65 protein-coding genes and 1 tRNA gene (2 of these 66 cut by a window edge) are annotated in these 57,186 nt (G+C 35.0%); 31 read left to right on the top strand and 35 right to left on the bottom strand.

Going from position 1 to position 57,186, the window contains the following annotated elements; all coding sequences use genetic code 11:
* The 3 genes in view from AC6EI2_RS09075 to AC6EI2_RS09065 are tightly spaced (at most 1 nt apart) and all read left to right on the top strand, a layout consistent with a single transcriptional unit that may run on beyond the window.
* A protein-coding gene (locus tag AC6EI2_RS09075; protein WP_498462023.1) for a heavy metal translocating P-type ATPase crosses the window boundary here: on the top strand, positions 1-1,887 show its 3' portion. It extends 444 nt beyond the left edge of the window; the window shows 1,887 of its 2,331 coding nt (coding positions 445-2,331); its start codon lies beyond the left edge, outside the window; the stop codon is at positions 1,885-1,887.
* Positions 1,884-2,519: a dTMP kinase gene (gene tmk / locus AC6EI2_RS09070; protein WP_498462022.1), complete on the top strand. Its 636-nt coding sequence runs from the start codon at positions 1,884-1,886 to the stop codon at positions 2,517-2,519. Before AC6EI2_RS09075 ends, tmk begins: the two co-directional genes overlap by 4 nt.
* A gap of 1 nt (position 2,520) precedes the next feature.
* Positions 2,521-3,480: a DNA polymerase III subunit delta' gene (locus AC6EI2_RS09065; protein ID WP_498462021.1), complete on the top strand. Its 960-nt coding sequence runs from the start codon at positions 2,521-2,523 to the stop codon at positions 3,478-3,480.
* Here the strand turns inward: AC6EI2_RS09065 and AC6EI2_RS09060 are convergent.
* The 5 genes from AC6EI2_RS09060 to AC6EI2_RS09040 all read right to left on the bottom strand — a co-directional run bounded on the left by AC6EI2_RS09060 (position 3,477) and on the right by AC6EI2_RS09040 (position 7,355).
* On the bottom strand, positions 3,477-4,274 hold the full coding sequence (locus AC6EI2_RS09060) for a response regulator transcription factor (protein WP_498462020.1): 798 nt from the start codon (positions 4,272-4,274) through the stop codon (positions 3,477-3,479). The genes AC6EI2_RS09065 and AC6EI2_RS09060 overlap by 4 nt on opposite strands.
* Before the next feature lie 366 nt (positions 4,275-4,640).
* Positions 4,641-4,712, bottom strand: a tRNA-Asn gene (locus tag AC6EI2_RS09055).
* A gap of 29 nt (positions 4,713-4,741) precedes the next feature.
* Positions 4,742-5,425 (bottom strand): ABC transporter ATP-binding protein, encoded by a 684-nt coding sequence (locus tag AC6EI2_RS09050; RefSeq protein WP_498462019.1) that lies wholly within the window; start codon positions 5,423-5,425, stop codon positions 4,742-4,744.
* Between the two features lie 20 nt (positions 5,426-5,445).
* Positions 5,446-5,706, bottom strand: coding sequence for a UPF0367 protein family (locus AC6EI2_RS09045; RefSeq protein WP_498462018.1), 261 nt, complete (start codon positions 5,704-5,706; stop codon positions 5,446-5,448).
* An 83-nt stretch (positions 5,707-5,789) separates the two neighbouring features.
* A complete protein-coding gene (locus AC6EI2_RS09040; RefSeq protein ID WP_498462017.1) occupies positions 5,790-7,355 on the bottom strand; it encodes an ArnT family glycosyltransferase in 1,566 nt (521 codons plus the stop codon).
* A gap of 143 nt (positions 7,356-7,498) precedes the next feature.
* On the opposite strand from AC6EI2_RS09040, the gene cysK reads away from it, so the two are divergent.
* Together cysK and AC6EI2_RS09030 are read left to right on the top strand one after the other, a co-directional pair.
* Positions 7,499-8,467, top strand: coding sequence for a cysteine synthase A (gene cysK / locus AC6EI2_RS09035; RefSeq protein WP_498462016.1), 969 nt, complete (start codon positions 7,499-7,501; stop codon positions 8,465-8,467).
* 21 nt (positions 8,468-8,488) lie between these two features.
* The gene (locus AC6EI2_RS09030; protein WP_498462015.1) at positions 8,489-9,142 is read left to right on the top strand and encodes a J domain-containing protein; all 654 of its coding nucleotides are present in this window, start codon (positions 8,489-8,491) and stop codon (positions 9,140-9,142) included.
* 17 nt (positions 9,143-9,159) lie between these two features.
* On the opposite strand, the gene AC6EI2_RS09025 is transcribed toward AC6EI2_RS09030, so the two are convergent.
* Positions 9,160-9,426: an NAD(P)H-quinone oxidoreductase subunit O gene (locus tag AC6EI2_RS09025; RefSeq protein ID WP_498462014.1), complete on the bottom strand. Its 267-nt coding sequence runs from the start codon at positions 9,424-9,426 to the stop codon at positions 9,160-9,162.
* A 189-nt stretch (positions 9,427-9,615) separates the two neighbouring features.
* Between AC6EI2_RS09025 and AC6EI2_RS09020 the strand changes: the two genes are divergently transcribed.
* A complete protein-coding gene (locus tag AC6EI2_RS09020; RefSeq protein WP_498462013.1) occupies positions 9,616-10,539 on the top strand; it encodes a TIGR01777 family oxidoreductase in 924 nt (307 codons plus the stop codon).
* A gap of 34 nt (positions 10,540-10,573) precedes the next feature.
* Here AC6EI2_RS09020 and AC6EI2_RS09015 read toward each other — a convergent pair whose 3' ends face one another.
* Positions 10,574-10,993, bottom strand: a complete 420-nt coding sequence (locus AC6EI2_RS09015; RefSeq protein WP_498462012.1) for a tetratricopeptide repeat protein — start codon at positions 10,991-10,993, stop codon at positions 10,574-10,576.
* 28 nt (positions 10,994-11,021) lie between these two features.
* Complete coding sequence (locus AC6EI2_RS09010; protein WP_498462011.1) at positions 11,022-11,411, bottom strand: HesB/IscA family protein; 390 nt, start codon at positions 11,409-11,411, stop codon at positions 11,022-11,024.
* A 105-nt stretch (positions 11,412-11,516) separates the two neighbouring features.
* On the opposite strand from AC6EI2_RS09010, the gene zds reads away from it, so the two are divergent.
* Complete coding sequence (gene zds, locus AC6EI2_RS09005; protein WP_498462010.1) at positions 11,517-12,977, top strand: 9,9'-di-cis-zeta-carotene desaturase; 1,461 nt, start codon at positions 11,517-11,519, stop codon at positions 12,975-12,977.
* Positions 12,978-12,980: 3 nt separating this feature from the next.
* Positions 12,981-13,433 (top strand): SRPBCC family protein, encoded by a 453-nt coding sequence (locus AC6EI2_RS09000; RefSeq protein WP_498462009.1) that lies wholly within the window; start codon positions 12,981-12,983, stop codon positions 13,431-13,433.
* Between the two features lie 2 nt (positions 13,434-13,435).
* Here the strand turns inward: AC6EI2_RS09000 and AC6EI2_RS08995 are convergent, their stop codons facing one another.
* The 4 genes from AC6EI2_RS08995 to AC6EI2_RS08980 form a co-directional block, all read right to left on the bottom strand.
* Positions 13,436-14,221, bottom strand: a complete 786-nt coding sequence (locus tag AC6EI2_RS08995) for a uroporphyrinogen-III synthase (RefSeq protein ID WP_498462008.1) — start codon at positions 14,219-14,221, stop codon at positions 13,436-13,438.
* 100 nt (positions 14,222-14,321) lie between these two features.
* Complete coding sequence (locus AC6EI2_RS08990; protein ID WP_498462007.1) at positions 14,322-15,956, bottom strand: glycoside hydrolase family 3 N-terminal domain-containing protein; 1,635 nt, start codon at positions 15,954-15,956, stop codon at positions 14,322-14,324.
* Positions 15,957-15,973: 17 nt separating this feature from the next.
* The gene (rbfA, locus tag AC6EI2_RS08985; protein ID WP_498462006.1) at positions 15,974-16,357 is read right to left on the bottom strand and encodes a 30S ribosome-binding factor RbfA; all 384 of its coding nucleotides are present in this window, start codon (positions 16,355-16,357) and stop codon (positions 15,974-15,976) included.
* Between the two features lie 2 nt (positions 16,358-16,359).
* On the bottom strand, positions 16,360-16,566 hold the full coding sequence (locus AC6EI2_RS08980) for a DUF751 family protein (protein ID WP_498462005.1): 207 nt from the start codon (positions 16,564-16,566) through the stop codon (positions 16,360-16,362).
* Positions 16,567-16,627: 61 nt separating this feature from the next.
* Here AC6EI2_RS08980 and AC6EI2_RS08975 point away from each other — a divergent pair, with 61 nt between their 5' ends.
* Positions 16,628-17,347, top strand: coding sequence for a glutathione S-transferase family protein (locus AC6EI2_RS08975; protein WP_498462004.1), 720 nt, complete (start codon positions 16,628-16,630; stop codon positions 17,345-17,347).
* Here AC6EI2_RS08975 and AC6EI2_RS08970 read toward each other — a convergent pair.
* Complete coding sequence (locus AC6EI2_RS08970) at positions 17,334-18,041, bottom strand: DUF6816 family protein (protein WP_498462003.1); 708 nt, start codon at positions 18,039-18,041, stop codon at positions 17,334-17,336. The two genes, AC6EI2_RS08975 and AC6EI2_RS08970, sit on opposite strands and share 14 nt — an antisense overlap.
* 22 nt (positions 18,042-18,063) lie before the next feature.
* On the opposite strand from AC6EI2_RS08970, the gene AC6EI2_RS08965 reads away from it, so the two are divergent.
* Positions 18,064-18,327 (top strand): CRR7 family NDH-1 assembly protein, encoded by a 264-nt coding sequence (locus AC6EI2_RS08965; protein WP_498462002.1) that lies wholly within the window; start codon positions 18,064-18,066, stop codon positions 18,325-18,327.
* On the opposite strand, the gene AC6EI2_RS08960 is transcribed toward AC6EI2_RS08965, so the two are convergent.
* Positions 18,281-18,877, bottom strand: a complete 597-nt coding sequence (locus tag AC6EI2_RS08960; protein ID WP_498462001.1) for a shikimate kinase — start codon at positions 18,875-18,877, stop codon at positions 18,281-18,283. The two genes, AC6EI2_RS08965 and AC6EI2_RS08960, sit on opposite strands and share 47 nt — an antisense overlap.
* A 52-nt stretch (positions 18,878-18,929) precedes the next feature.
* On the opposite strand from AC6EI2_RS08960, the gene AC6EI2_RS08955 reads away from it, so the two are divergent.
* The 7 genes from AC6EI2_RS08955 (at position 18,930) to AC6EI2_RS08925 (ending at position 23,791) form a co-directional block, all read left to right on the top strand.
* Positions 18,930-19,856 carry a 6-pyruvoyl trahydropterin synthase family protein gene (locus AC6EI2_RS08955; protein WP_498462000.1) on the top strand — a complete coding sequence of 309 codons (927 nt, stop codon included), beginning with the start codon at positions 18,930-18,932 and terminating at the stop codon, positions 19,854-19,856.
* Complete coding sequence (locus AC6EI2_RS08950) at positions 19,857-20,534, top strand: RibD family protein (RefSeq protein WP_498461999.1); 678 nt, start codon at positions 19,857-19,859, stop codon at positions 20,532-20,534.
* A gap of 21 nt (positions 20,535-20,555) precedes the next feature.
* A complete protein-coding gene (locus AC6EI2_RS08945) occupies positions 20,556-21,737 on the top strand; it encodes a GNAT family N-acetyltransferase (RefSeq protein WP_498461998.1) in 1,182 nt (393 codons plus the stop codon).
* A gap of 31 nt (positions 21,738-21,768) precedes the next feature.
* Positions 21,769-22,035, top strand: a complete 267-nt coding sequence (locus AC6EI2_RS08940; protein ID WP_498461997.1) for a hypothetical protein — start codon at positions 21,769-21,771, stop codon at positions 22,033-22,035.
* Positions 22,036-22,112: 77 nt separating this feature from the next.
* Positions 22,113-22,514, top strand: coding sequence for a DUF4346 domain-containing protein (locus AC6EI2_RS08935; protein WP_498461996.1), 402 nt, complete (start codon positions 22,113-22,115; stop codon positions 22,512-22,514).
* Positions 22,478-22,669, top strand: a complete 192-nt coding sequence (gene petL, locus AC6EI2_RS08930; protein WP_498461995.1) for a cytochrome b6-f complex subunit PetL — start codon at positions 22,478-22,480, stop codon at positions 22,667-22,669. Before AC6EI2_RS08935 ends, petL begins: the two co-directional genes overlap by 37 nt.
* Positions 22,670-22,849: 180 nt before the next feature.
* Positions 22,850-23,791, top strand: a complete 942-nt coding sequence (locus AC6EI2_RS08925; RefSeq protein ID WP_498461994.1) for a vitamin K epoxide reductase family protein — start codon at positions 22,850-22,852, stop codon at positions 23,789-23,791.
* Here the strand turns inward: AC6EI2_RS08925 and nadB are convergent.
* On the bottom strand, positions 23,778-25,478 hold the full coding sequence (gene nadB, locus AC6EI2_RS08920; protein WP_498461993.1) for an L-aspartate oxidase: 1,701 nt from the start codon (positions 25,476-25,478) through the stop codon (positions 23,778-23,780). The genes AC6EI2_RS08925 and nadB overlap by 14 nt on opposite strands.
* Before the next feature lie 13 nt (positions 25,479-25,491).
* Positions 25,492-26,130 (bottom strand): DUF3120 domain-containing protein, encoded by a 639-nt coding sequence (locus tag AC6EI2_RS08915; protein ID WP_498461992.1) that lies wholly within the window; start codon positions 26,128-26,130, stop codon positions 25,492-25,494.
* A 410-nt stretch (positions 26,131-26,540) separates the two neighbouring features.
* Here AC6EI2_RS08915 and AC6EI2_RS08910 point away from each other — a divergent pair, with 410 nt between their 5' ends.
* The 5 genes from AC6EI2_RS08910 to AC6EI2_RS08890 all read left to right on the top strand — a co-directional run bounded on the left by AC6EI2_RS08910 (position 26,541) and on the right by AC6EI2_RS08890 (position 31,793).
* On the top strand, positions 26,541-27,890 hold the full coding sequence (locus AC6EI2_RS08910) for a TIGR03279 family radical SAM protein (RefSeq protein ID WP_498461991.1): 1,350 nt from the start codon (positions 26,541-26,543) through the stop codon (positions 27,888-27,890).
* Positions 27,891-27,927: 37 nt separating this feature from the next.
* A complete protein-coding gene (locus AC6EI2_RS08905) occupies positions 27,928-29,505 on the top strand; it encodes a TolC family protein (RefSeq protein WP_498461990.1) in 1,578 nt (525 codons plus the stop codon).
* Between the two features lie 17 nt (positions 29,506-29,522).
* Entirely contained in the window at positions 29,523-30,341 is an 819-nt protein-coding gene (locus tag AC6EI2_RS08900; RefSeq protein WP_498461989.1) for an inositol monophosphatase family protein, read from the top strand.
* Positions 30,342-30,492: 151 nt separating this feature from the next.
* Complete coding sequence (locus AC6EI2_RS08895; RefSeq protein ID WP_498461988.1) at positions 30,493-31,401, top strand: YihY/virulence factor BrkB family protein; 909 nt, start codon at positions 30,493-30,495, stop codon at positions 31,399-31,401.
* Positions 31,402-31,463: 62 nt separating this feature from the next.
* Entirely contained in the window at positions 31,464-31,793 is a 330-nt protein-coding gene (locus AC6EI2_RS08890; protein ID WP_498461987.1) for a hypothetical protein, read from the top strand.
* Between the two features lie 2 nt (positions 31,794-31,795).
* Here AC6EI2_RS08890 and xseB read toward each other — a convergent pair whose 3' ends face one another.
* The 5 genes from xseB to AC6EI2_RS08865 form a co-directional block, all read right to left on the bottom strand.
* A complete protein-coding gene (gene xseB, locus AC6EI2_RS08885; RefSeq protein ID WP_498461986.1) occupies positions 31,796-32,047 on the bottom strand; it encodes an exodeoxyribonuclease VII small subunit in 252 nt (83 codons plus the stop codon).
* A gap of 62 nt (positions 32,048-32,109) precedes the next feature.
* Entirely contained in the window at positions 32,110-33,270 is a 1,161-nt protein-coding gene (gene xseA / locus AC6EI2_RS08880; RefSeq protein ID WP_498461985.1) for an exodeoxyribonuclease VII large subunit, read from the bottom strand.
* Positions 33,271-33,304: 34 nt separating this feature from the next.
* The gene (locus tag AC6EI2_RS08875; protein WP_011294091.1) at positions 33,305-33,451 is read right to left on the bottom strand and encodes a CAB/ELIP/HLIP family chlorophyll-binding protein; all 147 of its coding nucleotides are present in this window, start codon (positions 33,449-33,451) and stop codon (positions 33,305-33,307) included.
* Between the two features lie 100 nt (positions 33,452-33,551).
* A complete protein-coding gene (locus AC6EI2_RS08870; RefSeq protein WP_498461984.1) occupies positions 33,552-33,935 on the bottom strand; it encodes a DUF8663 family protein in 384 nt (127 codons plus the stop codon).
* Between the two features lie 54 nt (positions 33,936-33,989).
* The gene (locus AC6EI2_RS08865) at positions 33,990-34,265 is read right to left on the bottom strand and encodes a DUF2973 domain-containing protein (protein WP_498461983.1); all 276 of its coding nucleotides are present in this window, start codon (positions 34,263-34,265) and stop codon (positions 33,990-33,992) included.
* 229 nt (positions 34,266-34,494) lie between these two features.
* Here AC6EI2_RS08865 and AC6EI2_RS08860 point away from each other — a divergent pair, with 229 nt between their 5' ends.
* Positions 34,495-35,673, top strand: coding sequence for a trypsin-like peptidase domain-containing protein (locus AC6EI2_RS08860; RefSeq protein WP_498461982.1), 1,179 nt, complete (start codon positions 34,495-34,497; stop codon positions 35,671-35,673).
* 25 nt (positions 35,674-35,698) lie between these two features.
* Here the strand turns inward: AC6EI2_RS08860 and abc-f are convergent, their stop codons facing one another.
* Entirely contained in the window at positions 35,699-37,417 is a 1,719-nt protein-coding gene (gene abc-f, locus AC6EI2_RS08855) for a ribosomal protection-like ABC-F family protein (RefSeq protein ID WP_498461981.1), read from the bottom strand.
* Between the two features lie 85 nt (positions 37,418-37,502).
* Here abc-f and AC6EI2_RS08850 point away from each other — a divergent pair, with 85 nt between their 5' ends.
* Complete coding sequence (locus tag AC6EI2_RS08850; protein WP_498461980.1) at positions 37,503-37,667, top strand: hypothetical protein; 165 nt, start codon at positions 37,503-37,505, stop codon at positions 37,665-37,667.
* On the opposite strand, the gene AC6EI2_RS08845 is transcribed toward AC6EI2_RS08850, so the two are convergent.
* The gene (locus AC6EI2_RS08845) at positions 37,668-37,898 is read right to left on the bottom strand and encodes a DUF8665 family protein (protein WP_498461979.1); all 231 of its coding nucleotides are present in this window, start codon (positions 37,896-37,898) and stop codon (positions 37,668-37,670) included.
* 33 nt (positions 37,899-37,931) lie between these two features.
* The gene (locus AC6EI2_RS08840) at positions 37,932-38,288 is read right to left on the bottom strand and encodes a DUF8682 family protein (RefSeq protein WP_498461978.1); all 357 of its coding nucleotides are present in this window, start codon (positions 38,286-38,288) and stop codon (positions 37,932-37,934) included.
* A 139-nt stretch (positions 38,289-38,427) separates the two neighbouring features.
* On the opposite strand from AC6EI2_RS08840, the gene AC6EI2_RS08835 reads away from it, so the two are divergent.
* Complete coding sequence (locus AC6EI2_RS08835; RefSeq protein ID WP_498461977.1) at positions 38,428-38,730, top strand: ribbon-helix-helix domain-containing protein; 303 nt, start codon at positions 38,428-38,430, stop codon at positions 38,728-38,730.
* A gap of 18 nt (positions 38,731-38,748) precedes the next feature.
* Here the strand turns inward: AC6EI2_RS08835 and AC6EI2_RS08830 are convergent, their stop codons facing one another.
* The 5 genes from AC6EI2_RS08830 to AC6EI2_RS08810 all read right to left on the bottom strand — a co-directional run bounded on the left by AC6EI2_RS08830 (position 38,749) and on the right by AC6EI2_RS08810 (position 45,187).
* Positions 38,749-39,885 (bottom strand): anhydro-N-acetylmuramic acid kinase, encoded by a 1,137-nt coding sequence (locus AC6EI2_RS08830; protein WP_498461976.1) that lies wholly within the window; start codon positions 39,883-39,885, stop codon positions 38,749-38,751.
* 3 nt (positions 39,886-39,888) lie between these two features.
* Entirely contained in the window at positions 39,889-40,593 is a 705-nt protein-coding gene (locus tag AC6EI2_RS08825; protein WP_269609359.1) for a potassium channel family protein, read from the bottom strand.
* A 14-nt stretch (positions 40,594-40,607) separates the two neighbouring features.
* Positions 40,608-41,993 (bottom strand): TrkH family potassium uptake protein, encoded by a 1,386-nt coding sequence (locus AC6EI2_RS08820; RefSeq protein WP_498461975.1) that lies wholly within the window; start codon positions 41,991-41,993, stop codon positions 40,608-40,610.
* A 103-nt stretch (positions 41,994-42,096) separates the two neighbouring features.
* Positions 42,097-43,914, bottom strand: a complete 1,818-nt coding sequence (locus AC6EI2_RS08815) for an SLC13 family permease (protein WP_498461974.1) — start codon at positions 43,912-43,914, stop codon at positions 42,097-42,099.
* A 100-nt stretch (positions 43,915-44,014) separates the two neighbouring features.
* Complete coding sequence (locus AC6EI2_RS08810; RefSeq protein ID WP_498461973.1) at positions 44,015-45,187, bottom strand: NAD(P)/FAD-dependent oxidoreductase; 1,173 nt, start codon at positions 45,185-45,187, stop codon at positions 44,015-44,017.
* Positions 45,188-45,258: 71 nt separating this feature from the next.
* Between AC6EI2_RS08810 and AC6EI2_RS08805 the strand changes: the two genes are divergently transcribed.
* Positions 45,259-46,026 (top strand): phosphoadenylyl-sulfate reductase, encoded by a 768-nt coding sequence (locus tag AC6EI2_RS08805; protein WP_498461972.1) that lies wholly within the window; start codon positions 45,259-45,261, stop codon positions 46,024-46,026.
* 17 nt (positions 46,027-46,043) lie between these two features.
* Positions 46,044-46,760 (top strand): type III pantothenate kinase, encoded by a 717-nt coding sequence (locus tag AC6EI2_RS08800; protein WP_498461971.1) that lies wholly within the window; start codon positions 46,044-46,046, stop codon positions 46,758-46,760.
* On the opposite strand, the gene bcp is transcribed toward AC6EI2_RS08800, so the two are convergent.
* Entirely contained in the window at positions 46,730-47,197 is a 468-nt protein-coding gene (gene bcp / locus AC6EI2_RS08795; RefSeq protein WP_498461970.1) for a thioredoxin-dependent thiol peroxidase, read from the bottom strand. The genes AC6EI2_RS08800 and bcp overlap by 31 nt on opposite strands.
* Here bcp and AC6EI2_RS08790 point away from each other — a divergent pair.
* Positions 47,196-47,852 (top strand): 4'-phosphopantetheinyl transferase family protein, encoded by a 657-nt coding sequence (locus AC6EI2_RS08790; RefSeq protein WP_498461969.1) that lies wholly within the window; start codon positions 47,196-47,198, stop codon positions 47,850-47,852. The genes bcp and AC6EI2_RS08790 overlap by 2 nt on opposite strands.
* On the opposite strand, the gene AC6EI2_RS08785 is transcribed toward AC6EI2_RS08790, so the two are convergent.
* The 5 genes from AC6EI2_RS08785 to AC6EI2_RS08765 form a co-directional block, all read right to left on the bottom strand.
* Complete coding sequence (locus tag AC6EI2_RS08785; protein ID WP_498461968.1) at positions 47,853-50,051, bottom strand: AAA family ATPase; 2,199 nt, start codon at positions 50,049-50,051, stop codon at positions 47,853-47,855.
* 88 nt (positions 50,052-50,139) lie between these two features.
* Positions 50,140-51,789, bottom strand: coding sequence for an alpha-D-glucose phosphate-specific phosphoglucomutase (locus tag AC6EI2_RS08780; RefSeq protein WP_498461967.1), 1,650 nt, complete (start codon positions 51,787-51,789; stop codon positions 50,140-50,142).
* A gap of 63 nt (positions 51,790-51,852) precedes the next feature.
* Positions 51,853-52,023: a DUF8677 family protein gene (locus AC6EI2_RS08775; protein ID WP_498461966.1), complete on the bottom strand. Its 171-nt coding sequence runs from the start codon at positions 52,021-52,023 to the stop codon at positions 51,853-51,855.
* 19 nt (positions 52,024-52,042) lie between these two features.
* On the bottom strand, positions 52,043-53,122 hold the full coding sequence (locus AC6EI2_RS08770; protein ID WP_498463476.1) for a DUF4912 domain-containing protein: 1,080 nt from the start codon (positions 53,120-53,122) through the stop codon (positions 52,043-52,045).
* A 299-nt stretch (positions 53,123-53,421) separates the two neighbouring features.
* Positions 53,422-53,793 carry an NDH complex assembly factor CRR9 gene (locus tag AC6EI2_RS08765; RefSeq protein WP_498461965.1) on the bottom strand — a complete coding sequence of 124 codons (372 nt, stop codon included), beginning with the start codon at positions 53,791-53,793 and terminating at the stop codon, positions 53,422-53,424.
* 479 nt (positions 53,794-54,272) lie between these two features.
* On the opposite strand from AC6EI2_RS08765, the gene sufB reads away from it, so the two are divergent.
* From sufB to sufD, 3 genes are all read left to right on the top strand, one after another.
* Positions 54,273-55,715 (top strand): Fe-S cluster assembly protein SufB, encoded by a 1,443-nt coding sequence (gene sufB, locus AC6EI2_RS08760; RefSeq protein ID WP_498461964.1) that lies wholly within the window; start codon positions 54,273-54,275, stop codon positions 55,713-55,715.
* A gap of 50 nt (positions 55,716-55,765) precedes the next feature.
* The gene (gene sufC, locus AC6EI2_RS08755) at positions 55,766-56,557 is read left to right on the top strand and encodes a Fe-S cluster assembly ATPase SufC (RefSeq protein ID WP_498461963.1); all 792 of its coding nucleotides are present in this window, start codon (positions 55,766-55,768) and stop codon (positions 56,555-56,557) included.
* A 104-nt stretch (positions 56,558-56,661) separates the two neighbouring features.
* A protein-coding gene (gene sufD, locus AC6EI2_RS08750) for a Fe-S cluster assembly protein SufD (RefSeq protein ID WP_498461962.1) crosses the window boundary here: on the top strand, positions 56,662-57,186 show its 5' end (the start). It continues 612 nt past the right edge of the window; 525 of the gene's 1,137 nt are visible here — the first part of the coding sequence; the start codon lies at positions 56,662-56,664; the stop codon falls past the right edge of the window.

Below are 57,186 nucleotides of genomic sequence, written 5' to 3'. Positions count from 1 at the left end.
GGCAAGGGAATCTTAAAAGCAGGTTTCCAGGCGGCTCTTAATCTTACGCCGACCATGGATACCTTGGTTAGTCTTGGAGTACTGAGTGCGTACTTAGCAAGTATAACTGCTTTAATTTGGCCAAAAGTTGGTTGGCCATGTTTTTTCAATGAGCCGGTAATGCTACTTGGATTTGTTTTATTAGGACGTTTTTTAGAAGAAAGAGCTCGAGTAAAGACAGGTACAGCATTAAAAGAATTAGCCAAGTTACAGCCAGACATAGCCAACCTGGTATTAGATAACAATGAAACCCGTGAGATAAGAATAGGCGCTCTAAGGCCAGGAGAAAAAATTCAATTATTAGCAGGAGATAGAATCCCTGTTGATGGTTTAGTTGTAAAGGGAAATTCGGCAGTAGATATCTCCAGTCTGACTGGTGAATCCTTACCATTAGAGGCATCTCCTGGTGTCGAGCTCCCATCTGGAAGCTTAAATTTAGAATCAACTATTATTTTAGAAGTACAAAAAATAGGTTCTGATACTGCAATAGCAAAGATTATAAATTTAGTTGAAGAAGCCCAAGCAAGAAAAGCTCCAATTCAAGGATTAGCAGACAAGGTTGCAGGAATTTTTTGCTATGCAGTGACAACTCTCTCCTTTTTTACTTTTCTTTTTTGGTGGAAGATAGGGACAAGAATATGGCCAGAAGTTTTAGAAGTCTCTAATCAAGGTTTCATGCAAAGTCATCATTTGCATGATCATTTAATGAATACAACGCAAACACCAATTGGTCTCTCATTTCAATTATCAATAGCAGTTTTAGTTGTTGCCTGTCCATGTGCTCTAGGTCTTGCTACGCCAACAGTAATAACTGTTGCCTCTGGGGAAGCTGCAAAAAGAGGTTGGCTTTTCAAGGGCGGAGATGTGATAGAAATGGCATCAAAAATCAGCCAGATCGTTTTTGATAAAACAGGAACACTGACAATTGGAAGGCCTTTAATTGTTGGCTCATGGGAAAACCAAGATTCATCTAGGGATGAGATGCTCAAATTAGCCGCAAGCATTGAGCAAGATAGTCGACACCCTCTCGCACAAGCAATTATTCAAGAAGCACATAAAAAAGAAATTAAATTAGAGAAAGTCACTTCCTCAACTACATTTGCAGGGAAAGGCTTATCAGGCAAACTTAATAATTTAGAGGGATTGATTAGAGTCGGAACGCCAGAATGGATAAGGAGTGAGGGAGTTCAATGGAATGAAATAATTGAACAACATTTTATGCATTCAAAAAGAAAATCTCAGTCAGTAGTTGCAGTTGCTCTGGAGAGTAGATTATTAGGTTTTTTCTTAATAGATGATCAATTAAGAAAAGATGCTTTACTTTCAATTAACAAATTACGCTCAAAAGGTTTTTCATTGAGTTTATTCAGTGGTGATAGAGATTCAGCAGTTTTATCTCTAGGGAAAAAATTAGGCTTTAATTCAAAACAAATTGAATGGCAAATGTTACCTTCAGGCAAACTTAATAAGTTAAATGAACTAAAGAAAAATGGCTTAGTTGCAATGGTTGGTGATGGAATCAATGATGCTCCAGCTCTTGCTTCCGCAGACTTAGGAGTAGCAATAGGAACAGGAACTCAAATAGCTCAGGATTCTGCTGATCTTGTTTTACTCGGAGACAATTTGGAGGCTCTACCCAATGCTTTGCAACTTTCGAGACAAGCAATGCTCAAAATAAGACAAAATCTTGCGTGGGCATTTGGATACAACTTAATTGCTTTACCCATAGCCGCAGGATTACTTCTCCCATCATCAGGCTTATTACTATCACCTCCCTTGGCAGCTTTACTAATGGCTTTGAGTTCAATAAGTGTTGTATTTAATGCCATTTCATTAAAGTCAAAATGAAAGGAAAGTTTATTGTTTTTGAGGGTATTGATGGCTCTGGCAAAACCACTCAAATCAATCAATTATCAAAATGGCTTCTTGAGACTGATCTGATTCCTGAAAATAATCAATTAGTTATCACTAGAGAGCCAGGAGGGACTAAACTAGGAAAGTCTTTAAGATCACTTTTATTAGATACCTCTAAAGAATACAGCCCGGATTCAATTACAGAGCTCTTACTTTATGCCGCAGATAGAGCTCAACACATCAACGAAATTATTCGCCCATCTTTAAAAAAAGGGGATTGGGTAATAAGCGATAGATTTTGTGGATCCACACTTGCTTATCAAGGTTATGGTAGAAAATTAAATATCAAGTTAATCAAAGACCTAGAAATCATTGCTACTCAAGATATTTCTCCAGACATTACATTCCTACTAGATATACCTGTGGAAGAGAGTATCAAAAGAAGAATAAATATAGAAGATGATCGAATGGAAAAAGAAGGCAAAGAGTTTTTATCCAATGTCTCTTTTGGCTTTAAGGCTTTATGTGAAGAAAAAAAATGGAAACGCATATCTGCTATGGATTCCAAAAAAGAAATTTTATACAAGATAAAATCGGAGATAAACAAGTTGTCAAAAAGCAAATAAAATGGATAACTTTAAAACTATATATGGACAAGATTTAGCAATTGAAATTTTAAAGTCCGCCGTCTCTAAAAGACATATTGCTCCTGCTTATTTATTTGCTGGACCAGAGGGAGTTGGAAGAAAAAAAACTGCAAAAGTTTTTATTAATACTCTTCTTGATAAGAGTTTTGATAAAGGGAGTACAAAAAGAAAAATAGAAAGTAATAATCATCCTGACTTATTATGGATAGAACCATCTTATATAGTGCAAGGTAAAACTATTTCACAAACAAAAGCAAAGTCCGAAAATATAAGCATCAAATCGCCACCACAAATTAGGCTTAATCAAATTAAAGATATAATCGAATTCCTAGGGAAAAAGCCATTCGGAGCAGAAAGAAGCATTGTTTTAATTGAAGATGTTGAGCGAATAAATGAGTCTGCATCAAATGCATTATTAAAAACTCTTGAAGATACAAATACAGGATTATTTATTCTTATCACTCAAAGACCAGAGAAATTATTATCAACTATTAGATCTAGATGTCAAATAGTCCCATTTGAACGCCTAAATGATAATCACGTTAATAAAATCATTCAGCAATCAGAATTTGCACGAGAAATAGATAATATTCCAAATGAAGAAATTAAGGAACTAATCGATTTTTCATATGGATCTCCTGGACGGTATCTAATAAATCTCCAATATTGGTTAGAAATTTCAAGTCCGTTAAGACAAAAACTAGAAATCAGGTTAAATAATCAAATTAAATTACTAACATTAGCGAAAGAAATCACTGATGAACTTAATATAGAGCAGCAATTATGGTTAATTGATTTCGAACAAAATAGAATGTGGATAAAACAAAAAGACTCAAATGCTATAAAAAAACTCGAAGAACTGAGAAAACAATTATTAAATTACGTACAACCCAGACTTGCTTGGGAAGTAGCATTAATAGAAATTAATTTGATTGATTAAGCAATCACTTTTTCATCAGTATTCTCTTTAACAGCAATAGCTTCTCTAGCTTGAATGATTAAAGGCTGAATTTCTTTTATTTTTTCTCCAGTTGGTAATTCCAAGCAATATCCAGCACCATAAACAGTTTTAATGAATCTTGGTTTTCTAGGGTCAGGTTCAAGCTTGGTTCTTAAATGTCTTACATGCACACGTATGGTTTCAATATCATCATCAGGCTCATAACCCCAAACTTCTTTAAGAATTAATGAAGGTGCAACTGTCTGCCCATGTCTTTGCATCAAACAATGGAGCAATTCAAATTCTAGATGAGTCAAACGTACTGGTGATTCGAACCAGATCGCCTCAAATCTCTCAGGAACAAGTGTGAGAGGACCGTAATTGAGTATTTCTTGCTGATTATTACTTCCCATTGGAGCACGATTTGTCCTCCTTAATAATGCCTTGATCCTGACTTGTAATTCCTCTAAGTCAAATGGCTTAGTGATGTAATCATCTGCACCAGAATTGAAGCCAGTGACTTTGTCTTTTATGCCCCCCAGCGCTGTGATCATGAGAATAGGAATACCCGCTGTTCTCTCATCTCTTCTTAAACGTTGACAGAGAGTTAATCCATCAACTTTGGGAAGCATTAAATCAAGAAGAATTAGATCAGGAGCGTATTGCAAAGCGAGTGCTTGTCCCTTGATACCATCCTCAGCTTTTTGGACATCAAAACCAGTGTGCTCAAGGTGCCCTGCAACCAGATCTCTCATATCTTGGTCGTCTTCAATAAGTAAAATGCAAGGCTTCATTGATAAATGACCAAGTTAAAAGTACCCGCAAGAGCGATTACTAAATTTTCATATGATTCTCTCAAAATTTTGTTTTTATTGCAGAATTCGGAAAATTCGTTTTTCCATACCTCAATCGCGCAAATCATATGCCATGACTTGTTTTTTAGGCTTGAAAAGGAGAAAAATAAATTAACTGTCTTTAGAAAGTCTTCCGATTCCAGGGGTCTACTGTTAAGGAATTCTCAAAACTGGATGAAAAAATGTTCATAAATAAATCAATGAGATTTGTTTTCATCTTACAAATCAAGAAATATTTGTTTTTCAGTTCATCAACTAGAAAAATCTAATTTTAAAGGTTAAACAAATTTAAATTTGTTTTTTAAACTCCCCGGGCGGGATTCGAACCTGCGACCAATCGGTTAACAGCCGATCGCTCTACCGCTGAGCTACCGAGGATTGCAACATTAAGAATTTAGCCTTGCCGGCTACCTAACGGCAAGTGATTTTAATTCTTGGAACACTTTTGAACCAGAATCCCATTTACTCATACATCCATTTTTAACTATTGCGGCCCCATCACAAAATAATAATTCCTCCAAGCGATGAGTCACCCATATTGCCGTTATTGGTTCCGTTGAGGAACTTGTCAACTTCTGCACAACCTTCAAAACTGAATTTTGACTTTGAGGATCCAGTAGCGCTGTCGGCTCATCAAGTAAAAGTAAATTTGAATTGCTGACAATTGAACTAGCAAGAGCTAATCGCTGCTTTTGGCCACCACTCAAGGTATGAATTGGTCTGTCCAACATTTCTCCTAAATCCACTTTTTCAAGAGCAGATTGAATCAAATCAAATAATTTGCTATGTGGAATGGTTTTAGGAACGCTCAGCATTAATTCACTTTTGCATGTTGGCATGAGCAATTGATGATCTGGATTTTGGTACACCATTGATGGTCTAAGCGAACAGTATATTTTTCCACTTTTAGGGCGAATTACCCCACTGATCAAGCGAAACAATGTACTTTTACCGCTCCCATTTTCACCCACTATCATCCACAAACCAGGTTTTACAATTGAGAAAGACAATTGATCAATAACATTGACTCCATAGGGCCAAGAAAAAGAAACTTTATCGAATTCCAAGTGACCAGACAAAGTTGATTTCAAAATTTAAAACCCCCTATTTTTTAATCCTGGAATGAGAATCCAGGCCTCTTACTGGAGCTGCTACTGGTCTTTTCATAAATCTGAACAGCTGATATTTCACTCACAAGAACAGTAATTCTTTTATCTTCGACTTTTTCACAAGTCAATTCTAAAAGGCTTTGATTGCCTTTTTTTATCGAATCAATTACTTCAGAATAAAGTCTCTGAGCATCTCCATGCTCTTTTCTTTGTACCACCAAAGGCAAAGGACTTAATTTAATAGTAAGCTCAATACAATACACTAGTTTTTTAAAACCTAATAACCATTTAATTCTTACAAACAAATGCAGAAGAAGTGAAAAATATCAGAATAATAATATTTTATTTAATCATTACATGTAAAAAGATCCCAATCATTGGTTTTCTTAATTAGGTTGCAATTAGTTTGATTTTTATCGTTAAAACTTTTTATTTGTTTTTGAGCATACCAGCTTAAGCTTGGACGCTCGAAGCTATTTCGAATATATATTGGTTGATCAGGAAAGCTAGATAGGAATTCAGCTACTGGTCTTACATCCCAATTCTCATTTATTTCCCATAACCAAAATTTAGAGCTCACAAAAAAGAATAAAGTAATAATACTTCCAACAATTATTCCAACAAAACCAACTTTTCTAATATTTCTTCTTGAATTAGATAATAATAATCCTCCCGTACACCAACCCAAACTTATATAAAAAATTATATTGAAGTAATCCTCTCCAAAATTCAGAATATTGAATTTAATTAATAAAGAAAAAACAATTAAGCATAATCCAATCAAAGTTAATACGTACGGAATCTTACTTAATATTTTTTTAGCAAAAAGATAATCATTACCTTTCCTTTCAATTAACCAAGAGACTGGGGGGCCACATATTAAAGCGAAAGGTAACCAAAACGGATGTATATACCAAGGAAGTTGCATTTTCAAGGGTAAAATACTTCCGGCAATAATGATCTGAGTACTAAAAGCCCACACTCCCCAACGAGTATTGAGACTAAAGCATGCCCATAAAAAACCAATTGGCCATACAAGAATCCAAGGCCAACCCCCTTCAAGTATTTCAATTATTGGCACCAAAAATCCCAGATCACTTCCTGATCCTTTTTCAAATAAAACCCTTCCTGCTCCATCTCCCCACCAGAGCCAGAGAGCTCCTGCCCCATAGGAAAAGATATTCCATAAGTGCCAAGCAAACCCTGGAATTAGTCCATAAAAGAACCAGGCCCATGAAAGATTATTAAAATGTTTTTGTGATTTATATTCCCAGATTAAAGGTAATAAAGATGCAAATAATGCAGGGATAATTACAGGAGCTTTAAGTAAAAGTATAAAACTACAGGCAAACCCAGCGCCTAAAAAATTAAATTTAGTCGACTTATTATTTTTTATAGATGATAAGCAAAACCATAAAAGTGCAATAGCACTAAGCTGCGTTCCATCCAACATTGCCATTCGCCCATATCTAATAATGGGCAATAATGTCAATAAAATTGCTGATGTAGTAATGCAAGCAATTCGATCTTTAGGACGCAAATTCCACTGAATCAAGGCTCCCAATGGAACAACAAATGTAGAAAAAAGTGCCGGAAAAAATCTTATACAAAATTCAGAGGGTAATAATTTAAAATTATTTTGGAGATTTCGACTAACTCCAATCGCAAAAGATATCATCCAATGCAAGCCAGGTGGTTTGTTCAAGTAAGGCCGGTCCCAGATAGAGGGAAGCAAACGTTCTAGTCCACTTTTTTGGTTTAATTCCAATGCAACTCTTGCGACAGTTGCTTCATCGAAATCTCTTAAAGGCAAATTTCCCAAAGAAACAAAAGCTATTCCACAAGCTATGGTCCAAAAAAGAAAAATCCATACACTTGGAGGCCGATAATTGTGGGCTTTGCTCTCGGTCAATCTCAAAAAAATATTCCACCTATTTATATCTCTAAAAGACCAATAAAGCTTTTGAATAACAAATTTTCAAGCATTATTAAAAAAGACTTGAATTATTAAATAACTTTTGCCACGTAACTGATCCCTGTTTCTAAAATAAAATTATGCCAATTGCAAATGACATAACTTCTTTAGTTGGCCAAACACCCTTGGTCAAATTGAATCGATTACCAGGTGAATTTAATTGTAGGGCTGAAATCGTAGCTAAATTAGAAAGTTTTAACCCAACAGCATCCGTAAAAGACCGCATAGCTGGCGCAATGGTTAAATCAGCAGAAAAAGAAGGCACCATAAAACCTGGCCATACCGTTCTAATCGAACCAACAAGCGGAAACACAGGAATTGCCTTGGCTATGGTCGCAGCAGCAAAGGGTTATCGGCTGATACTTACAATGCCTGACACAATGAGTACTGAACGACGCTCAATGTTGAGAGCATTTGGAGCAGAACTTCAACTCACTCCTGGCAAAGAGGGAATTCAAGGAGCTATTAATTTAGCGAAGGAATTAGTTGCCTCAATACCTAATGCATATTTGCTGCAGCAATTCGACAATTTGTCCAATCCTGATATTCATGAGAAAACTACCGCTGAAGAAATTTGGGAAGATTGTGAAGGCAAGCTTGATGCATTAATTGCTGGAGTGGGAACAGGAGGAACAATCACAGGTTGTGCGCGATTTTTAAAACAACAAAATCCAAAAATCAAGGTTTTTGCTGTTGAACCATCTTCAAGCCCTGTGCTCTCAGGAGGAAATCCTGGATCTCATGCGATACAAGGAATTGGTGCTGGTTTCATCCCTAATGTATTAGATATGAATCAAATTGATGAAGTCATAAGAATCAATGACAATGAAGCAATGGACATAGGAAGAAGACTTGCCAAGGAAGAAGGATTGCTTAGTGGTGTCAGCAGTGGTGCTGCAGTAGCCGCAGCTTTAAAGCTAGGAAATCAACCTGAATTTAGGAACAAGCGCTTAGTTGTTATCCTTCCTAGTTTTGGAGAAAGATATTTGTCAACCACTATGTTTACTTCCATCCCCGCAAACCCAGTTAAAGGGAATGAGTACCTCTAAAAAAGAAAGAATCATTTAAGAATGAACAAAGACCCATATCAAATATTAAAAGTTCATCCCAGCGCAAAACTAGAAGAGATAAAAAAAGCATATAGAAAACTTGTTAAAATACATCATCCTGATAAAGGAGGAGATTCAGCAGTAATGCTCGAAGTCAACTCAGCATGGGAAATATTAAAGAAACAACACAAAGATCATCATTTAAATAAAATTAATAATTCAAAAGTTTACAAACAAAATGAACACAAAAGAGAAACTAATAAATACTCTAAATCTGAAGATATAAAAAAATGGTTCCATAATATATACCTACCTATTGATAAGTTATTAGGGCAAATAATTAATCCTTTAAGTTCAAAAATAAAAGATTTATCAGCTGATCCTTATGATCAGATATTAATGGATTCCTTCTGCCTTTATCTTGAAGAAAGTAAAAACAAAATCACTAAGATTAAAAAAATTTATACATCTTTAGCTAGCCCCTCAATCATAAGGGATTTCAGTTTAGATCTCTATCATTGCTTATCACATGTTGAGGATGGTCTAAATGAATTAGAACGCTATACATTGGGTTATGTAGACAATTACCTCCATGATGGAAAAGCAATGATTGCTATTGCTAAGAGAAAAAGGAAATTTTTACAAAGCAATAAAAAAGAATGGCTTATCTTATAGTCTAAATCTTTATTCGTTTATTCATATGAGACTACATGATCAGAATTTATCCAAACATCAGGGACTGGTCTTCTCCACCTAACTTGACAGTAATCACCTTTAATCAATAATACTTCTCCAGGCCCTTGAAAAATATATTCAGGTAATTCAGTATCACTAGCTTCAGATTCTAAGCTACTAGAATATTTTTCACGATCAACTTTTACGAGATCTCCTTTTCTGAGTTTCTTTTTTATCTTTGAAGGTGATTGTGAATCATCTACTTTTCCGGTTTGTTCAGACATGTTCAATAATTAATAAAAAAGACTAACGACTTAATTCAACTAATCAAATGAAGAATAGCAGTTAAAGCAAAATGATAAAAATCAAGTCATTAATTAATTGCAAATTCCATAACGCAAATATTCTTGATCGATCAACACCATAAGTTAATCAAAATCCCTCTAAGCTGATTCAATCTAATTAGAGAAATCATGAAATTACTACTTACTGGATGCACTGGTTTTATCGGGAGAGAATTAATTCCTTTACTAATTAGAGAAGGGCACGACCTCACAGTCATATCCAGGCAACCCAAAGCAAATCTAAAAGCCATAGCTAAAGACCAACTCATCAATGTCATACAAATGAATCCAGCAGAGTCTTCGTCTTGGGATAAAGAAGAAATTCAGACTTGCCTTAAAAGCTGCGAAGGGGTGATCAATCTCGCTGGCGAACCTATAGCTGAAAAAAGATGGACAACCGATCACTGTCAAGAAATTACTAATAGTCGCATAGAAACAACAAAAAATCTGATTAAAAACCTTCGAAATCTTAGAAAGCCCCCAAAAGTTCTTATTAATGCATCGGCAATTGGTTTTTATGGTTCACATCCTCAAACTGAATTCAATGAAGACAATATTCAAGGTAACGATTTTCTAGCAAATCTCTGTAAAGAATGGGAATCTAATGCCCAAAGCAAACCAAGAGCGACTCGCCTTCTAATTGTAAGAATTGGCATCGTATTAGCCAAAGATGGCGGAGCACTAGGAAAAATGCTTCCTGTTTTTAGAGCAGGTCTTGGAGGTCCTATAGGAGATGGAAAACAATGGATGAGCTGGATACACAGAACAGATCTTTGTAATCTGATTAACGAAGGTGTAAAGAATTCTGCTTGGTCTGGGGTTGTAAATGGGGTTGCACCAAATCCTGTACGAATGAATGAATTCTCAAATTCACTTGGTCAAGCACTTGGCAGACCAAGTCTTCTAGCAGTGCCGGGTCCGATATTGAAGTTGATTTTAGGTGATGGCGCTCGTGTCGTTTTAGAGGGACAAAACGTCAAACCTCAAAGGTTGAAAAAACTCAAATTTAAATTCAGTTTCCCCACAATAAATGAGGCTTTTAAAGCAATATAAGCTCAAAAATTATTTGATGAAATCTAAATAGAAATCAAAGATCTAACCAATTTTTGATTTTAAGTAATGTTTTCCAATTAGGTTTCCGTGAAAGACCATCTTCAAATGATTCTTTTAATTCTTTCTCTAATTCAGGAAGAACGAACATAGCCCTTTTCACATAATCAATATGATCTCTAACTCCTTTAGAATTAGTCTCTAACAATGCGATACTTAAATTTATTCTTGACTGTGGATCTTGACCGTTAAGTTTCACTGCATATCGCGCAGACCGCAAGGCTTCCTGAGGCGAATCAGATAACAACTGAAGCCAAGACAAGCATGTCCATGCAGCAGCATTATTTGGAGTAGTAGAAGTTATTTTCTGAAAATCTTCAATCAATTCATCAGCTGGTGAGCCTGCTTTATAGCGATTTAGAGCCTCTTCGAAAAGACTTTCCTCTGATTGATCCATGTTAATTTTTAAATTCTTTTAGTTAAAGTTAAACTGCAAATGAACTTCCACAGCCACAAGTTTGTGATGCATTGGGATTAGTAAAGTTAAAGCCTCCTCCAATTAAATCTGTACTGAAATCTAACTGCATGCCATATATATACAAAAGACTCTTGGGATCACAAATCACTTTAAAAGAGCCGCCACCTACTGAATATTCATAAACTTCATCATCTTTTTGAATATCATCAGCGGACACAAAGTCCATTGTGTAACTCATACCACTGCATCCTCCTGAACGCACTCCAACTCTCAATAGTTTTCCTGAACCTTGTTCTTTGCAAAGTTTAGCCAACTGATCCAATGCAGGAGTGGTAATAAGCACGCCCTTGCCATCTTGAGCTTTATGAGTTTCGGGCGGTGCGATTGATTCAGTCATTGTTTTTTCTGAACTTTGATAACACTCTATTAATTATATTCGATTTTAAAAGTGCCAAAAACGAGTTTTTATTCATAGAGTTAGTGTATCCATCTAATTAAACGAGTGAAAATCGCAATAATAGGTGCAGGTTTAGCAGGATTGACTGCTGCAGTTGACCTTGTTGATGAAGGACATGAGGTCGACCTATATGAGGCAAAACCATTTATTGGAGGTAAAGTTGGAAGCTGGGAAGATTCCGATGGCAATCATATAGAGATGGGCTTGCATGTGTTCTTTTTCAACTATGCCAATCTCTTTGCCTTAATGAGAAAAGTAGGGGCATTTGAAAATCTTTTACCAAAAGATCACACTCACCTTTTTGTAAACAAGGGAGGTGACATCAAGTCACTTGATTTTCGATTTTTTGCAGGAGCTCCTTTCAACGGTTTAAAAGCCTTCTTCACCACACCCCAATTAAATTGGATTGACAAACTAAGGAATGCTCTTGCTCTTGGGACAAGTCCAATTGTGAGAGGGCTTATTGACTATGAGGGGGCGATGAAAACAATACGCTCACTAGATTCCATAAGCTTTAAACAATGGTTTCTAAACCATGGGGGAAGCCTCAATAGCATCGAAAGGATGTGGAATCCTATTGCATATGCTCTCGGATTCATTGATTGCGAAGCCATTTCAGCAAGATGCATGCTTACCATCTTTATGATGTTCGCTTCAAAAACAGAGGCATCCAAGCTCAACCTATTGAAGGGCTCACCACACAAATGGCTCACGAAGCCAATACTCGATTACATTGAACACAGAGGTGGAAAACTTCACCTAGAAAATATTGTGAAAGAAATTCATTCAGAGGATTCCGACCAACCATCCGTGACTGGATTAACTCTTCAAACTCCAGATGGTGAACAACAAATTCAAGCAGACAGATATTTAGCTGCTTGCGATGTATCTGGCATTAAAAGAATCATTCCTAAATCATGGAGACGTTTTAAAGAGTTTGACTCACTTTTCAATCTTGATGCTGTACCAGTCGCAACAGTACAACTGAGATACGATGGCTGGGTAACCGAAATTAATAATGAAAAAGCTCAAATAAATCTAAAAAGTCCATCTGGTTTAGACAATTTGCTATACACAGCCGATGCTGATTTTAGTTGTTTTGCTGATTTAGCTTTATCAAGCCCAGAAGACTATAAAAAAGATGGTCAGGGCTCACTACTTCAATGTGTCTTAACGCCTGGAGATCCCTGGATTACCAAGCCCTCAGATGAAATTGCAAAACATACTGATCTACAGGTAAGGGCTCTTTTCCCTTCTTCCAAAAACTTGAAGCTTTTATGGAGCAATGTGGTAAAAGTTTCACATTCTCTCTACAGAGAGGCACCTGGAATGGAACCATATAGGCCAGATCAAAAAACCTCTTTTAGTAATTTCTTCTTGGCAGGCAGTTACACAAAACAGGACTACATTGACTCTATGGAAGGAGCAACAATGAGCGGACATCTTGCTGCCTCAGCAATGCTCTCAAAGTCTGTTTCACTAGCAAAAAATTCATCGGTTGCTTAAGAAATGGGAAAGTGGCTTGATCACACGGTGATAAGTGAAATTAATGCTCCAGTTGAACTGGTCTGGAAATTTTGGAGTGACTTAGATTCGATGCCTTTGTGGATGACTTGGATTGAGTCGGTTAAAACAGTCGACGAAAAAACCTCGACACTTCCTGATTTAACAGAGTGGACGCTTGCAGCCAATGGCTTTCGTTTTAAGTGGAAAGCTCAAATCACTGAAAGAGTAGAAGCAGAGAAATTGGAATGGAAATCAGTTGGAGGTTTACCTACCAAGGGTTCAGTACGCTTTTACAATGAAGAGAGCACTTCAACTGTAGTTAAATTAAAAATATCTTATGAATTACCTCAAGTTTTAGCAAATTTAATGAAAGCAAATATTCTTGGAGGAATGGTCACAAAAGAATTACAAAAAAATCTTGATGGTTTTAAAGATCTTGTCGAAAAATCTGCATAAATTTAATTAAATTGTAGTTCCAAACAAGCTTTTAATAATCCATCTAGATCATGTGGTGAAGCCTCGTTATCAGGTTTTCTAATGAGTTTTTTGCAGCTAATAGTTGTTTGAGGTCCAATCGAAACAAGTTTAATCTTTTCAATCAATTTCAACCAATTTTCACCAAAGTATTTTTTAAATAAGCTGACAGTATTTTTTACTGTTTTACCACTAGTAAAAGCAATAATATCTATTTCCCCACTATTCAAAGCCTCTATAGTCTTTTGAGGCATATCTTTAGGACAAGAAGATTCATAAGCAGCTACTTCAGTCACCTCTGCTCCTTTTAATTGAAAAGAGTCAGATAATATTGATCTTCCTCCGGTTTGTACTCTCGGAATGAATAGTTTTAAACCTTTGGGATTCTGAGGGAAATTGTCAACCAAGCTATCTGCAACAAAACTAGGAGGAACAAAACTAATCTTTGCATCAATATCTAATAACAAAGAAGCTGTTTTTCTACCGACAGCAGCAATTTGAATAGTCTTGGAAATTTTCGATAAAGATAATCCTATTTCTTTCAGTCTATCTTCAACATTTCTAACACCATTTGCGCTAGAAAAAATAATCCAGTCAAAGGTAGCAATTTCCTTTAAGGCATCATCTAAAGGAGCCCAGTCATCTGGAGGACCAATCACTAATGAAGGAAGATCGAATACCTCGGCTCCATTTTCTCGAAAGATCTTACGAGCCTCTGAAGTCTGTTCTTGGGCACGGGTAATAATTATCTTCTTGTCGGTTAAAGCCATTTCTATATGCTTCTTTCTAGGAAGTCTAAAGAATCACTATGCAATTGTTTCAACAATGATAAGGGTTTTCTTGAGTACTAGATTCTCTATTAAAGAATTTTCAATCAGTAAATTCTTGACCTGATTTTTCATCAAATTCTTTTTGAACAATTTTTGATTGCAAAATACGACTTAAAATTTGAGTTTGTGCTTCCTCTATTTGACTAGGACTATAAGCTAAAGGGGTAGATTCATGAATAATTTTCTTTATTTTATCATATAAATATGGACATCCATATATAATAACTCCTGATAATCTTTCCTCTTTTTCCAAATTTTTTATAGCGTCTATCCAATGATCATTATGATATTCTGATCCTATAAATGGTTTACCTCTTATAAAAAGCTGAACAAGAATTTTACTATTACGAAATTGCCCTAATTCTAAAAACCTTTTATTACTATCTTGCCATGGACTGATGCCAAATGGATGTATAATTAAATTTCTAAAGCCTACTGCCTTAGGTAAATCTAATGCAGGGAAAAATTTATTAGAAACTTGATCAAAATTATCAATCTGTATAAGATTAATGTCATTAACATTTGCCTTTATAGTACTTTCTTCTCTAACAATAATTGATTTTTTTATTATAGAATTACTAAATCTATAAGCATCAACTAAAAATTTATTCTGAACATCTTCATGTCTCAATTCCTCCTCTCCTAAATCATTTTCATTACCAATTAAATCAAGTTGTTTTTTTCTTCTTTCTCTAGATATATTTAACCTTTCCAAAGAAATTTTTTCTGAATAAAAAGCATCAGTAAGAGAATCAATTGCCTCATTAATATCTTTAGGCATCATAATCAAATCAATTCCTGCTTCAAAAGCCATTACTGCAGATTTACCACTGCTATATTTATTTGATATTGCATTCATAAGCAAGGCATCGCTTACAATTAAACCATCATATTTTAATTTGATACGCAACAAATCAGTAACCAATCTTTTTGAAAGTGTTGCAGGATAAACAGGATCAATTTTTGACAAAAGCAAATGCCCAATCATGATGGTATTGACTCCTTGATTGATTAAAGATCTAAAGGGAATTAACTCAAATTTCTCTAATTCAGATAAGTCATTCTGAATTTCTGGAAGATCCAAGTGAGAGTCAATTTCGGTATTACCATGCCCAGGAAAATGTTTTGCGCAAGTAAGCATTTTTGATCTAGAAACACCCCTATAAAAAGCACAAGTTAAACTTTTGACTGGTTCAGTGTCTTCGCCCCAAGCTCTTAGATTTATAACCGGGTTATTTGAATTGTTATTAATGTCACAGACTGGTGCTAATAGCCAATTTAAACCAATATATTTTGCTTCTTTACCAGTAAAATAACCGATTTTCTCAGCAATAGAAATTGCTAAATTATGATCTTTTTTATAAATCTGAGCGATACCCATTGGAGGAATAAACTTGGTTCCTCCATAAAATCGTTGGCCAACACCTTCCTCAATGTCAGCACATAAGAGAAGAGGTTTGCCCGACCATTTTTTTAAAACATTGCAACGAATTTCTAATTCTTTTACAGTTCCTCCTAAAAAAATAACTCCACCAACACCTTCTTCTAAAAGTCTCTTAAGACTTGAATTAGATTCTTCTAAGTTGGGATATAAACGTTGCGAATCAAGATTAAATCCACTTGCTCTTACTACAAATAATTCAGCAACTTGTCGTCTAAGATCAGATTTATTCATCAAAAATATTGATTAATCTAAAAGTCATTACTTATATTTTTGCTTTTACGTTCAAGTTCTAATGAATTGAGAAGATCTAAAACTGCAGGACCTTTTGTCATACCTTTATCAATCTTAAAAACAAGCTCAGGAGATCGTCTCATTTGAAGCCTTCGAGCAAGCTCAGCACGAATAAATCTCTTTGCCTCCTCTAAACCCGCTAGCACCTCAGCCTTTTTTTTCTCTTGGCCAAAAAGACTTACAAAAATTTTTGCATGCTGTAAATCACCTGAAACCTCAACAGAGGTAATGGTTATCATAGCTTGATGAATTCTTTCATCTCTAACTCCATTAACTAAAAGTTCACTAACTTCTCTTTTGAGTAAAGCTGCTAATTTTTCTACTCTTCTTGAATTAGCCATATCTAAGTAATTGGTACTGGGAAAGCCATAGCCTTTAATAAGAAAATTATTGTCAGAAGTCCACTTATAAAAGCCCCAACAAGAGCAATCGCTGTGATCGGATTACTACCTCGTTTAATTAATGGAGAAATTGCAGACGTGAAAACCCCCAAAACTATTGTGATGAGATATTTGGGATATCTAGAAACATTAGAAAAAAACTCACCCATTTTTTCACCAACAAAAGACTGAATTAATAGCTACTCTGCTAACCATTTGAAGGAAAATAAAATGTTGGAACTTCATCAATTTAGGCACTCACCTTATTGCTTGAAAATAAGAATGGCTTTGGCAGCAAAAAAGCTTGAATATCGAACCATTGAGATCACCCCAGCCATAGGCCAAATAGATATCTTTCAAAAAACAGGACAAAAAAAATTACCCGTGCTTTTTGATAAAGAAACAACAATCCATGAATCAAGTTCAATAATACGATACTTAGAGAAAATTGAAACAGTACCAAAATTAATTCCAGAGGGTCTAAAAGAAGCTTCTCAGGCCCAGATCATTGAGAATTGGGCAGATACAACTTTGGCAAAATCTATAAAAATTGTCTTTTTGGAAGAGCTTACGAAGAATCCAGCATTGATTTCCTCTTTATTCGCCAACGAAATCTCGGATTCCATGCAAAAACTTCTTTTTAATATTCCTACAAAGATTCTCAATCAAATTTCTGGATTAATAAACCAGAAAGAGAAAGAATCTCTTAAACAAAATCTTCATTATTTATCAAATTTAATTGATCAAGAAAAATTTCTGATTGGGGAAAAGCTTTCTATTGCTGATATTTCTGTAGCATCACACCTATCACTTCTCAAATTCCCTAATTCATCTGGCGAAAGCCTTAAAGGCAAAGGCTGTTCATTATATATAAACGACCCAAGTCTTCAAAATCTTTTTAAATGGAGAGACTTAATTGAAGATCAATTACCAACAACTAATCATGATTAGTCTTTCTAAGTATTAACTTAGATTTCTCTGTTTTAATCGGCAAAGAAATAATATTTTGTCCAGGTTGGTTGTAAATTGCCTGATATTGTTCTCCACAAATATTAAAATCACTTGAAGTTATCTCATTGTTTTGGTTAGATCCACATTTTTTAAACTCAGTTAATGTCTCGACCTGACTAACCCTGCTCAATTCTGGTGTATGCAAAATTTGTAAAATCAATTCATCAGTAATAAAAATATTTTTATCTACTTGTTCTTGAAGCCTTCCTATAATCTTTGTCTCTAAATACCTATCTTCAGTTAATTTAGCGAACTGACGATTGGGTGATTTAGGATCATTCTTTACTGATAAAAAACCACCACTCTTTGTGCTCAATGCATAAGACCTAGTGTTGTATTCACGATCAGCAATTACATTACCCGAGTTATTTTGAATGAAATTAGCTGAGTGATTAATAGGTTCTTGATTCTTATCACTTACTATCTCACTAGTAACATCCCATACCCCTTCAAACCAATCAGGGTAAATTAAATCATCTTTTAATTTTGGGCGCTTAATAGAAGAAGGTAAGCGCCAATCAGGCCAAATTAATTTGCGTTCAGAAAGCTTAGATGGTTGAAAATTATTTTTCTCAAGTGTAGTTTCAGCAAGCGTAGAACCTGAGTAAGAAAAAAGAATTACAATAGAAATCAAAAAAAAGAAAAATTTTAGTCTCATGTCTGATCCGCTAATAAGAGAAATGGATAATTATGTTGTTTTGGTTCCAGGCGAAAGTGAACAATTCCTGAATAAAGAAGAAACTCTTTTATGGATTCAATCTTGGTTAAATAAATTCGATTCATTACCATTAGATCTTGCATGTAAGTCTTCAATAGCAGAAGCTGCTCAACATTTGCTTGATACAGCTTGCGACCTGGAAATCAAAACAGGTTTTACAATTCAGTGGTATGCCGTTCGGCTTGATTCTCCGGGTCAATAAGAATGCTTGGCAAATGTTCAGCAATCATAGTTGCGACCTCATATGTAGATTGATCCTCAACTTCTATTCTCAAATCTGATTCACAATATATTGGTTTTCTAGATTCATAAATCTGACTAAAATTTTTAGCTAAATCATTCCCAGTTAGTAATGGGCGTTTCTTTTTATCATTTGCCAATCTTTTAAGTGAACGTTTTAAATCAAGATCTAGCCAAATAACTATTCCTTGATGAAGAATGCCCCAGTTTTCAGGCAATGTAACTAAACCACCTCCAGTAGCAATTACTAGAGAATGATGTTGACTAATTTCTTTTAAAACTTTTTTTTCAACGTCCCTAAAAACTTTCTCTCCATCTTTTTCAAAAATAGATGAAATAGACTGCTTAGAAGCTTTTTCTATAACATCATCAGTATCGACAAAAGCATAATTGATCATTTTGGCTAGAGCTGGTCCCGTTTGACTTTTGCCAGAGCCCATCATTCCTATCAAAAATATATTCCGACCACCTAACTTTTCTTTAAGAGTTTTAGGGGTTGACTTGAAGGACATAAAGACAGAAGTAACTAAAAGTTATTAAGATGTGATCTGATGTGAAAAATTTATGGAAGCAATCACATCTAATTTCCCCCATGGAGAGGGGAGAAGCTGTGTAATTACAAGGCGAGCGTGCTTTAGCGCAAGCCACCTATACAGGCTTCCTGAATTATCTGATGATGATAATTCAGCTTTGTTTGGCCCATGCTCAATATCTCCTGGCCACGGACATAATTACGAGTTAATCGTAACCATGGAAGGGGATCTTAATAAATATGGCATGGTCTTAAACCTCTCAGATGTAAAACATGCCATAAAAAAGGAAGTAACAAGTCAACTTGACTTTCGTTTTTTAAATGACACATGGCCAGAGTTTGACCTTTCTAAACCCGAAGGTTGCCTACCCACAACTGAAAGTTTAGTTCGTATTATATGGGAGCGCCTTCAATCTCACTTACCACTAAAGTCTCTTCGCCTTTACGAAAACCCAAAACTCTGGGCTGACTATCAAGGAAATGCTATGGATGCTTATTTAACAGTTCAAACACACTTTTCAGCTGCTCATCGCTTAGCCAGAGAAGATCTACCTCAAACCGAAAATGAAAAAATTTTTGGAAAATGTGCTAGGCCTAATGGACATGGTCACAATTATTTAGTAGATATAACTGTTAAAGGAAAGATTAATCCCAGGACTGGAATGATATGTGATTTATCTGCGTTAAATAGTTTAATTAATGATTTGGTTGTAGAGCCTTTTGATCATACCTTTTTAAATAAAGATATACCTTATTTTGCAAATTGTGTTCCCACAGCTGAAAATATTGCATTGCATATTTCAGATAAATTAACAAATCCAATCAATGCGATTGGAGCAAATTTATATAAGATAAAACTTCAAGAGAGCCCAAATAATGCAGCAGAGGTTTATGCAAACGTACCTGAATCAAAGATCGATACTAAAGACTCAAAGAATAAGATTGGTTTGCTGAGATAGTTGAAAAAAAATTGGGTTAAATTAGTTTTAGCTTCTAGTATTGATGGACGTATCGCATATCCTGAAGGAGGAAAAACACAATTAGGTCGCTCTGGTGATCGTTTAGTTTTAGAAGAATCAATTGCTTGGTCAGATGGGATTTTAATGGGAGGGCAAACGCTGAGGGATCATCAATCAATTTGTGTCATTAAAAATAAAAACTTATTAAAGCAAAGGACTTCAGAAGGAAAGAACGAACAGCCAATTGCTCTTATAGCCAGTAATCAAATAGATTTTCCAGCTAATTGGCTTTTTTTTAAACAACCACTTCAAAAATGGTTAATCCAAAAGCAAGATAAGAAAAATGAGATTATGCTTCCTAATGGATTCAATAAAAAAATAGATTTAAGATCTACATGGCGTGATTCTCTTGATGATTTATATCAGAAAGGAATTGAGAAAATTGTATTACTAGGAGGCGCAAATCTTATTTCAGCTTTTCTTTTAGAGGATCTAATAGATGAATTACAAATTACGATTACTCCTGATCTTTTAGGAGGGGGATACTGCTGGGTTTCATCTGACTTAAGAAACCTAAATACAATCATGAATAAAAAAAATAACTGGATTCTGAAAGAAAGTAAAAAGCTTGGTAATAATGAATTACTTATCAGATATTTTAGAAATAATTTATCTTGAATATAGATTTAATATAAAAAAATGAACAATATCAAAATTAAATGGCATTCATCAATCCAAGAGATTCCTAAAATTGTTTGGAATAATTTCTTAAAAGAAAATTCAACTCCTTTTTATAAGTGGGATTGGTTAAATGCATTAGAAAAATCAAAAAGTGTTAGTGCAAAATATGGATGGCAACCATTATTTCTTTCTGCGTCGAGTGAAAATAATTTAATTGCATGTGCACCTCTATATCTTAAATCTCATAGTTATGGAGAATTTATATTTGATCATCCCTTTGTTCAATTAGCTAAAGACATGGGACTTCAATATTATCCAAAGCTAATAGGAATGAGTCCACTAAGTCCAATAGAAGGTTATCGTTTTCTTTTTGCAGAAGGAGTTAATAATGTAGATCTTACAAATATATTATTCTCTGAAATTGATAGATTTGCCAAACAAAATAGCATTTTAAGTTGTAATTTTTTATATGTAGATCCTAAATGGATGAAAATAGCTGAATCTCTAGATTGCGCTAAGTGGATCAACCAACAAAGTTTATTAAAATTGAATGACGAAAATAGTTTTTCTGATTTTTTAAACAAGTTTAATTCTAATCAACGAAGAAATATCAAGAGAGAAAGAGAAAGCATAAAAAAATGTGGAGTAAAAGTTGAGCCTGTTAGTGGATCACAAATAAATGTAATGAATTTAAAAAAAATGCATTATTTTTATGAGCTTCATTGTGCAAGATGGGGAGTATGGGGGAGTAAATACCTGACTGAGTCATTTTTCACTGAACTTTCATCAGCAGATCTCAAAGAAAATATTGTTTTATTTGAAGCAAAAAAAGAAGGAATTGATAAAACTATTGGAATGTCATTATGTGTTAAAAACGAAAATATGCTTTGGGGGAGATATTGGGGTTCAGAGGAAAATATAGATAATTTACATTTTGAAGCCTGTTATTACTCCCCAATTGAGTGGGCAATAGCAAATCAAATCAAATCTTTTGATCCTGGAGCGGGCGGGAGTCACAAAAAACGAAGAGGTTTTATTTCTAAACCCAATGCAAGTCTTTATAGATGGTACAACTCACCTATGGACTCATTAATTAGAGAATGGCTTCCAAAAGCCAATAAATTAATGATTGATCAAATAAACGCTACAAACAATGAAGTACCTTTTAAGTTTGAAGAGCCAAAGCTATCAAATACATAGTAACTTCAGACAAATTACAGACTTAATTTTAATGTCAGACAACAATTTACTAGATTCTCCTGAGACAGACAAATCGCTTTCCACTGAGAAAGATGAATTTGAGCCTAATGAAGACAAACCTTTCTTTGCTAAAGGGATTTTTAGTTATAAAGATAAAGGGACTCAAGGTGTTATTAATCTGTTTGGCTTTGAACTAACAGCACCAGCAGGACTAAAAAATCCTGGCGTTGTTTATTTATCTTTTATTTTTGTAAATCTACTTATATTTTTAATCTTAAAAAGCTTTATTTCAGGATAAATTTTTGAAGAAAAAGCTAAAAATTTCATGATAACAGAATACTTCTCTCTCTACTTTGTAAATTTTAAATTAAAGAAATGAAAAATCCAGATCCTCAAGAAGAATTAATTAACTCAATAAAGGTTTTAGACGATAAATTATCCAAGCGACAAATAAAGCTTGACCCAAATGGTTATTTCTTAATAAAAATTGAACCAAAAACAAATGAGTTAATACTTGAACATTATTTAAATGATATTGATCAAAAAGGCCGCGCTATTGATCCAGAGTCAGGTGAGACAATTGGTTGTAAAACAAAAAGTAGAAATCAACCAAGCAATATTTATAGAGGAAAGAGTGCCAAGCAATTAGGTGTTCAAATCTCAGAGGGGCATGGTCCATTCCCAATCAGTCATTTAGATCATGCCATTTACATTGGTCGTGAATTACAACGAGCAGAGCAATGCCTCATAAATGGGAAACAATATATTCAAGATTAAAATTAATAAATTCAAAAGATAAAGCACTGATGTTCTATTATTATTTGAGAAATTCAAATCAAATGGGAATTCTATTTTACTTAGTTTTTGTTGGGGCAGGTCTTTCCGCAGCATTCTTGATTCAAAAAGCCCTTAAAGCTATAAAATTAATCTGAATCAATAAATCCCTCTTATTAGTACTTGACAATTAAAGCAGTTTATATTTAATACCGATTCAAATATTTAAATGGTTCTAAAAATATAAAGAACATTGAAAATGCTTTAGATTATTCAGCCTTTAAATGAATTACTCTTTAAAATAAATAAATAATTTTATCTATGTATATTCAGCCTGCATGGGATCCTCAAGACTAAAAAGTCGACGACGCCAAGACTTGGGTTCAAAGTGGGCTAGAGTTGGTATAGCCATATTATCAACTGTAGGAATTATTGATACAGGATCAATAACATTGAACAAATGGGGATTTATAGGAAATTTAAACTGTCCAGGTGGATTAGTGGGGTGCGATAAAGTTTTAAATAGCCCTTGGGGAACTTTAATTCAAGCAAATAATTATTCTATTCCATTATCTTTAATGGGTTTAATCAGTTATTTTTTAATATTGTTAATGGCAATATTCCCGTTAATACCGATTCTAAAAAATAAAAAGAATAGTGTCTCAAAAATCGCATGGTGGGGATCTTTTTATATATCTACATCGACTTTTATTTTTAGCTTAATTTTAATCTCAATTATGATATTTAAAATTAAAGCTTTCTGTTTTTTCTGTCTTCTTTCTTGTCTTATATCAGTTTCACTTCTATTATTGAATGTCCTTGGAGGCGGATGGGAAGATTATGGAAAGTTATTTTTTAGGGGTTTTATTATGTCAGTAGCCGTTCTTATGGCAGGCCTAGTTTGGTCATCATCAGTTGATCCATCTACCCAGGAAGTCTCAAATAATAAACTAGGTACCCCACCTGCTGTAATCGCGACAAGTTCTCCTGAAAAAATAAAACTTGCAGAACACCTTACAAAAGAAGGAGCAGTGATGTATAACGCATATTGGTGCCCACATTGCCATGATCAAAAAGAAATGTTTGGGAAAGAAGCTTCGGAAAAATTAAATTTAGTTGAATGTGCAAAAGATGGGTTCAATAACCAAAGAGAACTTTGCGAGGCTAAAGGTATAACAGGTTTCCCCTCTTGGGAAATTAATGGCTCAATTGATTCGGGAGTGAAAAGCCTTAAAGAATTAGCCGAACTAAGTAATTACAAGAACACTAAAGACTTTTAGTCATAACAGTAATTTCGCTAACCGGTCTTGTATGAATATTCTTTCCTTTTACTTGACGGGTATGACATTTCCAAAAAGGAACTGAAGTAGGGTAATCATCTCTAAAATGACCTCCTCTACTCTCTTTACGAAATAAGCAAGCCTCCAACATAAGCGAGCTAGACTTTTGTCGATTACTTAAATCGAGAAGCAAGTTAAGATCTCTCCTAGAAATTTCATCAAATCCATTAATCTCATCTGTTGACTGCGAAAACACTAAATTTAATAAAGGCTCGTTTAAGAGATTTTCATGATCCCGTTTAACTTTTGAAAGAGCGGCAAACATTCCTTTTTGCGATCGATCCACCCCAGCCTCTCGCCAACATAATTGTCTGAGTTTTTCGATTTCTTTGGTTAAATAATTAGCACCATCATTTCTAGAAAAGCGAAGGTTTTCTTTCTTAAAACTTGCATTACTTATTGATGTAACTGGAGTCGCAAAATCATTTAATTCGATATTTCTCATTTGATTTGCAAAAACCAAACATTCCATTAATGAATTGCTTGCAAGCCTATTTGCACCATGAAGTCCTGTACAAGCCACTTCACCTATGGCAAAAAGTCCTTTAATGTTAGTTTCTGCCTTCAAGTTTGTAGCGACACCGCCCATCCAATAATGAGCAGATGGAGCAACGGGAATTACTTCTTTTAAAGGCTCTAGGCCAAGCTCTCTACACCTTTGAAAAATAGACGGAAAGCGTCCTTCCATATCCTCAACATCAATAGATTGCACATCGAGACCAATGTGATCAACTTTTTGCTTTTTCATAGCTTTAAACAATGCCCTGCTGACTTGATCCCTTGATGCAAGATCTTTCCCTTCAAGATGGTCGACAGGGCTCTTGCCGAATGAGTCCACTAAAACCGCACCCTCTCCCCTTAATGCCTCAGAAATTAAAAACGAGGGCGCATTATTCAATTTCAGAGCAGTCGGGTGAAACTGAAAAAATTCGAGATCTTCTATTAGAGCTCCAGCCCTCCAAGCCAAAGCAATGCCCTCGCCTGCTGCTTGAGTTGGATTTGTTGTATTAGCAAATAAATGGCCACCCCCACCAGTAGCTAAAACAACTGCCTTTGATTTGATCCAACGTAAAGCTGGTCCATCTAAAACTTGTACCCCTAAACACCTTCCCTTCTCAACCCAAATCTGAGTAACTCTTATTCCTCTTTGATGCAGAACATTTTCTTTTTGTTCAACTTGCTCATTAAGGACATCAACCAATGCCTTTCCAGTTCTATCTTTGACATGAAGCACTCTTCTATGGGTATGAGCAGCCTCAAGAGTTGTAGATAATTTTCCAGAGGTTCTATCAAATTCCATGCCTAGTTTCAAAAGTCTATCTACTAACCTCGGAGCACTTTCAACAAACATTTGAACTGCTTCAGGATCACAAAGGCCAGCCCCCGCTTTCATTGTGTCTAATGCATGAACATCCACGCTATCTTCAATTCGAGTAACAGCAGCCATTCCTCCTTGTGCCCATCTACTTGAAGAGCGTTTACTAGTATTGCGATTTAACAGTAAGGTTTTCAAATTTGATGGTAATTCAAGAGAAGACATCAAACCCGCAGCGCCCGCTCCAATAACAATCACATCCCAATTAGTTGAGTAAATATCATTTTTATTTAATCCAGTATTTAAGTCCATAAAGTATTAATTTTCAGATCAATCCACTCAATTGAGGCTGAATTAACGTAGTCGCAAAAAATAATCCATCAACCCATAAGGTTGTTGTCAAAGCCGCACTAGATACAAGCCAAGCATCGGAAGATAATGGCTCACTTTTTGATTTTTGATTCATCCAATTTGCAATCAAAATTATTAAAAGTGCTGCAACTAAAATTGCAAATAGAGAAAAAGGTTCCAATAATTGTTCCGCCGTGAAACTTAACATTTTGGAGGCTTCTGAAAAAGGTGCGTCAACAACTTCGGGCCAAGCCTTCATGACACCTGTCAAAACAATCATCACATCTGTAAAAGCAGTGCCCAGTAATGATGCCAAATAGAAACTAGCGCCTATTTCCCATCGAGTCTTTAAAAGACTTATTGCTATTGGAAAAGCTATTGATTCAACAGGCAAATGCCACACAGGATGAGCTCTTAACCATCCCCAAAAGAGACATCCTCCTAACCAGCTCCAACTCACACCAACCAATAGGGAACCTACAGAGGACCATCTATTACTACAAAATTTGAGTAAATAAAATCCAAGAAAAAATATGAGGAAACTAAATAAAAAAGCTGAAAAAGGAAACACATGAACCCATGGAGCCTGAACAAAAACCGGCAGGACAACCATTGTGCTAGCCCAAAACTGCAATGTCCTTGACTTTGAGAGATAGGACGTTTCTTTATTTATGGGATTGGTGGGTTTGTTTGAGTAAATCAGAATTAATAAAACTGAGTTGGTTTTCAGCTCAACCTTCTATGAATTTAGCTTCAAGTCGATACCCAAACCAAAATGTCTTCAGAATACAAATAAGAAAGTTAAAAGAAAAATTCAGAAAAACATTTTTATTTTAATGATCGCAATGCTTTTCAAGGCCTCATTTCTTAATCATTAGAAAAAGAGATGATTCAAAAAAGCTTATAGAGTACTTTTTGTTGAAAATTTACTTATATTAAAAATAAATTAATTGATCAAGATTTATTAATTTGATCATGCTACCCGAAAACTATAAAAGTGATTTCTCTTGTTTAGGAGCATAAATGAACACAGTAATGGTAAATAAAAACAAAATAAAACCTGCTGTTGTTTCCTCTGTCGAAGAGGGTTCAATTGGAGAGGAGCTTGGATTTGAAGCGGGAGATCAATTAATTAGTATTAATGGTGTAAAACCAAGAGATCTTATTGATTACAAATTTCTCATTGCCGAAGAAAATATTCAACTAAAAATATTAGATGACAAAGGAATAACACATACAATTGATATAGAAAAAGATTATGACGATGGGTTAGGACTTGCTTTTACTGAGGCTTTATTTGATGGATTAAAACAATGTAATAATCAGTGTCCATTTTGTTTTATTGACCAACAGCCTTTAGGGAAAAGGAAAAGCTTATACCTTAAAGATGATGACTACAGGCTAAGTTTTTTATATGGCTCTTACTTAACACTTACAAATCTTTCCGAGCAAGACTGGTTAAGAATTGATCAACAAAGACTTACTCCTTTATTCGTCTCAGTGCATGCAACAGAACCTTCTTTAAGGTCGAAATTACTTAGGAATCCTAAAGCTATTGAACTTTTAGATCAGTTGGCTTGGTTCTCAGAAAAGAGAATACAAATTCATGCTCAAATTGTTGTTTGCCCTGAATTAAATGACGGGAAAGCTTTAACAAAAACCATTAATGATCTATATAGTTTTGCACAAGGAGATTTTCCCGTAGTCCTCTCAGCAGCAATAGTTCCAGTTGGGTTAACAAGATTCCGACCAAGTAATGATGGGCTAATACCTGTGAATTCTGTTTGTGCCACAAAAGTCATCAATCAAATTGAGCCATTGCAGAAAAAATTTTACAAATCAACGGGCTCACGTTTTGCCTGGTTATCTGATGAATGGTATTTGATAGCAAAGAGGCCGTTACCTAAGCTCAATTCTTATGAAGATTTACCTCAAAAAGAGAATGGAGTTGGAAGTATTCGCAGTTTTCTTAAAGCAATGGATCAAGCGACAAGAAATCTTCCCATAAAAATTCATAAAAAGAGAACATGCAGCTGGGTTGTTGGCAAACTAGTTGAAAATGAATTACAGAAACCTTGTAAAAGACTCAATAAAATAAATAATTTCACACTGCATCTTTACGGAATTCCAAGTCCTTACTGGGGTCAAGAGCAAATAGTGACAGGGCTTCTAACAGGTCTAGATCTGGTAAAAGGCCTGCAAGGAAAAGATTTAGGCGATGAATTACTTTTGCCGTCAGTCATGTTAAAGCAAGGGGAAAAAATCTTTCTTGATGACATGACTCTTCAAGAGCTCTCTTCGTCACTTAATGTATCTATAAGAATTGTTCATGATGCAGACGACATCGTGAACAAAGCACTTTGTAAAGCTTAATTGCTTTATTGAATCCATCTCAGTTTTTCTTATAACTATGAGGAGAGTGAAGAGAAAATTCCTAATCTTTGCCGGTTTATTTATATCTGGGATAAATCCTTTATGGGCCACAAGTTCGCAAAAAATAGTTTCTAAAATCAGGTTTCAAGAAGAATTAAGTAAAAATCAAAGCCAAGAAATACAAGGGTTATTACATGAATTAAATTCACCTGAAGATCTTTTTAGGCCCTCTAGACCTCGTGAAGTATTAGTAAAAACATATAAAAATATAAATCTCAATCAGTTAGAAACTATTCTTATAAATAAAAATCCAACTATAAAAATTTACTTAGAAAAAGTTGATCAAGCAAAATCAATATTAAAAAGTTCGTTATCCTCCTGGTACCCAACATTAAGCCTAACAGCGAATGGACTTCCCCAATACTTTTCGTCTAATAATTACAATGAATCAAATTTCATAAAAGACACTACTAGTAAACAATGGAGCTCATCTATTAATGCACAAATTAAATGGGATTTAATTAATCCTGCAAGAGTTCCCGAAATAGCATCAGCTAGAGATAGTTTTGAAAAGTCAAAATACACCTACTCTATAATTCTAAGAGATTTAAAATTAGAAGCTAAAAAGCGCTACTTTAATCTTCAAAAGGTTAATGAAGAAATAAAAGTTGCAAATAAATCTATTGAATCATCAACTCTTGGATTAAAAGATGCAGAGATCAGATTTGAATCTGGTATTGGTACAAAATTAGAAGTTCTCGAAGCTAAAACTCAATTAGCCAGAGATCAACAGTTGTTAAATATTAAATCAGGAGAGCAAAAAATTGGTCAAAGATCTCTTGCTGAAATACTTAATTTTCCAGAGGATGTCACACCTTTGATAGGTTCAAAAACCCAAGTATTAGGTGTATGGGACTTATCATTAGAAGATAGTATTATTGCAGCTTATGATGCACGTGAAGAACTTGACAGTATCCTTTTAGATATTTCAATCAACAATAGCAATGCCAACGCAGCACTAGCTGCCGCCCAACCAAAATTAAGCTTAGTAAATACATTTACCTCTTCATTTGCAAAAGGTGAGTTAAATCAAGTTTCTCCAAACACTAGTAATAAATCTTCTAATCTTTCTAATACAATTGGGCTCAATGCTACATGGTTTATTTTTGATGGAGGTAATTCAAAATCTTTATATAATTACAATAAAAGCAAAGCAAAAGAAGCAAAGCTAAATTTTGCTTTACAAAGAGCTCAAATCAGAAGAGAAGTTGAAGAAGTTTTCTTCAAATTAGAATCGGCCAAACTAAATATATCTGCTTCTTATGTAGAAGTTTTATCTGCAAGAGAATCTCTAAGACTTGCCAAGCTTAGGTACAAATCAGGCATTACGACACAGCGAGAAGTTGTAAATAACCAAAGAGATTTAACCGATTCCGAGGTTCGTTATATTATTTCTGTAACTAGCTATAACACTTTATTAGCTGATTTAAGTAGGCAAACTGGTTTAGATAACATCAAACCATGTGATATCAAAGTCAATCAAGAAAATAATAGAGATTTAGACAATAAATCAAATCTCTACGAATCGAACTTAATTCCTTTATGTCAGCTATAGCTTTTAACTGAATTACAATGAATCAAAACCCAATATCTACACCTCTGAGCAATGCTCAATTAATGTCAATTCATCACCTAGTTGATGAGGTTGGAAGACGCCAGCTTCAAGATTTTGGTCAAATCAACTCTGACATAAAGCCCGATGGAACACTGATTACAGAGTGTGATAGATGGAGTGATAAAACAATTGTTCAAGGTCTAGCAAAAATTGCTCCAGGTGAGGGCGTCCTTAGTGAAGAAGGCAAGAAGTCAATTCCTAGTTCAAATGAATATTGGGTAGTTGATCCGCTTGATGGCACAACTAATTTTGCAGCAGGCATACCATACTGGGCAATATCCATAGCGCGTTTCACCAATGGGGAACCTGAGACTGCCTTTCTTGACATACCAGCTCTAAAAAAAAGAATCTTTGCCATAAGAGGGAAAGGAGTTTGGCTCAATAAAAAACCACTGAAGCCTGAATCTCGCTTCAAAAAAAATAGTGACTGCATTTCTCTTTGTAGCCGGTCCATTAAAGTTTTACAAATGAAACCAGAGCAGTCTTTCCCAGGGAAAATCAGATTACTGGGGGTTTCAAGTTTAAATATGACCAGCGTTGCTGTAGGTCAAACAATTGCTGCTTTGGAGGCAACACCAAAAATCTGGGATATTGCGGCTGCGTGGTTAATCCTCGAGGAACTTAATTGTCTTATCAATTGGTTGGGAACCAATCCAAAAGATATTAGCCCTGGGACAGATCTTACTTCTGTGAATTTCCCATTACTAACAGCATCATCTAAAGATCAATTGCTCAAGATGAGGCCCTGGGCTACAGCATTAATTCAAGATAGTTAACGCAATATAACCTTTTTATTTTTCAATCAATAATAAAAAATAACCCACTAAAACAATCTATGAATTTAAATTTACCGATTCAACCAAGAAAAATCTCCTCCCTACCAAGTAGCGTAATAATAAACATAAACACTCAAAAACCAAAGTGGTCTTGAACTACAGTCAAAAAACAAGATGGTTTTTTAGTAGCCTCTGGAAAGCTTATGAAAGATGGTCTAAATGTGATTGTGTCGATTTAAGCGCAGCATTTGCTTACTACACTCTGCAGTCATTTTTTCCAATATTACTGATATCTCTATCAGTTGCTTCATGGTTTTTAGGAAAACAGCAAGGCTTAGATCAACAAATTATTGCTTTGGCTGCTCAAGTTTTACCTCCTTCAGTTGTTGGTCTAGTTGATTCAACTTTAGTAAAATTAGTTAATCAAGGATTTGGCGCTGGAATACTTGGAGCAATGTTCTTAATGATCACTGCAGGTAATGCCTATCTAACATTACAGAGAGGAGCAGATAGATTATGGGAGGACGTTCTACCAGTTAAATCAAAACCTGATCCACTTAAAATTCAAGCATTTAGGTTTATCCGAAACCGAATAGAAGCTTTTTTTGTGGTTCTCTTCGTAGGTTTTTTAATGGTCATAGATCAAATCAGTGCAAATATTCGAATGATCCCTGGCGCCGTTTTAGAAGAATTAGCAAATACAACACCTTGGATTGAAAATGCGATGTCAAAAATACCGGTTCTTCAAGTGGGTCAATTCATACTCCCATTAATAGGTTTTTCAACTATGGCTCTACTTTTGCAGGGCTTACTTCCTAGTAGAAGAGTGCCTTTGAAACCACTAATACCAGGAGCTTTTATGATTGGAACCTTGCTAACTATTTTAAATTTAGCGGTTAGTAGAAGTATCCTCTCTTTGGGGTCAAGGTTCCAAGCTTATGGATTTATCGGAGGAGTCTTAGTATTGACTCTTTGGGTTTGGATGGTAGGTGTCATTATTTATTTTGGTCAGTGTTGGAGCGTTGTAATTGCAAGCATGCGTCGTAATCGATACGTTTAAACATCAATTAAACAAGCATCAAAATTTAAATTACAATATACAAGTAGATATCTTAAATACTCATGAACAAGCCATCTTCATTAATTTGGATGGTCTGTATTGTACTTCTCATTTTTCCTACACCAGCTGGAAAATTCATTATTGATTTAGCAGGCGGAATATTCATTTTAATTACATTAATACCACTATTATTAGCAGGGGTAGGATGGTTTTCTTGGAAAAGAATCCAATCAAAAATACAAAATTGTGATTCTTGTGGCTCAAGCTTTTTAAATAATCAGAATATTTGTCCAATATGTGGAGCAAATATTAATAATAAAAAAGATATTCTCGAAAACATACCAGCAAGTGCGGCAACAATTGACATTAAATCGGAAGATATGAGTTTATAAGATTAGTCTAGTTTTATAAACTTAGAATTAATTTCATTAATCTCTTGTTCTACAAATTGCAGCAGTTCCTCGCAATGTTTAAGAAGTAAGTGACCCTTGACATAATTAATTTGAATTTTGTCTAGTGAAATATTGTCATCCTGTATATTTGTTAAGATAGATTCCAATTCAGAGATGGATTCTTCATAAGTTAATTTCTTAATATCTTTTTTAAAAGCTTCTATAGTTTTAATGCTGGCAACTTTTTTTGGCATTGATGATTTTTTAGTACCCTCATCTTCACGTTAAATAGAATCAAAAGGTATTATTTAATAATTTATATTTTACTATAATTGATACTATTAACCTCTGCAGTGATTTCCCCATCCGAGAATTTAACCACGAGCTTATCTTTTGCCTTCACACTTTTTACACTATAAATCGAATTACCTTCTTCATCATTGATTAAAGCAAAACCTCTTTTCAACCATTTATCAGGGGACAATGCTTCGAAAAGCTGATATATATAATTTAGTTTTGCTCTTTGATTTTTTATTAATAGCTGAGGAGAATGAGATAGAAAAAAAGATTTTTTTGTATTTAAAAAATCTTTTTTGTTCTTAACACAAATTTTAAAATAGTTATTGAGAGTTTTCTTATTTTGTAAAAATTTATTTTTTTCAATTTCTCTTGAAGGTAATAGATCAACAATTGCAGCAGTTGGAGTAGCAGATCTATGGTCTGAAACAAGATCAGAAACTGTTAGATCATCTTCGTGGCCTATTCCTGTAATTACAGGAATAGGAAATTTTGCAATCTCTCTAGCAATAATTTCGGCATCAAACAACATTAAATCTTCTCTATTACCTCCTCCTCTACCAATAACTATCGCATCTAAAGCTAATTTATTTTTCCTCAATTTACTTAAAATTGTCTTTAGTTCAAATTCATTATTACCTTGAACTGGAATAGGAATTATATACAGTTTTGTCAAAGGCCACCTTTCCTTTGCAGTTCTAAGCATATCGGCCAATGCAGAGCTTGGAACACTTGTAAGAATTCCAATAGAATTTGGATATTTTGGTAATTTTCTTTTTAATAAATCATCTATCAAACCCTCTTTAATAAGCTTGGATTTAACTACTTCGAACTTCTTTAGAATAGTAGAAATACTTGCTCGAATATCAAAAACTTGTACAGATAATCTTGCTTGGGATTCCCAAAAATTTAATTTTCCAACAATAACAACCCCATCGTCCTCCTTGGGTAGAAATTTTAAAGACTTGATTGTTGATGACCATGCAACTGCATCCACGCTTGCTTTTCCATCAGTTAAAGTCAACCATAAATGACCTTTTTTTATTTGAGATTTAGAAACAGTCGCCTGAAGTATAAATTTCGGTTCGAATCCTCTAGATAATAATAAACCAATAGATTCATTTAATTCTTTAACACTATATGTAGGTAGAGATTGTTTGTGTTTTTTAAAATTAGTCAAACTATGAAAAATAAAAAACTAAGAATTAGTTTTTTCAGCCAATTCCCATCTGAGTTAAAATTCCCTGGCCAGTTAACAACTCTGTCGTCAATCCTATTAATATACCCATCATGGCCAATCGGCCATTCCATATTTCCGCAAAGTTGACAAAACCATAACGAGGCTCGAAGTTATCTTTCATTTGTAAATCAAATTTAAATTAATAATACTAAAGAAATGCTCCAAATGAGAAAACAGAAAACTTAACTATTGAAATTAATTTATTTTTTAAAATTAATAACCTATCGAACATGTTTGGCTCCATCAACTGGATGATAGTCCTCGCCTGTTAGTTCCTCATAAATAATTGCTGGCAATCCAGTTTCAAACATAGTTTGCAGAGCTTCTTTCAAATAAGGATTCCATCCACCGGTACTAACTTCGCCATGGCGTACGGTCCAATCCCATGTTCCTTGAAGATCTCTGGGCATTCTTCCTTCTCTGTCCCGTCTAGCAACCAAATCAAGTGATTCTACCAACCCAACTTGAATAGGATCTTTGCCATATGATGGGGTAAGACTTAGCTCAAGCCTAACTGGATCTTCCTTTAATAATCTGAGACGAAACCGAGGAGGTAACTTCATATTTTTCAAAACTGCAGCGACTATGCGGGTTCGTTGTTCCAAAATTAAAACCTCGTTGAGAACTATTTAATGTCAAACCAAAAAATCTAATGAAAATTATTCAGAAGGCTTTTCAGATGATTGTGGATGATCAGTGTCCTTTGAAAAACGAACTGTGAGCAAATCTTCATCAGTGATGCAGCCATCTTCGTTTAACAGCTCAGGATGGACAGTAACCAAACCAGTTCTATCGTCACGTCTTTTTTGTGAAAATGAATTTTGAGTATTTAATGATTGACCTGAGAAAAACCCGTTCAGCATTATTCTTGCCGCTACTATCAACAAAATAAAAACTGAAAGGCCATAAAGAAAAGGTAAGAAATTGCTCAACATTTGCAAAATGAGAAATCAAAAAACTGAATAAATCATTAAAACTAAGTCTTGAACTCAATTTGGTTTCATAGACTTTTACACAATAAAGCAGATTAATATTCTAAAGGAAATAAAGTTTGAATAGCAGTTCTTTAGTAAAAATCTACGGTAATCAAATTAGTAGGTCTTTGAACTTCTAAATTGGCTATCATAAACTTTCAAGTTAAAAACTAATCCCTTTCCAAAGATCATGCATGGATTAGATGCAACGAGACTTTTAATAGGATGCCTGAAATTAGAAAAACAAAAATATTTCAAAATTCTTGTTCTATTTGTACTTATTGCTTGTAATTTAAGATTTAATACTCCGGTCTATCCTCGTGAAACTTTACCAGTAACCCCACAAAGTCTAAACGAACAATCTTTCGTCTCAAAAGCATTACACCTCATTGGAAATGCAGTTGTCACTATAGAAACAGAGCGCAAAGTGTTGTCTTCTAATGAAAGGTTTTTACCACAAGGAATTTTAAATGATCAATATTTTGAACGTTTCTTTGGTCTGAGAGGACTTCAAGTTCCTCGATCTAGAATTGAAAGAGGTCAAGGTAGTGGGGTAATTTTTTCTGAAGAAGGTCTTGTCTTGACCAATGCACACGTAATAGAAAAAACTGACCAACTCATAGTTGGTTTGTCAGATGGAAGACGAGTGATTGGTAAAGTCGTCGGGGAAGATTCTTTAACTGATCTTGCAGTTATTAAACTTGAGGCAGAGGGTCCGTGGCCGACTGCTGAATTGGGTAATTCTGATAATCTAAAAGTTGGAGATTGGGCAATTGCAGTTGGCAATCCTTTTGGACTTGAGAATACCGTAACCCTTGGAATAATTAGTAATCTAAATAGAGATGTTGCACAGCTTGGAATATCCGATAAAAGAATAGATCTGATACAAACTGATGCAGCCATTAATCCCGGTAATTCTGGAGGTCCATTATTGAATTCTTTGGGAGAAGTAATTGGCATAAATACTCTCGTTCGCTCAGGGCCAGGAGCAGGGTTAGGTTTTGCAATCCCAATAAATAGAGCTAGAAAAATCGCGCAAGACTTAATCAATAGTGGAAGAGCAGAACATCCTATTATCGGAGTATCCCTTTCAAGCAATATCAGGCAAAAAAGTAATTTTCTTTCCCAAAGAGAAAGTGGCGCAATTATTAAATATTTGATGCCAAATGGTCCTGCTGAAAAAGGTGGATTAAAAGTTAATGATCTAATAATCTCGATTAATAATGAAGAAATTTCAACTCCAGCAGATGTCGTAAAAAAAATCAATCAGAGTAATTTAAAGTCAACTTTAGAAATTAAAATACTTAGAAAAAATAGAGAGTCCATTAAATACATCAGACCAATTGACATTTTTGATCTGAACATATAAGGTTCAAAAGTATTTTCAAGAATAATTATTTCTTTTTAATCTGTTTTTTCTTTCTCTGTTTTTCTCGATTAGCCAATCTTTTTCTCTCACGTTCTGCAAGTTTTAATTCTTTTTCTTTTTCCTTTTTTTCTTCAATTTTTTTCTCTTTAAAATATTGATAATCACCTTCATATTTAATTAATTGACCATCTCTTATTTCAACAATTTTATTTGCAACTTTGGAAATAAAATATCGATCATGAGAAACTATTAATGCACTACCATTATAGTTGGATAATGCTTGCTCCAGCATTTGCTTTGAAGGTATATCTAAATGGTTTGTAGGTTCGTCAAGAATAAGCAAATTTGATGGCTTAATAATCATTAATGCCAAAGCTAACCTTGCTTTCTCGCCCCCACTTATTTGGCTTACCTCCTTGAAAACTGAATCATTAATTAAGCCAAAGCTACCTAATAATGATCTAACCTCTGTTTGAGTCCAGTTCGGCACAGATTGTGAAATTGTATCAATTACCGTCATTTCTAGTTCAAGAGCTTCAGCCTGGTTCTGTTCAAAGTAACTGGGAATAATGTTATATTTACCTATTAAAATAGATCCTTCTTCAGGTTCCTCCAAACCCATAATTAGTCGTAGCAAAGTAGATTTTCCAGAACCATTTGGTCCTATAAATGCTATTCTTTCACCTGGCTGTACCTCCAAAAAAGCTCCCAAAAATAAAATATGTTCGTCATAACTATGCGTTAAATCTTTAATACTTAATATATCCTTACCCGATCTAGGTGCGTCCATAAATTTAAAACTAGGTCCTTTCAATCTTTTCTCAGGAGCCTCTATCTTTTCAACTTTATCTAATAGCTTCTCTCTACTTTTAGCCTGCGTACTTCTAGTAGCACTTGCTCGAAATCTTTCAATATATTCCTTTTGAACTTGCATATCCTTCTGCTGTTTCTCATATGCAACTTTTGTTGATTCCAATTCAAAATTTCTTTGTTGCAGATATGATGAATAATTTCCAAGATAACTTTTAGATCGACCTCGCTCTGTATTCACAATTCTTGTACAAACCTTATCTAAAAAAGATCTATCATGGCTAACAATTACCATAGCAACTTTTTGGTTAAGTAAATATGTTTCTAACCATTCAATAGTTTCTAGATCTAGGTGATTAGTTGGTTCATCCAATAACAATAAATCAGGACTTTGCAAGAGAATCTTTCCTAAAGCTATTCTCATCTGCCAGCCACCAGAAAAATCTCCTACTAATCTGTCTCCATCGTTTTGGTTGAAACCAATAGTTGGTAATAGTTTTTCAACTTTCGATTCTAAATCGTACCCATTTATTGATTCAAATTTGCTTTGAATAAAGCTTAATTCTTTAATTAATGAATCAAGATAATCTGAATCTTTGGAAGCTAATTCAGATTCCATATTATTTTGAATTAGTTTTTGACGATGAAGTAAATCAGATGCTTCTTTAAATGCCTCGAATAACTCTTCTCTAACAGTTCTTGCAATATCAACATCAAATTCCTGTTTTAAATATGCAATCGATGGATCCCCTTCAGTAATCAACGAACCATCTGATGCCTCTTCTAAGCCAGCAATAATTTTTAATTGAGTGGATTTACCTGCTCCGTTGACTCCAACTAAACCGATTCTCTCTCCACTTCTAATTTCCCAACTGACATCTTTCAATACTTGTCCAGTTGGATATATCTTACTAATCTTTTCAAGTCGCAACACTACAATAAAACCTCAAGTGAATTACCTTTAATCATTTAGCTTTAAAAGATTCCAACTGATTTAAATTACATTACATAAGTAGGCCATGTTAAGACTCGAACAAATTACTGCTTTAGTACTTGCCGCTGCTCTTGCAATTCCTAGTTATTGGTTTTTTTGGACGATGGCAGGAGGAGGTGGCTATGAACGTAGAGAAATTAATGAAAATGGTAAAAATTCATTCATACCCCCTACTTCTTCCAAAAATTAATTACATTCCCCCCCTAGCCTTTATCAGCCATTGTTTAGTCTCTGAATCATCAATGGTAATCAAATATTCTTTTACCTCTTCAGAGGTAACTGGCAAATTCATTTCAATCCCAAAAGCACATATAGATTGCATAGCACCCTTAGGGTTTTGAAGGGCTTGACGAAAAAGTTCTTGTTTTCTCTTTGGATCAGCATTTATAAGCTTATAAAGCTCTGAAGCATTGCCACTCATAAAAAAACATTCATTAATTAAAAGAATATTCAATTATGCAGCTTTTGTCTCGCAATCATGAGATTCATTGCATATTTCCAAATCACTTTCCTTTAGACCTAGTGCAGACGCGTCTTTCATGCTTCTAGCATCCATACAAAGGACTTTACGAAGTTGAGCAAAGTTCGCAGCATGAGATGACCTTCCTTCTTTGCTAGCTCCATATTCCGCTCTTTGCAAAACATGGTGTAAATGTGTCAATAAGTAAGAGCTGACAACAGCAGAAATTAGAACATCTCCATTCTTACCATTACTGCGACTCTTCCTTCTTTGTCTTTTTACAGGCCTTTTTTCAGCAACAACACTTGAAGAAAGAGGTTTAGATGTTTGTGGAAGAGATGGCTGAGACATGAAATACTCCTTTTAAATCGAAAAATTTAAGCAAAAGGTTGACAAGACAAAGCTGTCCAGATTGGCAAGTATCATACACAAGGATACTACCCTTACGTACAAGTGTACACTATTTACTACTTGGTAGTGCTTTGTACGCATGGCTACTCGTCAAAACTCGTCTAACGGGAAGCAAAAATCGCCTCGCATACAAGTTGTCCTCCCAGAAGATTTATGTGAAAGATTGTCAGAATTAGCCGTAAAAGAATCTAGAACTGTCAGCAATATGGCCAAAGTTTTAATTCAGGAAGGGGTTAAGCATCACGAATTGAAAGAAAGTTCAGCACCAAAAGAAGTAGAAACTAAGAAAAATAAAACACAAAATTTTATCAATGCATTAGAAAAACAAAAAACACAAAGACTTAAAGGCATTCCAAAAAGATTAAGGTTTAAAAGAAATTAGCTATTGAATTAATTAACATTAAGGATCAACTCTCAATCCATATAAAAGAGATTTATTTGCTCCAGTTATAAACTTCGAATTAACTTTTTTACCTAAGATATTCCACCAAGTTAAAGTTGCAAAAGCTAGTGCTTCACGATATTGAGAAGGAATACCAATTTCATTTATTTGACGAACACAAACCCCGCAACATTGTTTCTGGAGTTGTTTCATTAAAAATAAATTTTTGGTTCCACCTCCAGCAACCAAAAGTTCGAGTAAACGTATCTTTCTATACCTAAAAAGATTTTCTAAATCTTGAGAAATTATTGATGCTGTAAATGTAGTTAGTGTTGATATTAAATCTTCTGTTGATAAATCACCCAATTGCTTTTTCCTTTTTTGTAAATCTTGACTACCAAATTGCTCTCTACCTGTTGATCGTGGAGGTTCGAGATGAAAGAAAGGTTCCTTCAACCACTTTTCGATAATATCTAATTTAGGTATCCCAAGAGATGCTAAAGATCCATTCTGATCAAACTCTAAAGATGAATTAGTACTTTCTCTAATAGCTAAATCAATTAAAGAGTTGGCTGGTCCGCAATCCCAGCCCAAACACTCAGAAGTTTTATCAATTCCACTCTTGGGAGGAATAATAGTAAGATTAGCTATTCCTCCAAGGTTGAGAACTCCTCGCCATCCATACACCCTTCCAAATAACGCTTCATCCACTAACGCTACCAATGGGGCACCGTGACCACCCGAAGCAATATCCTTGGATCTGAAATCAAAAATAACCACTTGACCTAAAATCTTTGCAAGTAATGGTCCTAAAAGAATTTGGAGACTTCCTCCTCTTTTAGATTTCTTTACGCTTCTATGAAATAAAGTTTGTCCGTGACATCCAATAACCTCAGCAGTTGAATCAGGATCACAAGTCCTTGCAGCAAAAGCATTTAGTTCAGTAATTTCTTCAGCCAATTCAAACCAATCCTTACTATTCAATTTCAACCCTTGACCAACTTGTATTATTTTTTCTCTAGTCGAGGATGGATATTGATAAGAGCTGGTATTCAAAATTTCCCATTTCGGCTTTGAAGGATCACCTTTAAATTCAACTAAAACTGCATCTATACCATCAGCACTCGTACCACTCATTAAACCCAATACACGCATAAATTAAGTTTGAGGGAGCTTTTGAAGATCTTCCATTGAACCCATAACGACAAGCACATGATCTTTTTCCAAAATATATTTCGCTGGAGGATTAACCGTTAGTAGTTGAGCAGGACCAGCAGCTAAAACGTTGACAAAATAATTTTTTCTAAGATTCAAATCTCGTAACGAACGGCCTACAAATACCTCAGGCACTTTAATCTCATCAATCCCAGTTTTATCATCCAATTCTAATCTTTCAATCAAATTAGGCCTAACCAATTCCAAACCCAATCTTTCACCTTGCATTCTTGAAGGAAATACAACACGATCCGCACCAACCCTTTTCAACATTTTTTCATGAAGATCACTTGTTGCTCGAGCAATAACCTGCTTAACCAAACTTCCCTCTGTGTCTTTTGCAATAAGAGTTGTTGTAATACTTGCTTCAATTGGCTCACTAATACCTACAACTACTGTCCCCATTTCAAGAACACCTGCCTCTTTCATAGACTCTTCATCAGTTGAGTCAACCACCCTTGCTTCAATTGTTGGCTCTAGTTGACGTAATTCCTCTATTGCCTTCTCTGATGAATCAACAGCTAAAACATCAGCACCATTTCTCAATAGTTCTCTACATACAGCGCTTCCAAAACGACCAATTCCAACTACAGCAAAACCAAGTTTCTGATTTGCTTTTATGGGAGACCATTGCCACCAATCACTCATGATTTATGTCCTCATTAAACATAGAGATCCTCCCTGGGGTAGCCAATTCGATTGCGATGTTGAAGCTTGGCTTTATAGAGAGCTTGCCACATAGCGCTTAAAAACAAAAGAATACCTAGTCTGCCAACAAACATCCCAATAACAAGTATTAATTGACCTAAGTGTCCTAGCTCTGAGGTAACACCTAAATCGAAACCTACAGTTGCAAAAGCAGAAATACACGTAAAAAGCATTTCTAAAAATGAAAAATTCTCTCCACTACTGAATCCATTACTCAAGCTTAATAATAAAGCCATAATTAACACAAATAAAAATGAACCAACTGTTATGCCAACAGCTTTAAGAACGACTTTGTCAGATATTTGACGATTACGAATAATAATTTCATTTTGACCACGCAAGGTTGCTCTTGTTGCTGCCATTAATGCGGCAATAGTTGTAGTCTTGATTCCTCCTCCAGTACCACCTGGGCTTGCTCCAATAAACATCAGAAACATTATTAATAGAAGGCCTGAATCAGAAACGCTATCAATTGAAATCGGCAAATTCGTAAAGCCTGCCGTTCGAGCACTAACAGAGGTAAATAAAGCAGTTAATATACGATCATCAAAATTAATCAATGAAAAGAAACTCCCCCTAGCCAAAGATTCCGTAAAAATCAAACCCAAAAAGCCTAGAGAAATTAATATGAAAGAGGATCTAATTACTAAGCGTGTATGAAGGGTTAAATTTCTTAATTTTAAAGATCTACGATTTATCCAAATATCATTTGTCACTCTCCAACCAAAACCACCTAAAACAATCAAAATAATTAAAACAAAGTTCACTACCCAGTTACTTCTGTAAGCTTCTAGACTTGTAGACCACAAGCTAAATCCAGCATTGTTATAAGCAGAAATGCTATGGAACACTGATGCCCATATCCTCTCGCTTGAGTTAGTAATATTATTAAAACCAAAAAAGTATAAAATGGAAGCACCAAAGCTAATAAGAATAGCAGCTGTAATCGCTATTCCTTTAAAGGTTTTACCAACACCGCCAACCCCAAATTCATCTAAAGTCTTCCCTCTATCAAGACGTGTTTTCAATTCTGTTCCGCTAACAATAAAGCCCTGCAAAAATGTAGTAATTGCCATTAAGCCTAGACCACCAATTAATAACATAATTGCCAAAATCAGTTGTCCAAAAAAAGTCAAATCTATTCCTACATCAATAATTGATAATCCTGTAACGGTGACAGCAGAAGTTGCAGTAAATAAGGCTTCCCATAGACCTACATTTTCATTAGAACAAAAAGGTGTAGACAACAACAATGTTCCACAAGCAATAACAAGCAAACCAGTTACCACAGTGAATTGTGGAACCGTAAGCCTTCTGTAAGTTTCTTTTCTGATACTCACTTCCTCTGATAATAGATAGATACTAATTTTGAAAAGATTAAATAATCCAAATCAGAAGAAAGATCTAAAATCTCACCGAAGCTAATAATCATATTCCTCTTATTTAATAAACACTATACTTTAATAAAATCAACCAAGGCACAAGAAAAGTCATCAAGATTGTCAATCCCGCTCCGTATCTGGTGACATCTAAAAATTGATAACGCCCAGGACCAAATACCATCAGATTTGTCTGGTACCCCATAGGAGTAAGAAAAGATTGACTAGCGCCAAAAAGAACTGTTACTAATAAAGCCAAAGGAGGCAGGTTCAAACTTGGAGCCAATTGAACAGCTATTGGCGCCAAAAGAGCCACAGATGCAGCGTTACTAACAAATTGAGTAAATACGGTAGTTGAAAGAAAAATAACCAATAGAGAAGTGTAAGTAGGTAAATCTTGCAATATGAAAATCAAAATATTGGCAAAAGCATCCGCAAGACCGGTCGTCTGCATTGCAACACTAAAACTAGAGAGAGATCCAAGCAAAAGGATGACATCAAGTCTAATTGATCTTTGAACCTCTGCTGGCCTTAAACATCCACCCCAGACCATTGCAATTACTGCCATTAAGACAGAAGCTACTAGAGGCAAATCAGTGATTGAAGGAATTATCAACATCAAGATGGCTATGCCAATTGCTATTGGTTTTCTTGTGACAGTGGGTAGATCATTCTCAAATTGATCTAAAACTAAAAGGTCATTACTATCTTGTAATCCACGAATTGAATCTCTAGGTGCTTGGAGAAGTAATACGTCTCCTTCTCTCAAAATTGCTTGACCTAAGCGTTCTTGAACAGTTTGCTGACCTCGTCTTAAGGCCAAAACAGTAGCATTGTGTCTTTGCCTAAATCGCAATTCACGCAAGCTCGCACCTGCCAAAGTGGACCCCGCTGGCAAAAGGACTTCTACAGTTTGTTGATTTTCATCAATATTGGATAGAAAAAAATTTTTTTCAATATTTAAGTTTTTATTTAACTGAACAGTATGTTCTTGTTTTAAACGTAAAAGATCTGACCGGGTAATTCTTATCAACAATCGATCGCCAGACTGAATAATTCGATCAGCAAGTGGTGGTAAAAGTATTTCATTCTCACGCTGTATTTCTAAAACATCCACATCAAATCTTCTTTGTAAGCGGCTATTTCTCAATGAATGTCCAATAAGTTCAGAATCAGACGGAATAGTGACTTCAGTAAAATAACTCGTTTGATCCGAACTCCCTACATATTCAGAACTAATGCGTCCTCTGTCAGGTAATAGAGATTGTGGGGCTAACAACATATATGCTGTCCCAAAAAGCCATATAGGTACTCCTATTGCCGTAAATGTAAATAGATCAAAAGCACCGTAGCCAAGTTGATCACTAATATCACTGACTAACAAATTTACTGAACTACCTAAAAGAGTTAAAGTTCCACCCAGAACCGTGGCAAAAGATAACGGTAGCAATACGCGAGAAGGAGATAGTTTTCGTTTAATGCACCACGCTTCAATTACTGGCAAAAGTGAGGCTACTACAGGAGTATTGGGAACAACACCTGAAACAGGAGCTACAACTAATCCAAGCAAAGCTATCAATCTGCGTGGAGTACGAATACTTTCGGAGGCAATTAACTCTCTTAAACGATCAAGGGCGCCACTTTTAAAAAGTGCAGCAGATACCGCAAATAAACCCATCAAAGTAATCAAAGCAGGGCTTCCAAAACCAGCCAATGCTTTTTGAGGGGAAAGAACTCCCGTAGCCATTAATAATGCAACGCTCAAAAGCCCCGTCAGTTCTGGAGCTAGAGCACTGCTCACAAACAAAAAAACTGCAATAATCAATACTGCCAAAGTTATGACAGCTTTGGAATTTTCTAAAACAGTTAATATCTCATTCATATTCTTTAATTAATAACCTGTTCACCTGACGCTGTCCAAGTATTGATTTTAAGAATACTGTGAAAAGGGAACTAAGGATATTGAAAAAATAAACGATTACTTATTTTTTACTTAACAGCCTCGATCCTGCGGATTTTAAAGAAACAGAGAAACCTGGCATTCGCATCAAATATGCATAATGCCTCAATTTAAAAGCAATTGGTCCTGCCAAAGTGATTCCATATCCAGTGATTGATGCATTACCAATACCTAGACTCAACATTTCTCCAAGATCTTCGAATTGAAATGATTTAAGTTTATTTCCCATTCTAAGGGAAAAAATATTCTGAGCTGTTAGATAACCTTGCTGCATAGCTACTTGAGCTGATGAAGGAAAAGAATAATTCTCACAAAACACGATATCTCCTAAGAAAAAAATATTCTGATATTCGTTTATTTGCAGAAATTGATTTACTTTAATCTTCTTATTTTCATCTAAAAGCTGATCCACTATTGGTAAGCTAAAAGGTCTTAATCCAGCAGTCCATACCAAGGCAGAATAATTAATTTCGAGGGAATTCTTTCTTTCGTTGTCAAAAGTTGATATTTTTATAATCCTTTCATTTATAGATTCAATCTGATGTTCTAAATATACCTTAATATTTCTCTCAGAAATTGCCTCTATTGCTTTTGATCTATTAAAAGATTTGGATTTTGATAAGATTTTATTCCCTCTATCAAATAAACATATTTCCACTCTATTATTAACTAAATCAGATAATTTACAGGCAAGCTCAACACCAGTTGGTCCTGCCCCAGCGATCACTAAAGGCTTTGTGAAGTTAGAAGAATGATTTATAGAAGTTATTAACTCTTTAATTTTTAGGAGATCATTTAAATTAGAAAAGCCATAAGCATATTCTTTTAAACCTTCAAAAAGAGAATAATCCGCTGTTACTCCTGTGCTTATAACAAGTTGAGAGTATTTAACTTCCCTCTTAGATGAAGTAATTAACTTTCTTTCAAGTTCATTTACTTTCACTACATGCTCTTGTAAAAAAATAAATCCTAATTCTGCGGCTAAGGCAGAAAATTGAGGTGCGACCTCCCATAATTCAAGCTCACCGCTTAATAATTCATAAAGCAATGGCTTAAAAAGAAATCTTGGGTTTTGATCAATCAAAATGATTGGAGTTCCATCCGAGCGAGCTAATAATGCTTGGACAGTAGAGAGTCCTCCGAAGCCGCCACCAACAACAACAATTGGATCTGATTTCAAATTGTTCAAGTCCATAGGGACGAGATCTAAGATGATTTCAAAGACCCTAAACAAACTTTGACTAATTCGGCATACAAAACTCAAACATGAAAAAGGAATCTAAAGACAATTACACCAATGATTTGAGAAAAGGCGCTCATTTTCCTCAACCTTTTCTGATGAAATCAATTAATGAGACGAGAAAAGACCTAGAGCAACTGTCCGCTCAAGCTCAACTTGAATGGGGCTTTGAACAATTTGATGAGAGATTTGTTCTAACAACCAGTTTTGGGATCCAATCTGCTGTCTTACTTCATATGACGGTGGCATTAAAATCTAGTCAAAAGCCAAAGGTTATTTGGATTGACACAGGCTATCTTCCAAAAGAAACTTATAGCTACGCAGAAGAATTAACAAAACTATTCGAATTAAATTTAGTAGTTGCTCAAAGTCCCATTTCCCCAGCAAGAATGGAGGCTTTATATGGTCGTCTTTGGGAAACAGGATTACAAAAAGATCTTGAAAAATATCATCAGATTCGAAAAGTTGATCCTCTTGAAAAGACTTTCTCAGACCTAAATGTTCATTGCTGGGCAAGCGGAGTAAGAAAAGGCCAAACCAAGAACAGACAGTCAATGTCTAATGTTGATTTTATTCGAGAACGTTTAACTCTCCGACCACTTCTAAACTGGACTAAAAAAGATATTTTCTATTACATGGAGAAAAATAAATTACCTCAACATCCATTATTTGAAAAAGGCTATTCCACTGTAGGAGATTGGCACTCTAGCGAAGCAGAAAATAGTAATTTCAAAGGGAGGTCAACAAGATTTGGGGGCCTAAGTGAAGAGTGCGGGATCCATTTAAATACTTAATAACAAAGAATAAACTTATGTACGCGGAAGAAAATTATTTAATGATTGGTAATACGAGATGGCATTGGGCAAGTAAGGTAAACAAAACTTGGAAATATTTTCACACCCAACCAAATCCAATAGAATTTGTAAATAAAGATTACTCTCAATTAACTTGGGCCTCAGTAGGTGCTGTCCCTGAGAATATTAAATTAAATCCTTCAAAAAAAATAATTTTAAATAAGGTACCCCTAAGTAATCTTCCATCTAATTTAGGAATTGACAGAGCCCTTGCTTCATGGAGTGCTCTCAAAAAGCACTTATCTTCAAATAGCAAAGAAAAAGATCTGATTATTATAGATGCAGGTACAATATTAAGCGTCACAAAAATAACAAATAAAGGAGAATTTGCTGGAGGACAACTAATTCCTGGCTTCAGTCTTCAATTATCTTCGATGGCCACTGGCACATTAAATCTAAAAGCTCCTATTGTTAAAAAAATACCGTCTGGAATATTTCAACATGAGACTGATGATGCAATGATAAAAGGTTCAATAAATTCATTAGTAGGGTTAATTATAAAAATTTTTTCAGATACAAAATTACCAATCTGGATGTGCGGAGGTGATGCACCATTAATATTAAATGAACTTAAAAATACAAATATTAATATCAATTATTGCCCAAATCTAGTTCTAGAGGGAATGATTGATATATACAAAAATCAAATCAATTTGAGATCATTTAAAATTTGATTAGCCATATTTTCTGATTTTACCTTTAAGTATATTAATTCAATTTTTCCGTCTTCATCTATAACAAAAGTATGTCTCATCATTCCATAATACTCTCTACCCATAAATTTCTTCAAGCCATAACTTTCATATAAAGTTGCAACAGGGCAAGGGTCACTGTCAGTAAGAAGTGTAAAAGGTAATTGATTCTTATCAATGAATTTGATATGTGACTTTGAGGCATCCTTACTAATACCTAAAACGTGAATATTGTTTGATTTAAAAAGCTCCCAATTATCTCTAAAGCTGCAAGCTTCTTTAGTGCAGCCAGGGGTATTATCTTTTGGATAAAAATAAATTACTACTCTCGAACCTTTAAATGATGAGAGACTGACATCAAGACCATCTTGATTAAGGAGAGTAAAGTCTGGTGCAGAATCACCTATACAAAGAGTCATGAATACAACTCAAATAAACAATCAAAGCGTACTAGGTCTTTGGCTTTTTTTGATGTCATCAAAACTTTTACCAATAAGCAGCGAAGAAAAAAAATGGGTTCAAAAGTTAAAACCAAAAAGGGGGATGATTTACCATTTCTCCAGAGGCTGCATCAGAAATGTCATGTCCAATATGACAGGCTTAGACCCTCTCGACATACCTCTCAAAGCCGACCCTGGAAAACCGCCTTTATTAGCAGAAGGATGGGGTCATATCAGCATTAGTCATTGTAATGATGCTTTATTAATCGGATGGTCCTCAAAAAAAATTGGGGTAGATATAGAAAGAAGGGACAGACAATTTCAAGCTCAAAAATTATCAAAACGTTTTTTCACTCAATATGAGAATTGCGAAATTGAACATTTAAACCCGTTCCAAGCTAGAGAACTAGTGCTTAAAAGATGGGTCGTCAAAGAAGCTGCAATCAAATGGCAGAGTGGAAAGATAGCGACAAATTTAAATCAATGGATTTGGAAAAATAAATCACAATTTGCCTACAATAAAAAATTGGGACATAAAGTAAAAGTTTACGGTCAAAGTCATGATCAATGGACCTTTGCAATTGCATTAGATGGAAATTTAATAACTAACAAACCAATACTTTGCCTTAATTAATTATATTTTAGCAATAAACTTAGTATGTATAAGTTTCTGTTTTATAGTCCGTCCATTCAATCTTTTAAACAATTCTTTCAATCGATTCAATTTTTCTTCCTCATAATCTTTTAAAATAATTTCACGATAATCACTGCCTTGAGTAAGCCACCTTTTTATTATGGAAGTATCAATTTTTTGATATACATATTCAGTCCACTCCTCTAAAAAAACATTCCAGCCTAATTTTTCCAATTGTGCAATAAAATTCTTTTTATTTTCTTGTTTCTTTAACCACTTCTCTTCTGTGGAAATTAAATTATTTAATAATAGAAAATCAGAATTTTTATTATTGCTATAAACTTCTAAGTTTTCCCGTAAAGCAAAAGCAGGGCCAGAACATGGATTGCTTATAATCAAACTTAATTCTGCGTTCGCTGTACATTTTTCAGCCAGAATCGGCCACAATTTAGAAAAATTTGTTTCAGAGAAAACTTTCCAAGGGATCCTTCCTCCTATTACCTCAAACTTAAGGTTATCTTCTAATTTTTTAATTGATTCAACTTTTGAATCAATTAAAACAGGTCGCTCCATTAAAGCCAAAATCTCTAATTCAGCTAATAAACTTGGATGCTTATCTTTTGATACAGCCAAGAAAACGCCACCTTCAGAAGTCTCTCTTAAAGGCTTTAACGACCAAAGCAAAGAACTAGGAGTTAAGACTAAAACTCTATGATTTTTCTTCCAAGTAACACCTGACCATAATTTAGTTGCCAAGTTACTCAATCGTTCCCCCTCTTGCAAAGCTTGACGAACTAACCATTTCTCCAAATCATTATCAACTTTTCCAGATGCAATAGTTAAAGGATTTTGGTGCTCAACTTCACCTAAAGAAGCTAACTGCTCAGATCTTCTTTCATTCAAAAGGAACCGTCTTTGCCCTTCCCATCCACATTCAGTTGGCTCCCAAAAAATCTCGTTTACTAAGCTATCCGGCAAATATTGTTGAGGGACCCAATTTTTTGAAAAGGAATGGGGATATTTGTAGCCCATGCCATCTCCAAAGGCTTCTTTATCTCGATTTGCATCTTTAAGATGAGAAGGAACGTTTTGCTTATGGGAATCTTTCACTTTTTGAACTGCTTTAAAAATAGCCTTCACGCTATTGCTCTTTTCAGTTGAAGCCAAGTACAAAGTTGCTTGCGCCAGAGGGTAAATACCTTCTGGTAAACCTATTCGATCAAAAGCAGCGGCGCATGACTCAACAATGACAATTGCATTAGGGTCAGCAAGGCCAATATCCTCTCCCGCAGCGATAAGCATACGTCTAAAAATAAATCGTGGATTTTCTCCTGCTTCCATCATTCGAGCAAGCCAAAATAATGCCGCATCAGGATCAGAACCGCGTAATGACTTTATAAAAGCACTTATGGTATCGAAATGAGCATCACCTTTTTTGTCGTATAAAACCGCTCTTTCTTGAATTGAATCCTCAGCAATCTTTAGATCAATACTGATTGAACCATCTTGATTTGCAATGGTGCTCTCTACAGCAAGTTCAAGGGCATTAAGCAGAACGCGTGCATCGCCATTACACACATCAACTAAATGGTCCTTAGCTTCACTGGCTATATTAATTAATTTCAACCCATAACCCCTTTCCTTATCGCTCAAAGCTCGTTGCAATAATTGATGTAATGCTTTTACGTTAAGACTATTTAAACGAAATAATCTAGATCTGCTTACCAAAGCTTTATTTACTTCAAAATATGGATTTTCCGTAGTTGCGCCAATTAGTGTCAAAGTTCCATTTTCAATCCAAGGTAATAACGCATCTTGTTGAGCAGTATTAAATCTATGAACCTCATCAATAAATAGAATCGTACGTTTACCATATTTATTTAATCTATCTATTGCAGAGTCAATCTCAGACCTTAAATCCTTGATGCCAGCTAGGGCAGCATTTATAACACTAAAGTGAGATAGAGTGTTTGAAGCGATAATCCTAGCCAAAGTAGTCTTACCAACTCCTGGTGGACCATAAAGCAACAAATTGCCTACTTTATCAGCAATAATTGAACGTCTCAACAAACGTCCTTGAGCAAGAATATGATCTTGACCAACAAATTCATCAAGTGTTTGAGGCCGCAAGCGATCAGCTAAAGGAGCATTATTCTGTATTAGCTGTTCACCATTAAAAGCAAACAGATCTTTGGCCAAAGCTAACAAACAAACATTTTTATTACTCTAAAAGCAAAAAAAAACTTATAAAGTTGTTTTGATGATTTCCAATTGGAAGATTTTTGATCTAGGTAATAACTGTAGGAGTTGACATGCCTGTTAGTTTTGAAATCTGAGCTAGAGAGTCAATACTTTTAATTAAAGAGTCCAAGGCTGACTGCGGATCTTGATTGATATCACCATTACTGGGAACAAAGCTTTCAAAGTAGACTCTCAAAGTAGCTCCTTGAGTGCCGGTGCCAGAAAGTCTCACTAACACTCGACTACCATCATCCAATAAAATTCTCAAACCCTGGTTAAGCGTTATTGAACCATCCACTGGATCTGTATAGCTAAAATCATCAGCATTCTGAATTGTTCTTCCAGCAAAAGATTTATCTCTCAGACTGGGAAGCATATTACTCAATCTGGAATAAAGAGTATTTGCAACTTCAGATGGAATAGATTCATAATCATGACGAGAATAATAATGACGACCAAAAAATAGCCAATGGTTTCTCATTATCTCGGAAACAGACTTTTTCTTGGACGCAAGTATCTGCAACCAAAAGAGAACAGCCCACAATCCATCTTTCTCTCTTACATGATCACTTCCAGTCCCAAAGCTCTCCTCTCCACACAGAGTAATTTTATTGGCGTCCAAAAGATTACCAAAGAATTTCCATCCAGTAGGGGTTTCAAAGCAATTTATCCCTAAATGTTTTGCCACAACATCTACAGCTGAACTCGTCGGCATGGAACGAGCAACACCAGCTAAACCATTGGCATAGCCTGGTACACAATCGTAATTCGCAGCCAAAATTGCAAGACTATCACTAGGATTTACAAAGCAACCACGTCCTAAAATCATATTTCTATCGCCATCTCCGTCACATGCTGCTCCGAAGGAAAATAAATTTCCTTTTAAAAGCAAATCTGCAAGATCTTTTGCATAAGTCAAGTTTGGATCAGGATGAAGACCTCCAAAATCTTCCAAGGGTTTTCCATTCCTTACTGTTTCTAAATTGGCGCCTAAATAATCAACAAACAGACGCTTTGCATATGGCCCAGTAACAGCATTTAATGCATCAAAAACGATAGGAAAATCTTTGTTGATATAGGAACTAATCAAATCAAAGTCAAATATTTTTTTCATTAAATCTAAGTAATCTTCTACTCCGTCAATGATCTCAACAATCATTGACGCTAATTTATATTTACCAGTTGAAAAAGAATTATTTGATTCACATTGCACGATCTTATATTCTGTAAGATTTTTTGAGTAATTATAAATTTGATCAGTTAAAGATTCGGAAGCCGGTCCACCATTTGACCCATTTAGCTTGACTCCAAAATCACCTTCAACTCCACCTGGATTATGACTAGCAGACAAAATAATTCCACCTATTGCTTTATTGATGCGAATTAAATTAGAAGCCGCGGGGGTAGATAAAATACCATCTACAGTTGTTATAACTTTCTGAATACCATGTGCGGCTGCCATGCGAATGATGATATCAATAGCTCTTGTATTGCCGTATCGTCCATCACCTCCTACAACCAAAACACCTCCTCGCACCCCAGGCAGAGAACACAAGATTGACTCAATAAAACTCTCAAGGTAGTGAGTCTTCTCGAATTGCAAAGTACTTTTCCTTAATCCAGAGGTACCTGGTTTCTGGTCAGTAAAAGGTGAGTTTAACTTAATTGTAAGTTGGCTAAATTCTGTAGAAAACACTTTGATAATAGATTAGTAAATGATATCGAGGATGAATAGAGAATCGAAATGGTAAATTTTAATTCAGTGAGGCATTTCAGAGGTACGAAGCATTGCGATAAACCAAAGGGTACTTAAAATCAACGCACTTAAAACACCCGGACCAAGTCCTAAATGTTCAATCGTAGTAGGAATTAATAATGGAAAAGCAATAGCACCTACTAATGGAGTAAAAGCAACAATTAAACGAACCATCAATGAATTGGGATTAAATTTAAAACCATTCTGATTCAGCCTTGGAATTTGGATTCGTATTATCAACTGGGGTAACTCTTTCAAATTTCATTGTTATGTTTCTTGAATCTATTCCATCTTTATCTATTGCTTTGATTGAATAGTTCTGAATACCATCTCTAAATGGAACTTGCAATCTAAAAGTTCCATCATTTGCCAATGGGACCTCTTCATCTTCAATAAACAATTTAGCTGAAGGATCCGTAGCTCCATACACAATTAATTCCGCATCAGCAACCAACCAAAAGGAGCGAGTTTGCTGAACCCCTCCAATACCAGATTCATTCAAACCACTAGCCCAAAGACCAGAACCAGATTCGTTATTTGAATTAATATCTCCTGGAACACCCTCTTGAAATTCTTCTGAGCCAACTCTTCGTGTTCTGAACTTTGTGGTTGCTGATTGATACAAGCGCTCATGCAAACCACTATCGGTTTTTTCTAATGCAAAATTTTCTATCTTAGGTTCAGTTGTAGACGCTGGAGCTTCCAAACTAAAAGGAACAAATTGATCAAGAATTTGTTCACTAGGATGTAATGAGGGGACTTTGGCTGAAGATGAATGAGCAAGTGACATCCATTTATGACCAATTCGATAACCGAGTTCGACCATATAGTCTCTCCCACCTAAAGGAATGGGTAAATACCATTCAGTACTGTGACTATCAACGACAACTTCTTGAAGAGTTCCAGGATTAGCTTCTCCGTTATTTGTATTGGTCACATCAGCTAAGCGCAAAGAAAGCCTATTAGCGCCTTCATTTTGAGCATTAGCACGATCTGTATCTGATATTTCCCAAAAGACATATGCCCACTCGGGATCACGAGGTAGAAAAACGACTTTAGTCTCAGGTGAACTTGAATAGGTTTCTTCTTTAGATGGTTCAACCTTATTGTTTATCAACTGTTTTTCTAGTTCTTTTTTTTCCTCATATAGAAAAACATTTTTTACTAAATCAGCCTTTGATTTTCTACTGTAAAGGGGAATACCTAATTTACTCGCTTTAATACGAAGCTGACGAAGTGTTAAACGTGACAGGGATTCTTGATCAATAGTCACGCCCATAAACCTCCATTTTTTGTTTGGGATCAGTGCGATAAGTATGTGATGAAATGTGCTCTTCTCGTTGATGTGGTCAGCATCTACTGACTCCAAGCAGAGAGCAAAAAAGAGGATCTTCAGAGAAAAAGCATTGCTATAACTAAAAAATAGGAGTTGCTTATCAATCCACGAATTCCAAACAAACGAAATAAATTCCAATTCAATCAAAAAAAAAATAAATCCTGATTCTTCAAATTTCAAAGACTTTTTTCTTTGGGATCATCTTTCTCAAAGAAATTTTTCCTTATGGATCAACCTTAGCGATATAAATCTGAGTAAGCGTCGATTAAATTTTTCAACGTCAAATCCAATGGAGGAATTTTCAAATCATTTGACAATCTTTCCAGTTGGATAGCTGCTCCAGAAAATTGCTCAAACATAACGTGCACGAACTCGTCATCTTTAAGCATGATTGGATTGTTCAAGCACCATTCAAGCCATTCCTCCTTCACAGGAAGCAAACCACCTGAGTGCTCTTTATTCATTGATTTAAAGCAATGCAGGCAGTGTGCAAGCATCCTTAAATGATGCTTTTCACTAACTGAAAGATTAGTCAATGCGATCAAATTTATATCCTCTTTACTTAAGGGGCTATTTGGAAAACTATCGACAAAATCAGATTGAATCATCTGGCGGGGGGACTATCTCTTACCTCTAAAGTTTAAAAGAATATTTATCTTTTGATAGATTTTATCTTATTTTTCTGCACCTATAAACAGAATAAAGATATTCATTCAATGACTATTACAAGCTCAAACGAGTAATTTAAAAATGAGATCAACTGTTTTAATAGGGGGTTACACAACTATTTCTATACATTGAAAAATCTTTTAGGAATTTCAAATAGATAAAAAAGCCTATTCCAGCAAAATTACCACTTGAAACGATCGCAAGTATTTTGGCGTAAGGTAATAGGAGATTGAAACTACTTTCGTAACACTGGGTTTTCCCTCTTGATTTGACTTAGAATGAAATTCGAGATCCAACTATCAAAACACTCTGATCCAATGACGAACCTCAAATGTCATAATTGAAGATTATCTTGGATCTTTAAAAGCCAAACTTTTCATAAATAAAAACTACTACGACTTGATTTAATCAAAATAAAATGACTCAATCTAATACTGTCGAAGAAATTGTTTCACAACCTTATAAGTATGGTTTTATAACTGAAATTGAAACTGAAAAAATCCCAAAAGGTTTAAATGAAGATGTTATTAGGCTAATTTCAGCAAAAAAAAATGAGCCTGATTTTTTATTGAAATTTCGTTTGCGAGCTTATGAACAATGGTTGAAGATGAAAGAACCTGACTGGTCCGGCTTATCTTATTCTAAAGTAGATTATCAAGATCTAGTTTATTATGCAGCTCCGAAGCAAGATATAAAGAAAAAAAGTTTAGATGAAGTTGATCCTAAATTGCTTGAAACTTTTGAAAAGCTAGGAATACCACTAAGTGAACAAAAAAGATTATCTAATGTAGCCGTAGATGCTGTTTTCGACAGCGTTTCCATCGCGACTACATACAAAGAAAAGCTCTCCGAACATGGAGTAATATTCTGCTCTATTAGTGAGGCTGTTAGTGAGTATCCAGATTTAATTGAAAAATACATAGGAACAGTTGTTCCTATAAATGACAACTTTTTTGCAGCCCTGAATTCTGCGGTTTTCAGTGATGGTTCATTTGTTTATATACCTAAAGGTGTCGAATGCCCAATGGAATTATCATCTTATTTTCGAATCAATTCTGGAGACACTGGTCAATTCGAAAGAACTTTAATTATCGCAGAAGAATCTTCTTCCGTTAGTTATCTAGAGGGCTGTACAGCACCCATGTTTGATACCAATACACTTCATGCTGCTGTTGTTGAGCTTGTCGCACTCGATAATGCATCTATCAAATACTCAACAGTACAAAATTGGTATGCAGGCAATGAAGAGGGTATTGGAGGAATATATAACTTCGTCACAAAAAGAGGAGAATGTCGAGGGGAAAAAAGCAAAATCAGCTGGTCTCAAGTCGAAACTGGATCTGCCATTACATGGAAATACCCAAGTTGCGTTTTACAAGGAGATAACTCAATTGGTGAATTTTATTCAATTGCATTAACTAATAATCTGCAAAAAGCGGACACTGGGACAAAAATGATTCACATAGGGAAAAATACAAAATCAAAGATCGTGAGTAAAGGGATTAGTGCAGGACAATCTAATAATAGCTATCGAGGTCTTGTCTCAATAAGCCCAAATGCTGAAGGTTCGCGCAATTACAGTCAATGTGACTCCATGTTGATCGGTGATAAAGCCAGCGCAAATACATATCCATATATTCAATCCAAGCAACCTCAATCCAATATTGAACATGAAGCCAGTACTTGTAGAATTTCAGAGGATCAACTGTTTTACTTGCAAAGTAGAGGAATTGATTTCGAAGAATCAGTCTCAATGTTAATCAGTGGATTTTGTAGTGATGTTTTCAATGAATTACCTATGGAATTTGCATCTGAAGCAGATAAACTTTTGGCTTTAAAATTGGAGGGTTCGGTTGGATAAAAATCAACTAAAATCTTACCTCTACTCTCTACAACTTCCCATCTAGTTTAGTGATTTCATCAACTTCAGAAACAATATTATCTATTAAAGATCTTCATGCCAGTGTTGAAGATAAGGAGATACTTCATGGAGTCAATCTATTAGTCAAAGAAGGAGAAATACATGCAATCATGGGTCGCAATGGGAGTGGAAAAAGTACACTTTCTAAAGTCATAGCTGGCCATCCATCTTATAAAGTTCTTTCTGGATCCATCCAATTTAAAGGTAAGAATATTCTTGAGCTCGCTCCTGAGGAAAGAGCAAGAATTGGGATTTTTCTTGGTTTCCAATACCCAGTAGAGATTCCTGGTGTTAGTAATCTAGAATTCTTAAGAGTTGCCACCAATTCAAGAAGAAAAGAATTAAATAAAAGTGAATTAGACACTTTTGAATTCGAAGATCTAGTAAAAGAAAGATTGCAAATAGTTGAAATGGATCCAGCCTTTCTACAAAGAAGCGTGAATGAAGGGTTCTCAGGCGGGGAGAAAAAACGTAACGAAATTCTTCAAATGGCTCTTATTGAGCCAGTTATATCAATACTCGACGAAACTGACTCAGGCCTTGATATCGATGCTCTCAGAATTGTTGCATCTGGGATCAATAAACTCTCGCAACCAAATTCGGCGACAATTTTAATAACCCACTATCAAAGACTACTCAATGAAATTACTCCTGACTTTGTACATATAATGGCTGATGGAAAAATAATAAAAACCGGAACAAAAGAACTAGCAATTGACCTTGAGAAATCAGGATATGAATTCATTGACCAAAATGCCAAAGACAATCAGATGGCAAAATGAAATCATCAACTATTTGCCAAGATTGGCTAGACTCTCTTCCACAAACTCAGGGTTTTTTAAAAAACGAACAATTAATAGGACGAGCATTCCTCTTAGAGCAAGGAATGCCCTCTAAAGATGATGAAGCGTGGAGATTATCCAATTTAAATAGGCTAAATACTTTTTTATCTTTACCAACAATGGTTGATAAAGAAGATAGTAAAGTTGAATCTAACTTCCCCGAGAAGGATAAAAACAGAGAGAGAATTATAATTATTCCTAATAAAAATCCAATTCTAAATATTAATTTGCCTGATGGAATTGAAAAATTAAATAGTAGAGAAATTGAAGATAATCTTGGCAAAATAGTTAAGTCAACAAACATAAAGAATGACTTTTCAGTCTATCTAAATCAGGCATCTAGTTTGGAGGTTTTAGCTTTAAAGGTTAAAAGTAATTTCAATCAATCATTAGAACTTGTAATTCCATCAGTAGATAAAAAATCAACCTCGACTAGGATCTTTCTGCTTATAGAAGAGGGAGCAAAATTAGATCTTTTGCAAATTTTTCTAGGTAACAATAATTCAGCACATAATCATTTAATTGAAATCAAACTAGAACCAAACGTAGAGCTAACTCATGGGTTAATT

It is taken from the genome of Prochlorococcus sp. MIT2302 (genome assembly GCF_059772385.1).
This window is presented reverse-complemented; position numbering and strand designations above follow the sequence as displayed.

Coding starts and splice junctions, on each gene's coding strand:
- AC6EI2_RS08960 (WP_498462001.1), bottom strand. CDS start 18,877: ATGTCCTTCAAGTCAACCCCTAAAACTCTTAAAGAAAAGTTAGGTGGT.
- AC6EI2_RS08955 (WP_498462000.1), top strand. CDS start 18,930: ATGGAAGCAATCACATCTAATTTCCCCCATGGAGAGGGGAGAAGCTGT.
- AC6EI2_RS09060 (WP_498462020.1), bottom strand. CDS start 4,274: ATGAAGCCTTGCATTTTACTTATTGAAGACGACCAAGATATGAGAGAT.
- AC6EI2_RS08945 (WP_498461998.1), top strand. CDS start 20,556: ATGAACAATATCAAAATTAAATGGCATTCATCAATCCAAGAGATTCCT.
- AC6EI2_RS08915 (WP_498461992.1), bottom strand. CDS start 26,130: ATGGTTGTCCTGCCGGTTTTTGTTCAGGCTCCATGGGTTCATGTGTTT.
- sufB (WP_498461964.1), top strand. CDS start 54,273: ATGACTCAATCTAATACTGTCGAAGAAATTGTTTCACAACCTTATAAG.
- AC6EI2_RS08825 (WP_269609359.1), bottom strand. CDS start 40,593: ATGAGTGATTGGTGGCAATGGTCTCCCATAAAAGCAAATCAGAAACTT.
- AC6EI2_RS08765 (WP_498461965.1), bottom strand. CDS start 53,793: ATGATTCAATCTGATTTTGTCGATAGTTTTCCAAATAGCCCCTTAAGT.
- AC6EI2_RS08875 (WP_011294091.1), bottom strand. CDS start 33,451: ATGAAAGATAACTTCGAGCCTCGTTATGGTTTTGTCAACTTTGCGGAA.
- rbfA (WP_498462006.1), bottom strand. CDS start 16,357: ATGGCTAATTCAAGAAGAGTAGAAAAATTAGCAGCTTTACTCAAAAGA.
- AC6EI2_RS09015 (WP_498462012.1), bottom strand. CDS start 10,993: ATGGATCAATCAGAGGAAAGTCTTTTCGAAGAGGCTCTAAATCGCTAT.
- AC6EI2_RS08790 (WP_498461969.1), top strand. CDS start 47,196: ATGAATACAACTCAAATAAACAATCAAAGCGTACTAGGTCTTTGGCTT.
- nadB (WP_498461993.1), bottom strand. CDS start 25,478: ATGGACTTAAATACTGGATTAAATAAAAATGATATTTACTCAACTAAT.
- AC6EI2_RS08940 (WP_498461997.1), top strand. CDS start 21,769: ATGTCAGACAACAATTTACTAGATTCTCCTGAGACAGACAAATCGCTT.
- AC6EI2_RS08840 (WP_498461978.1), bottom strand. CDS start 38,288: ATGTCTCAGCCATCTCTTCCACAAACATCTAAACCTCTTTCTTCAAGT.
- petL (WP_498461995.1), top strand. CDS start 22,478: ATGCCTCATAAATGGGAAACAATATATTCAAGATTAAAATTAATAAAT.
- AC6EI2_RS08990 (WP_498462007.1), bottom strand. CDS start 15,956: ATGAATAAATCTGATCTTAGACGACAAGTTGCTGAATTATTTGTAGTA.
- AC6EI2_RS08910 (WP_498461991.1), top strand. CDS start 26,541: ATGAACACAGTAATGGTAAATAAAAACAAAATAAAACCTGCTGTTGTT.
- AC6EI2_RS08995 (WP_498462008.1), bottom strand. CDS start 14,221: ATGGCTTTAACCGACAAGAAGATAATTATTACCCGTGCCCAAGAACAG.
- AC6EI2_RS08860 (WP_498461982.1), top strand. CDS start 34,495: ATGCATGGATTAGATGCAACGAGACTTTTAATAGGATGCCTGAAATTA.
- AC6EI2_RS08865 (WP_498461983.1), bottom strand. CDS start 34,265: ATGTTGAGCAATTTCTTACCTTTTCTTTATGGCCTTTCAGTTTTTATT.
- AC6EI2_RS08935 (WP_498461996.1), top strand. CDS start 22,113: ATGAAAAATCCAGATCCTCAAGAAGAATTAATTAACTCAATAAAGGTT.
- AC6EI2_RS09025 (WP_498462014.1), bottom strand. CDS start 9,426: ATGTCTGAACAAACCGGAAAAGTAGATGATTCACAATCACCTTCAAAG.
- AC6EI2_RS08980 (WP_498462005.1), bottom strand. CDS start 16,566: ATGGGTGAGTTTTTTTCTAATGTTTCTAGATATCCCAAATATCTCATC.
- AC6EI2_RS08975 (WP_498462004.1), top strand. CDS start 16,628: ATGTTGGAACTTCATCAATTTAGGCACTCACCTTATTGCTTGAAAATA.
- AC6EI2_RS08890 (WP_498461987.1), top strand. CDS start 31,464: ATGAACAAGCCATCTTCATTAATTTGGATGGTCTGTATTGTACTTCTC.
- AC6EI2_RS08815 (WP_498461974.1), bottom strand. CDS start 43,914: ATGAATGAGATATTAACTGTTTTAGAAAATTCCAAAGCTGTCATAACT.
- AC6EI2_RS08830 (WP_498461976.1), bottom strand. CDS start 39,885: ATGCGTGTATTGGGTTTAATGAGTGGTACGAGTGCTGATGGTATAGAT.
- tmk (WP_498462022.1), top strand. CDS start 1,884: ATGAAAGGAAAGTTTATTGTTTTTGAGGGTATTGATGGCTCTGGCAAA.
- AC6EI2_RS09010 (WP_498462011.1), bottom strand. CDS start 11,411: ATGACTGAATCAATCGCACCGCCCGAAACTCATAAAGCTCAAGATGGC.
- AC6EI2_RS09030 (WP_498462015.1), top strand. CDS start 8,489: ATGAACAAAGACCCATATCAAATATTAAAAGTTCATCCCAGCGCAAAA.
- AC6EI2_RS08810 (WP_498461973.1), bottom strand. CDS start 45,187: ATGGACTTGAACAATTTGAAATCAGATCCAATTGTTGTTGTTGGTGGC.
- AC6EI2_RS09065 (WP_498462021.1), top strand. CDS start 2,521: ATGGATAACTTTAAAACTATATATGGACAAGATTTAGCAATTGAAATT.
- AC6EI2_RS08900 (WP_498461989.1), top strand. CDS start 29,523: ATGAATCAAAACCCAATATCTACACCTCTGAGCAATGCTCAATTAATG.
- AC6EI2_RS08835 (WP_498461977.1), top strand. CDS start 38,428: ATGGCTACTCGTCAAAACTCGTCTAACGGGAAGCAAAAATCGCCTCGC.
- AC6EI2_RS08965 (WP_498462002.1), top strand. CDS start 18,064: ATGTCTGATCCGCTAATAAGAGAAATGGATAATTATGTTGTTTTGGTT.
- AC6EI2_RS09000 (WP_498462009.1), top strand. CDS start 12,981: ATGGGAAAGTGGCTTGATCACACGGTGATAAGTGAAATTAATGCTCCA.
- AC6EI2_RS08905 (WP_498461990.1), top strand. CDS start 27,928: ATGAGGAGAGTGAAGAGAAAATTCCTAATCTTTGCCGGTTTATTTATA.
- bcp (WP_498461970.1), bottom strand. CDS start 47,197: ATGACTCTTTGTATAGGTGATTCTGCACCAGACTTTACTCTCCTTAAT.
- xseB (WP_498461986.1), bottom strand. CDS start 32,047: ATGCCAAAAAAAGTTGCCAGCATTAAAACTATAGAAGCTTTTAAAAAA.
- AC6EI2_RS09020 (WP_498462013.1), top strand. CDS start 9,616: ATGAAATTACTACTTACTGGATGCACTGGTTTTATCGGGAGAGAATTA.
- cysK (WP_498462016.1), top strand. CDS start 7,499: ATGCCAATTGCAAATGACATAACTTCTTTAGTTGGCCAAACACCCTTG.
- AC6EI2_RS08805 (WP_498461972.1), top strand. CDS start 45,259: ATGAAAAAGGAATCTAAAGACAATTACACCAATGATTTGAGAAAAGGC.
- AC6EI2_RS08850 (WP_498461980.1), top strand. CDS start 37,503: ATGTTAAGACTCGAACAAATTACTGCTTTAGTACTTGCCGCTGCTCTT.
- AC6EI2_RS08925 (WP_498461994.1), top strand. CDS start 22,850: ATGGGATCCTCAAGACTAAAAAGTCGACGACGCCAAGACTTGGGTTCA.
- AC6EI2_RS08845 (WP_498461979.1), bottom strand. CDS start 37,898: ATGAGTGGCAATGCTTCAGAGCTTTATAAGCTTATAAATGCTGATCCA.
- AC6EI2_RS08800 (WP_498461971.1), top strand. CDS start 46,044: ATGTACGCGGAAGAAAATTATTTAATGATTGGTAATACGAGATGGCAT.
- AC6EI2_RS08775 (WP_498461966.1), bottom strand. CDS start 52,023: ATGGTTCGTTTAATTGTTGCTTTTACTCCATTAGTAGGTGCTATTGCT.